Consider the following 56867-nt stretch of genomic DNA (forward strand, 5'->3'; position numbering starts at 1 on the left):
ACAAATTCATCCCGATGTCCCAGTTGTTTCGACGACGGACATGAAGCCGCACAATGGGCAGCAAACCTCTCTGGGCAAGATTTGATTGCCGCTAAATGGTACCTTAGCTCAGATGCCGCTCTCATCCGTCAGATTGTCGCAATCGCAACGAAGAGCAAGGATAACTCCCCATTCCCTTGCGTAGGGTGGGGGCCGCAGAGCTGGCAGATCGGTGGGCGAGGCGTGACAACATGTACTGTGATTATCCGTCGACCTGAGCAACGCTGAAGTGCCGGAATTTGTACGTTATCGAATTCAAGCGAGTTTTTGGCTTTCCTTGTCCTTCTTCATCCAAAAGGTCTCCTCCTCAGTTCCTACCTGTTCCTTAGATTCCTAAGGCCAAATTCATTCTATTTTTCAGTAGCTTGAGAGCCATTATCGGACATTATGACGGGAGACTCGGGACAAATCTACGGGCCTTGTCGGACGCCTGTACGGAGATATCGGACATTCTTGCGGGGGAAAGGGGCATTTCGGACATTATGACGGTATCTTTCGGACTTCCAGTAAAATCATGTCCGATATAATCTTACAACATGTCTATATGCCCCGCCATAACACCGCCCAGCAACGTACCCAAAGCCACTGGCACAGTGGAGATTGCCGAACCTTCCGGTAAACTCACCCTGGCAGACCGTCAGCTCTTCAACCATTTGCTGGCACACGCTTATCGACGCCTGATAACGGACGAATGGCACACCGTACAAATGTCCGAAATTCGTCGCTTCGCGGCCGAAGCCCGTGGCGGCACACCGGAGAACGACAACCGCCGCATGAAGGACAGCGTTAAGCGTCTGCAGGCGACAGTCGTCGAGTTCAACTACCTGCGTTCCGATGGTGGACGGGTATGGGAATCCTCACCCCTGCTCAGCACCTGCCGGATTGATGAACGGTTGGGCAGCCTGCAATACAGCTTCCCCAGTGGCCTGCGGGAGCGGTTGGTGGAGCCTGCGCTCTACAGCATGATCAGCCTGCGCGTGCAGTGGGAGTTCGACAGCAAATATGGGCTGGTGCTGTATGAGACCCTAAAACGCTATGCGGACAGGGACGCCGCTCAACCCTGGTGGTCCGTCAAAACGTCCGAATTGCGGGACCTGCTCGGGTGCCGGGACAAGCTGACGGATTGGAAGGATTTCCGCAGACGCGCCCTGGATCCGGCCCTGGAGGAAATCGACCGACTGGCCGAGTTCCGTGTCCTTGTCATCGAAACGCGCCAGGGCCGTGGTCGCGGCGGTGGTCAGGTTGTCGCTGTCACCTTCCAGATTGAACGCAAACCCAAGGAGGATGCCGCAGCTACGGTCAGGGAACTGGACAAGCCTAAGGTCCAGCGGCGGGGGGAGCGCAGGGCAAAGGCCGAGGACATTGTCAGTGCCGTGGCCACCCGCAAGGCGCTACATTTCCTGACAGGGGCAGAGGCAGGAACAAGGCTGAAATGGGTCAAGCGTGCCGAAGCGATGGGCATAGAGCTTCCCAAGGCTGCCAGTGCGGTTGAGAATCTGGCTCGCTGGGTACCGCAGATCGCTGTGGCACTTGTCGCAGAAGAGAGAATTCGCTGAGCGCCGAGGGAACTGATCTCAAGGAATGACTGATATCTCCTTGATATCATAAAAATCGCCTACCCCAGACCGCCCCCTCCCATTCGATACGCTCTGCCCCCACAAGCCCCTAGCTTTTCCGGTCCCGTCCGGGTCATGCTCGCGCCCCTGTCGCGATGTTTCAACGGGATTGATCCATGACCCGCCCCACGATCCTGGTCACTGGCGGTGCCGGCTTCATCGGCAGCCATGCCTGCAAGGCACTGGCCCGCGCCGGGTATCAGCCTGTGGTCTATGATGACCTGTCCAATGGCCTTGTTGAGGCTGTGCGCTGGGGGCCGCTGGTGGTTGGTGGATTGGCCGATCCCGCCCGGTTGGCCGCTCTCTTTGATCAGTACCGCCCCGTGGCTGTCCTGCATTTTGCGGCCTTTATCGAAGCCGGCCTGTCGGTGCGTGAACCGGCGCGCTTTTATCAAAACAATGTCGCCGGCACCCTGTCGCTGCTGCAGGCCATGGCACAGGCGGGCTGCGACCGCATCGTCTTTTCGTCCACCGCCGCCGTCTATGGCGATCCGCTGCAGACGCCGATCCGCGAGGATCATGTCCTGCAGCCGGTCAATCCCTATGGGCGCAGCAAGCTGATGGTGGAAAATATCCTGGCCGATCAGGCCGCGGCAAAGGGGCTGCGGGTGGCGGTCTTGCGTTATTTCAACGCCTCGGGCGCGGATCCGGAGGGAGAGTTGGGGGAGAACCACCAGCCCGAAACCCATCTGATCCCGCTGGTGCTGCAGGCAGCCCTGGGGCACCGGCCGGAGATCGCGATTTTCGGCAGCGATTACGACACGCCCGACGGCACCTGTATCCGCGATTATGTGCATGTGGCCGATCTGGCCGATGCCCATGTCCTGGCCCTGCGCCGCCTGCTGGCCGATGGCGACAATCTGACCGCCAATCTGGGCACCGGCACCGGCTTTTCCGTGGCCCAGGTGGTGGCGGCAGTCGAACAGGTCACCGGCCTGCCGGTCCCCGTGCGCCGCAGCGACCGCCGGCCCGGTGATCCCGCCATCCTGGTGGCCGACAAGGGCCGGGCCTGGACCGACCTGGGCTGGCAGCCCCGCTTCCCCGATATCACCGACCATATACGCCACGCCGCCGCCTGGATGCGCCACCGGCAAGCAGATTGATATCAGAACGCTATCTGATATCAATAATCCTTTAGCGGGTGCAGTCTTATACCCAGCCTTGGTTGACGCCACGCTATCAGCTCTATATTGTCCCCTTTAAGGTACAAAAAAGCCCTTTATGATCCGTAAGGGGTACATGATGAAACGCCCTGTCCTGCTGAGCGCGCCGGAGACCGAGGCGCTGGACCTGTTGGGCCGCCGCGTCCGGCTGGCGCGGCTGCGGCGGAACCTGTCACAGGCGGCGCTCGCCGACCGTGCCGGTGTGACCCGCAAGACCTACATCGCCCTGGAACAGGGGCGGGAGACGGTGAATATCGGCCTGCTGGTCAAGGTCATGGCCGCACTCGGCTATCTGGACCGGTTGCCCGACCTGCTGGCCGCCGATCCGTTGGGTGAAGAGATGGAGGAAATCCATGGGCGCCAGCGTGGCGGCCGCCTGGCCGGTTGATGCGGCGGGTGCGGGTGGTGTGAGAAACCACCATAATCGGCATTTACAGTGACATCACCGACCCTAGACGCCACACCGCCACCTGGATGCGCCGCCGGCAAGCAGATTGATATCAGATCGCTATCTGATATCAAAATCCGGTCAGCAGCATATCCAACGCCTTCGTGATCCGCTGATGCTGGTCATCCAGGGACTGAATGATCTTGCCCAGATCCCGCCGCCGCAAGGTGGCGATGGACTGGGTCACCATGACATGGCGTTGCCCCTGGATATCGAACACCGGGTTAAGGCCGGCAATTGGGGGCGGTGCCTCCTTCTCCGGGAACAGCGGAACAACAACCCGCGTCTCCAGCCGGTCCAGCAGGTTGGCCTGCACATCCAGCAGATAGAAGGATCGCGGCCCCGGCAGGACATGGACATCGAAACGGGCCATCAGAACTGCCTGTTTTCGGCGAGCGGCAGCCCCTTTTCCTCAACATGGGCGTTCCAGGCTTCAATCGCGGCCTGATTTTCCTGTTGCCATTGCGCCGCCTTCATTTCCAGAACAGCGGCAGACAAGCCGCGCTCACAGGCCTGCGACAGGTTGATGTTGAGCTGACGCGCCTCGCGCAGCAGCGCCTCTGGCAGGGTCACATTGGTGCGCTGACGCACACCCGCATTCTCTCGCGCCATGCTGGCCTTCCGGGTCGATCATCATCAACTATGCGCATGAGCCATACACACGTCAATGCGCCCCCATTCAGGACTGGCACCCTACCCCCGCCCTGTTCCATGATCGGGGGCACCATCCACCCGGAGCCTTTCGCGCGATGATCGACCAGAATGGCAAGCCCGTGACCAAGCAAGCCCTGAAGACCTATATGGCCACCTACAATGCCGGGGTGCGCGGGTCGAAGGAGTTTGGCGCCCTGCCCCGCGCCCTGATCACCATCTGCGATAATCTGGTGCTGGGCAAAACCACCTATGTGAAATGTGTGGAAGGCCAGGTGCAGCTTTCGCGGCGCAAAGATGGCAGCGTGGCGGGCAATGGGCTGTGAGGAACCAGCAAGCGGAGCGGCGGAGAGAACCGTGAGCGTCCCTCGTTTTGCCCTGTTCAATCCTGCCGGCCTGCCGGTTCCCGCCGGCTGGACCGGCCCTGTCTGCGCCCTGTCACGGCATCTGACGGATCTGGCGCCCGATCTGGTGATCGCTGCCGATGCCGCCTTGGGCAAACGTACCGGCCATCCCTGGCTGGGCTGGCTGCGCGATGATCCCGAGGCGCTGCGCCGCGACCGCCGCCGCCTGGACTGCACCTTGTCGCATGACGGGTTCATTGTGGAGGATGCGGCCCAGACCCGGTTCCTGACCGACATCCTGGCCGCCACCGACCGCACCCCGCATATCCTGCCCCGCGCTGACCTGACACCCGACCGGCTGGGCGCCCTGCTGGCAGAGATCCGGGCCACATCGGGTTTCCTGCCCGCCACCGGCCCCGCTGCCGATGCCCCTTCTGTTGACTATATTGTCCGGGTCGGGGGCCGGGATATCGCCTTCATCCGCCGCTGCCTGGACAGTCTGGCGGCCCAGACGGTGCCCGGCATCGGCGTCATCCTGGTCCGCTACGCGCCGGTGCCGGGGCTGGAGGCGGAGATGGCGCGTCAGCGCCCCCGCCTGCGCCGCCTGGACCTGATCGACATGCCCCGGCCCACCACACGCAGCACCTGCCTGTGGGCCGGCCTGCGGCAGGTCGATGCCGACCTGTTCGGCATGCTGGATGATGATGACGCCCTGCATGTCAACCATGTGGCCAGCCTCGCGCCCCTGGCGCTGTCCGGTGCCGTGGCCATTTCCGGCTCGGTGCAGGTCTGGGACGATGCCGCCGGCCCCTATCCGCCCGCCGATCCCGGTTTTGAACATCGCGCCTTCCATGTGCTGCCAGCACCCGACCGGGCGGCCCTGCTCGACTGGAACCTGGCCATCCATTCCAGCGCCTTCCTGGCCCCGGCCAGCCTGCTGCCCTGTATCGGGCCCGATCCGGCGCTGGATATCACCGAGGATACCTATCTGTTGCGCCGGCTGGTGCGTATGGCGCCCTTTGCCGCCTCCTGGCGGGTCACCACGGATTTCCACTGGCGCCAGGGAGAGGGCGACAATACCGCCTTCCGGGGTGACTTCCGGGCCGAGACGCGGACCCGTATTGATGACCGCGAACGGCTGGACCCTGTCATTGCCGCCCTGCGCGCCACCGGGGGCGAGGACCTGCCCCTGGCCCCGGCCTGGGGACAGCGGGCCGAACGCCCGGACCTGCCCAGCCTGACCCGCCCGGCCGATTTTAACGCCCTGCCCGCCAACCGCCCGCTTTATGTCTATGGCAGCGGGCGCGGCGGGCGCATCATCCTCGGCGAACTGTCCAAACATGCGCATCTGTCGGTGACGGCCCTGCTGGACAGCCAGGCCACGGGCACGGCTTTTGGCCTGCCCCTGCGGCACCCGGCCGACCTGCCGGCCGACCATCTGCGCGACGGTTTGTTCATCATCGCCAGTGAGCATCTGGCTGCCATGACAGCCACCCTGCGGACCGCCGGTGCCGTGCATATCCTGGATGCCACCCCCCATATCCGCCTCTATACGGCCCTGCCGGCCTGAAGGACATTGCCCCATGGACCTGGACAGCCTTCTGTCGCACGCATATGCCGCCCTGGCCGCCGGGGGCCGGCTGGCGGAAGCCACGGACCTGTTCCACCGCGCCGCCACCCTGGCACCCGACCATCCGCCAGCCCTGTTGGGCCGGGCCATCACCCTGCGTGCCAATGGCTGCCCCACCCAGGCGGAAACCATCCTGCGCGCCCTGCTGTCCCGCGATCCCGATCATGCCGACGCCTGGGCGCAATTGGGCACCACCTTGCGCCTGCTGAACCGGATGCCGGAATCCGGGGCCGCCCTGGAACGCGCCCTGGAACTGGCGCCCGGCCATGCTTATGCCCAGACCAATCTGGATTATCTGGGCCGGTTCTGGCGGCGCGGCGATGTCATCCAGATCGATTATCCGCCCACCCCCCGTGTGCGTCATGGCCATGGCCAGCCGGCCCATCCCCGTCTGGCCGCCCTGCTGGCGACCGGCGATTATACGCAGGCGGCCCAGGCCCTGGCCGCCATCGCGCCTGATCTGGCCACGATCCCCGACAGCGAGGACCCGGCCCATCCGCAACGGCCCTGGTGGGACAATGCCTGGTTCTTCTCCGGCGATGCCGGCATGCTCTGTGCCCTGCTGGCCCACCGGCGCCCGGCGCGGCTGCTGGAAATCGGCTCTGGCATGTCCACCCGCTTTGCCCGCTGGGCCATCAACCGTTTCGCCACCGGCACGCATCTGCACAGTATCGACCCCGAACCCAGGGCAGCGATTGACAGCCTGTGCGACCAGATCACCCGCACCCCCCTGGAAGCGGCTGATCCTGCCTTGTTCACGGCCCTGCAGGCCGGTGACATCCTGTTCTTTGACGGTTCCCACCGCTCTTTCCAGAACAGCGATGTCACGGTTTTCTTCACCGAAATCCTGCCGGAACTGGCGTCAGGCGTGATTGTCCATATCCACGATATTTTCCTGCCCTATGATTATCCGCCTGACTGGCTGGGCCGGCTGTATAATGAGCAATATCTGCTGGCTTCGATGCTGCTGGCGGGCCAGACGCGCTATCAGATGCTCTGGCCTGGCGCCTTCGCCCCCAGCCTTCCCGCCATCGTTCCCCTGCTGCCCGCCTGTTTCCGTGATGGGCGTGGCAGTTCCTTCTGGATGCAGGTGCGATAAAAACAGAGGGGGGCGCGAGTAGAGTCCCGACTATCCGCCCAGCTTGCTGATCGGCGGGGCTGAGGGGTAGAGCATCAACCCTTCATCCTCCAGCGTCACATGCGCTTGTGGATAGGCGGCCAGGGCCAGCTTCAGTTGCGGGATCATGAAGCGTTTGAAATCGCGGATCCGCGCATATTCGGCCCCATGCTGCGCATGCAGCGCTTGCCAGGAAATCGTTGTCGGTTTGCTCAGGCTACGCAGCCGGTAGGACAGCCAGACATAAAGATCAAGCGCCAGGCTGCTGGCGCCGATGGCCCGGATGGCCTGTTCCAGCAGCGGGATCGGGTATTTGCGCAGATTGTCGTAAAAATCCTCCGACAGCACGATATGCTCTTCCCAGAGCGCACCCTGGCTGTCATCGGTCATTTTTACGCCCAGTTGCCCGCCCTTGATGATGGTCTGGCGCATAAAGCCGGGCGCACTGTCGGGCGTTTGTTGCCAGCTAAACATGACAGTCGATGCTGCGATCCGGCGCAACTGCTCACTGACGGATGCCCGTGTCTTGCCGCCAGGCGCCACGCCGATCCGTTCCAGAAAGGCATTCATGGTCCGGCCGACCTCAACCTCCCGGCTCCCCGTCCGGATGGCTTGGGTTTGCAGATACAGCATCACCAGCCGCGCATGGGCCCCGAACGGCACCCCCACTTTCACCACTTCGCTGCGTGTCTTGCCCGGCAGATGGCCCGGACTGATGGTCAGGGTGACCTGGCCCATTTCGCGCTGCCAAACAGCATCATCATGAATGCGTTTATGCGGTAAGGCGGTGAAAGCCCAGCCTGTATAGGCCCAGCCCAAATCCTCCCGCTCGCCAGCCATGACTTCGGCCGCGATATCGACGAGGTGTTTCTCGTCCGGATCGGCATACAGCTTGGCGTTATCCTTGCCGTGCTGCCGGATGAGCTGATGTATTGTTCCCATGGCGCCTAAGATTACCGCGCCCTTCCCCGAATGCAATCGGGACTCTACTCGCGCTAGCTATTAGAAAGGCTTTTAGATTCTAACTTATAGTTATGCGAGTAGAGTCCCGGGGATAAGTCCGAGTCGCGCGAGTAGAGTCCCAACACGGCGCGAGTAGAGTCCCGAGGATAAAATCGCCGTCTCTTCTTCTCAAGCGGCGCCTCATTTTCTTTTCCCCTGCGAATCGCAAACGCGCCCCCAGCCCTGCCGGGGGCGCGAGTAGAGTCCCGACTTCTGCCCAGGCTCTGCTTATGGGCTGGCCCAGCCCAGCCGGTATTGTGAACAGGGTGCCACCCGATCCCTGGCCTTTGGCTTCCATTCATGATAAGAATAAAATCTTATCTTCTGTTGCCGGGGAGCCATTCTCATGCCCGACCTCACACCAGAACCCGTCCAAACCCCTCGTTTTCCAGGACTGAAATCCCGTACCCTGGATGAGGCGGGGTGGCATGCGGTGGCGTTGGCGCTGGCGGATGGGGTGCCGGTGGGACAGGTGGCGGCTTGGTGCGGCCTGTCGCGCGGGGCTCTGTGGCGGGCCCGCCAGCGCTGCCCGGCCTTTGACCATCTCTGCCGGCCCGCACCGGTACGGGCGCCGGCCCTGGAGGATGATCTGGCCCCTCTGCGCCAAGGGTTTCTGCGCGGTCTGGAACAGGCTGTCCGGGTCGGGGATATTGATGCCCTGCTGCGCGCCGCCGACCTGCTGGGGATCGGGGAGGCGGATTTTGAAACCATCCGCTTCGACCGGTTTCACGATGTTGCGCAGGGCGATGCCGGGCCCTCCCTGTCGCTGTTGGATGAAACAGAACAGCTTTTCCCGTTGCATCCGGTTGCGCAGACCTCAGTGTCCCTCTTCGATCCGGGCCGCGATGAAGGGGAAGCCGTTCAGGATATGGGCGGGGCCGGTGGGCAGGGCGCGCAGGAGGCTCAGCATGTCGCTGACATATTGGGCGGCGATGATGATGGTGGCCGTTGCCATCAGGGCGGGGTCCAGATCGTGCGGCCGCCGCACGGGCAGCCCCTGCATTACCCCCTGCCGGCTGCTGTCCAGGAAGCCGGCCAGCCGGGCACGGGCCGCCGGTCCCAGGGCCGCATGGACGATGTCTCCGCCATGCCCTGTGCCATAAAGCCAGAGCGGGCCTGTGCCGGGCAGATGGTCAAAATCCGCCTGCCGGCACAACAGGGGCAGGGTTCCGGCCAGATCGGGGCGCAGATCGGCGATGCCGGTCAGGCGCGCTGTCTCCCCCACCCCCTGGACCAGAGCAGGCCAGGGCCGGGACGGCTTTTCGCCGCCGCTCAGCGCCTCCGCGCCCAGACAGGGTCCAGGCAGGGGCAGCAATTCCACCCCGCCAGGGCCGGTGGCCAGCAACGGGCCCAGGTCCAGGGCCAGCGACAGCCAGTCCGGCCATTGCCCGTCCAGCCCGTCCAGCCGGGTGGCGTGCAGGGCCAGACCGCCAGCCCGCAGCCGGGCCAGGGCCGCGTCCCGGCCTGCGGGCACGGGCTCGCCGGGGCGGGGCGCCAGGGCCCGATCCTCATCCGGGTCCAGACGATAGCCGCATTCCAGGTCAGGCCGGGGCCAAAGACCGGGGGCCAGCACCGCCCCGGCCTGACTGTCCGCCAGGGCCTGGGCCATGTCCGCCGCAGATCCGGGTGGCCAGTCGAGACCGGCTGGACGCAGCATCAACCCGTCCAGCCCGTCCAGGGCCGTGCGCAGCCCCGCCAGATCGGCCTGGACCGGCAGGGGGCGGCGGTTCCCGTCATCCGCCACGATCGCCCCCGCCTCGGGATACAGCACGCCCAGCCGCAGGCGCGGGGCCGCGCGCCCCCCCGTGGCCCGCCCAGCTTGCAGCTCGGCCAGCAGGTCGGGTAACGGGGCCAGCAATGCCTCCAGGCAGAGATGGCGGTTGAAGATGTCCTGCGCCTCGGCCGCCATGGCACGGGCCTGGGCGGGATGGGTCCGGGCCCAGTCCAGTTGGGCCAGGATATTGTCGGCTGCCGCCGCCTCGCCGCCGTCCGTGTCCACATACAGCACGCGGTCAGCGAACCAGTGTTCGATAAAGGGGTGACGGTCGGCGATGATCAGGGCGCCGGCGGCGGCCAGCTCAAACACCCGCATGTTGGGCACGGCCTCGGCCCGGTGCTGTGGCAGGTGCAGGCACAAGCCCATTCCTTGCCGGTGGGCGGCCTGGATGACGGCCTGTCCGTCAAAGGGCAGCGGCCCCTGCCAGGCATTGGCCAGATGCGACCAGCGCTCCGCCGTGCCATGCAGGGCCAGGACGCCCGCGTCGGCCAGCCGGGTCAGCAGGGCCGGATAACGCTGCCCGTCCCAGTTGGACCCGACATAGAACAGGCGGCTGTCGGGGCGCAGGGTGGGGGCAAGGGTGCTGCGCGGCGAGCTGGGATGGAAGGGCCGGGTCGGGGCATCGGGGCGCAGGGCCGCCAGATGCGCTGTCAGCGGCAGGCCGGAGACCAGATAGCCATCCTGGGCCGGCAGATGGCGGGCGGCCCCGGCACGGGCCGCCGGGGACAGCCGGGCCACCAGCCCGACCGGGTTCCAGGCGCAGCCCAGCCAGACATGGCGGGTCAGCTTGGGGGCGGCCTCGGGATAAAGATTGATGACGGCATCGGGGCCGAAGGCCTCGATTTCGGCCGACCGTGTCTGGATGGCCCCCACCCACCCCACCCGTTCCACCGCCACCGCCATCCGCAGCGCCAACTCCCGCTCCGCCACCGGATGGCCGGGCGCCTGCGGGTTAAACAGGGAAAGACGGAGGGGGGGCATTCAGTCCAGCCTCAGGAAATCATCCAGGGCCTGGAAGGGGAAAACCTTTTCCGTATGCAGCCCGCTTTCTGGGCTCAGCACGCGGATATCCAGCCCGAAACCGAAGGCGGCATTATCCTCGGCCACATACTGGATGCAGTGCAGATGCAGGTTGGGATCGACCTGGGCCGGGTTGGGCACCTGATAGACATCGCCCGGTTGCTGGTAATCGTCGAAGAAATAGTTGGGATTGTGGGTCACGGGTCGCTCAATCCGCAGCACCTGCCCGCCCGCCGCCGCCGCCTCGGGCAGCATCTCCTGGTACCGGCAGTCGATGCCCAGCACACCGATGCGGCGATAGCCCAGATAGCCCGCAAAACGCAGGCTGGCGCTACCAGTCGTATACCAGCCGGGATGGCCCGACCGGAAAAACGGATCGGGCCGATGCTCCAGCCCCAGCGCGGTGCAGCGCCGGGGGTCATCCGGCATATCCATCACTTGGCAGAGGAAGGTGATGCGCGGATCGCGGGCCAGATCGGGGTGATGCTTCAGGATATGCCAATGCAGGAAGGCCCGGCGGAAGCGCCCCTCCCCGATCATCCGGGCGATGGCATCGGCATGGCTCACCACTACCTGCGGGTCCAGGCAGGCATAATAGGCGGGATACCAGCCGATCCGCTGCCAGAACCGGTAGGCAGCATTCATGCCCAGCGCATTGATCTCCTGGAAGGCCGGGAAATGGTCTTGCCTCAGTGAGGGGCCGTTGCCCAGGACCAGCAGCTTCGCGTCGTTGCCCATTTCCCTCGTCCGGTCGGTCTCACCCGCCGGTGCCCGGCAGTGGCATTGATACGGCTATCTGCTTACTATATACGGAAAATATCGCTGAATGGCAGTCTGCTGCCGGTCGGCGGGGACCGGAGTATCGAAGTGCCGCGCGTCTCCTTAATCATCCGCTGCTATAACGAGGCCAAACATATTGGCCGGCTGCTGGTTGGGATCGAGAGGCAGACTTTCCGCGATATCGAAATCATCATGGTGGATAGCGGCTCCACCGATGCCACGCTGGATATCGCGGCGCATTTCCCGGTCAAGATCCTACATATCCCGCCCGAACGCTTCTCCTTCGGCCGCTCCCTCAACCTGGGCTGTGCTGCCGCCACGGGCGATATCCTGGTGATCGCCAGTGCCCATGTCTATCCGACCCATGCCGACTGGCTGGACCGGCTGGTGGCCCCTTTCGATGACCCTACCGTGGCCATCGTCTATGGTGGCCAGCGCGGGGATGCGCGTACGCGCTATTCCGAACACCGGCTGTTCGAAAGCTGGTTTCCTGACCGACCCAACCCCGATCAGCAGCACCCTTTCTGCAATAACGCCAATGCCGCTGTCCGGAGGTCCTTCTGGTTGGAAAGACCCTATGACGAGGCGCTGACAGGGCTGGAGGATCTGGAATGGGCCACGCATATGCGCCGCCTGGGTCGGCGCATCGTTTATGACCCCGCTGCCTGTATCATCCATGTGCATGAAGAGACGCCGGGCCGGGTGCTGAAGCGCTATCAGCGCGAAGCCATTGCCTTGCGCGCCATCATGCCCGACCTGCGCTTCGGTTTTCCGGATTTCCTGCGTCTGCTGACCGCCAATGTGACCAGCGACCTCTGGCACGCCCTGCGTGCGGGCCGCCTGCCGGATGTCGCCTGGGAAATTCTCTGGTTCCGCTTCATGCAGTTCCTGGGGACCTGGCGCGGCCATCGCCAGCAGGGCGAGGTACCGCAGGCCCTGAAGCGGACCTTCTTCTACCCGGCCGGTGCGGCGTCGTCCGTCTGGATCGACGAGGATGTGCGCAGTAAGCTGCGCATCGATTATGGCAGTTCGCCTATTCCCGGCGTGCCGCGGAAAACAGAGGGACCGGAATGACCAGGATTGTCGCCATCGTGCCCATGCGGCATGACAGCCAGCGTGTGAAGGGCAAGAATTACCGCGAATTCGTCGCTAAGCCCCTTTACCATTATATTGTCGGCACCCTGCTGGACTGCCCCTCCATCAGTGAGGTGGTGATCGATACCGACAGTCCGGTGATCTTAGAGGAGGCGGCGCGCCTGTTCCCCTCCGTCCGCCTGCTGGAGCGGCCGGAAAATCTGCGCGACGGCGCCACCCCCATGAATGATGTGCTGCTGCATACCACCAGCGTGGTGCCGGCCGATTTCTACCTGCAGACCCACAGTACGAACCCGCTGCTGACCAAGGCGTCGATCGAACGTGCCATCGCGACCTTCCAGGAAAAGGCGCCGGCCTTCGACAGCCTGTTCTCCGTCACCCGCCTGCAGACGCGGCTCTGGGATCAACTGGCCCGCCCCATCAACCATAATGCCGCCATCCTGCTGCGCACCCAGGATCTGCCGCCGGTCTATGAGGAAAATTCCTGTATCTACCTGTTCACGCGGGAAATCCTGGCCCGCCGCCGCAACCGGATCGGCGATCGTCCCCTGATGTTCGAGATTGATGAGATCGAGGCACAGGATATCGACATCGAAACCAATTTCCTGCTGGCCGAGCAGTTGTTCCGCCTGCACCGTCAGAGTGGAGAGGCATAATGACCGCCCATGTCCTGATCCCCTGCCGCCAGCTGCAATCCTGTATCGACCAGTTCCGCGGCTGGCTGGCGGACCATGGCATCACCATTGAGCTTCCGCCCACCCTTCAGCATCTGACGGAGGAGGATCTGGTCCCCATCATCGGCCGGTTTGACGCCATCGTTGCCGGCGACGATCAGGTCTCGCGCAAGGTGATCGAGGCGGGCACGCGCCTCAAGGTCATCTGCAAATGGGGCATCGGCATTGATGCCATCGACACTGCGGCTGCTGCCGAGCGCAATATTCCCGTCTACAATACGCCCGGCATGTTCGGGGAAGAGGTGGCGGACATGGCGCTTGGCTATGTCATTCTGCTGGCCCGTCCCCTGCACCTGATCGACCGCGGCGTGCGGGACGGGGTCTGGAGCAAGCTGCGTGGCACTACCCTGTCTGGCCTGCGGGTCGGCGTGGTCGGCCTGGGCAGCATTGGCCGGGCGGTGGTGCGCCGGCTGGGCGGTTTTGGCCTGCTGGCCTATGGCAGCGATCCCCATGCCACCCCCGATCCGGACTTTGATGCCCGCACCGGCCTGACGCGCCTGCCACTGGCGGAGATGCTGCCCCAGGTCGATTACCTGATCGTCACCTGTAATCTGACGCCCGACAGTTTCCACCTGATCGACGCGGCGGCCTTGGCCCGCCTGAAGAAGGGCGCCAAGGTCATCAATGTCTCGCGCGGGCCCATCATCGACGAAAAGGCGCTGATCGCGGCCCTGGCATCCGGTCATGTCGGCGGCGCCGGCCTGGACGTGTTCGAGGAGGAACCCCTGCCCGCCGACAGCCCGCTGCGCAGCTTCGACAATGTGATTCTGGGCGCCCATAATGGCTCCAACACCCATGAGGGTGTCGACCGGGTCAATGTCGCCGCCTTGCGCAATCTGCTGCGCGGCCTGGGTATTGCGGAGAAATATCCGCCGGCGGGCGGGTGAGCTCCATGGTATCCCCTTCCCTCCCCGGTACGGCTTCCGGGTCCGGCAGCGGCAGGATACTGATCAATTCGATCCCCAAATCGGGAACCTATCTGCTAGGTAAGCTTCTGGAATCCCTTGGCTTCCAAGGGGGAGAATTCCATTTTCGCAATAGCCATTACTGGGACTGGACCATCGATCGCACTCTGGAAGAGCATATCGAGAACCAGAAAAAATTTAGGGTCGATGCCTCCTTCGGGGAAGCGATCGAGCGGGTCGGGCCGGGTTATTTCTACGCCCATCTCTATTTCGATGAGGCCACGGACCTTATCCTGAAAAAGCAGGATGTGCGGACCCATTTTTTCCTGGTGCGCGAACTGCGCGAAGCCCTGGTGTCCATGTACCGGTTCCAGTTTCACCAGCGCGGTAAGGAAGAACCGGAGGAGAACCGGCAGGCCCTGTTCGCGGCCTGGATCACGAAACATGCTGCTTCTCATCTGCATGGGATGGGGATGCAGATCCCCTGGGTCTCGCGCAGCTCGCTGACAATTCCCTATGCCGATCTCATCGGTGATCGCGGCCCGCAGGCACAAGCGGATCTTCTGGCCTGTATCGCAGGAGTGTTGGACCTGGACCCTGATCATGTCCAGGCGGTTTTCCATCGTTCGGCCATCGGGTTGAAGACCCGGACCTATATCGGCAGGCCCTCCCGGATTGATGATTACTGGTCCGATGCGGCTGAGACGGTTTTCCTCGCTCTCGGGGGCGACCAGATGAACAGGCAGCTCGGGGGCTAGCGCGTCCCCTTTAATTCTTCCGCGCCCCCCTTCGGAAGGCTATGATCCATCAATATAATCCGGGGCCTGGAAGGGGAAGAACGTGCCGGCTGATGAATTCCAGGGATTGGATGAAACCGGGCTTCAGCAGCTTTATGCGGAAACGGTGGCCGACCTACCCCTGCGCGCGCCCATTTTTCTGCCAACCGAGCGCATGCCCCTGGCTGACCGTGTGCGTGGTGTGCTGGCGGTGCGCGATCTCTGCCGCAACCGCCTGGAAAGCCTTTACAAGCCCCGGCTGCGCGCGCTGAAGGCCGGTATCGGCAATCACAACCGCTGTTTTATCATCGGTAACGGGCCCAGCCTGAATCGTACGGACCTCACCCTGCTGAAGGGGGAGACGACATTTGCCGTCAATGGCTTTTTCCTGAAGGCCCGTGAACTGGATTGGAAGCCCACTTTCTATGTGGTGGAAGATCATCTGGTAGCAGAGGACCGGGCGGCGGAGATTGAAGGTGTCACGGGTTCGACCCGGCTGTTTCCCGCCTATCTGCGCTACTGCCTGACGGAACGCGACGATACGGTCTTTTTCGATCACCGGCCCCGGACCCGCTATCCGCATGGCTTTAATTTCTCCACCGATGCGGACCATTGCACCTATGCCGGCTGCACGGTCACCTTCACCTGCATGCAGCTGGCCGCCTATATGGGGTTCCGGGAGATTTATCTGATCGGGGTGGATGCCAGCTACAAGATCCCCGACGATGCCAGCCAGGGCAGTCAATATGGTGTCGGCATCCTGGACATGGCGTCTGATGACCCCAACCATTTCCATCCCGATTATTTCGGCAAGGGGTACCGCTGGCACGATCCCCAGGTGGATAAAATGATCGAAGCCTATGAGGAGGCGCGCCGCACCCTGGAGGGGACAGGCTCGACCATCTACAACGCTACCCTGGGCGGCCAGCTGGAAGTGTTTGAACGGCGTGATTATGCGTCCCTGTTCGCCGGGGCCGGACGATGAACGCCGCCCTTTTACCCCCCGTTCCCCGCATCCTGGTCATCGACCTCACCTGCCGGGGGGATGGCACCGCCACGGGGGCCTTGAAGGAGACCCTGTTTGCCGATTGGCCGCGTGACAGCTACCTGCAGGTCCATGCCGCCGGGTCGGACGGGCTGGGCCTGGCTGGGTCACCGGCCTTTGCGGGCCGCTATGCCGGTCAGGCCGATGACGGACAGGTGTCAGAGATCATCCGGGCCTTCGCGCCTCAACTGATCCTCTACCGGCCCGTTCCTGAACGGCCCGGCCTGCATCTTTTCGCCATGGGGGTGATCCGCCAGTTCGCGCAGGTGCCGCTTGCCATCTGGATCATGGATGACTGGCCGACCAGTCTGGCCTTGCAGCAGCCATCCCTGGCGGCCTGCCTGGATCATGACCTGCGCTGGTTGCTGAACCGGGCCGTGCTGCGTCTGGCCATCTGCACGGCTATGTGTGCAGCCTTCACGGAACGGTATGGTGTTCCCTTCCTGCCCTTCGGCAATGGGGTGGAACCCGCCACCCCACCTGTGCGTGCCGCCAGGACAGGCCCCTTCACGCTGCGCTACAGCGGCTCCCTGGCCGCCAACATGACGCTTCATGCTCTGATCCTGCTGTCCCAGGCCGTGGAGCAGCTCAATGCCGACGGCATTGCCTGCCGTCTGGAAATCAATACCCGGCCCTTCTGGCGTGACACGGCCCAGATGCGGTTCACCCCCTTCAGCCATACCATCCTGACCGTGCATGACCGGACAGAGGCCGACTATCTGCGCTGGCTGGCCGAGGGTGATGCCGTTGTGATCGCCTATAATTTCGATGAGATGTCGGCGATCTATTGCCGCTACTCCATGGCCAACAAGCTGCCGGAAATGCTGGTGAGCGGCGCGCCCCTGCTGGCCTTGGGTCCGGCTGACAATGCGACCATCAGCTATGTTCGCGAACAGGGGTGCGGGCTTGTGGTGGATCAGCGCGATGTGACGGTCCTGCGTCAGGCGCTGGCCGGTCTGATCGCTTCCCCCGCTGAACAGTCCCGTCTGGCCGATCAGGCGGTAGCCGTGGCTCAGACCTGTTTCGAGATCGGGGCCATCCGGCGGGATTTCATGCAGGCGCTGAGCACTGCTGCCGGCCCGGCCTTGCCGCAGCAGCATATCGTTTCCGATACCCATTGGCGTCTGGCTCGGGCGCGTCTGGATGAGACGGAGATGATCGCCCGGCTGTTCGACCAGGCACCACCGGCTGAATATCGCCCGGTGATGCTGGATGTCGGAGCGCATTTTGGGTCCAGCAGCCAGTATTTCGTCAATCGCGGCTGGCGGATCTTCTGCTTCGAACCTGACCCCGCCAATCGGGCCAAGCTGGAAACCCGTTTCAGTGGACAGGAGGGCCTGTCCATCCATGCTGTGGCGCTGGGAGAGGCGGAAGCGGCTTCTGTCCCCTTCTTCACGTCCACAGAAAGCACCGGCATCAGCAGCCTGCTGGCCTTCCGTGACAGTCATACCTGTGCCGAGCATGTGCCTGTCACGACCATCGATGCCTTTACCCGGGAGCACGGAATTACCCGTGTCGACTTTCTGAAGATCGATGCTGAAGGTTGGGATTTCAGGGTGCTGAAGGGCGTGCCCTGGGACCGGTTACGTCCGGACGTGATCGAATGCGAATTTGAGGATGCCAAGACCACCCATCTGGGCTATCGCATGATCGATATGGCCGATTTACTAGTGGGGCTGGGCTACAGCGTCTATGTCAGCGAATGGCACCCGATCATCCGCTATGGCATCCGTCATGACTGGTGCCGCATGTCTGTCTATCCTACCCGCCTGCGTGATCCCGATTGCTGGGGCAATCTGCTGGCCTTCCGCACCGATCCCGGGCCTGTCGCCGTCAATAGGGCCATTGATCAGTGTCTGAAGGTGGACAGTCCGGCGGCCATCGCCTGGACCCGTCAGGCTGTCGCCCATCCCCATATCATCGCCATGGCGGACGATCTGCGCGCCGTGCCGGCGGACCGCCCAGTCTGGATTTATGGGGCTTCGCAGGGGGGGCGCATCGTCCTAGATATCCTCAACGCCCAGGGGGGCCGGCAGGTCGCAGGCTTCATCGATACCTTCCGCGACGGGGAGATGAACGGCCTTCCCGTTCGGCGTCTGGCCAGCCTCGACCTTTACGGTATGGCGCCGGCCTCTATCGTGGTGGCCAGCCAGTTCTCGCGGGAGATCATTCGTAGCATGCGCATGCTGCCCCAGGACTGGCTTTACGATGCTGCTCTGTTTCTGGTCCGGCGCAAAGGCTGAGGCCGTTCGTTCAGGCAAGTGTCGAAATGCCGGGTACGTGCTGGGCAAGCCTCTCTCCCAGCCCTGCTTCCCTCAGCAGAAGCAGGGCTGCCTCGCGCACGGGGGCTGCCAGATTGACAAGTCGGCGCAGGGCATTGTCGGAAAGATCGAGGGCCAGTTGCCGGACCTGCTCCCGGGCATCCCCGTCACGGTTCATGGATCGCAGGGCCAGACCACGCAGGAGTTTTAACAGGGGCAGGCTGTCCCCGGTCCGTTTGTCGATCAGGGCCAGGGCCTGTCCTGCCGCCCCTTCAACCAGCAGGGCCATGACCTGCTGGTTGAAGGCCTGACGCTCTCCTAGTGGTAGCGAGCGCAGCTGGTCGCATCGCTGGGTCACTATCTCTCGCTGCTCTGCCAGGATGGCCAGGCTAGCCTGCAGCGACAGGGCCAGGACCTGCGTGGGCTCTTGGCCTAGGACCCTGGAGGCCAGCATCTCCGCTTGTTGCGGCAGGCCCGCGCACAGGCATGCGCGGGCGACGGCTAGCAGCAGACGCGGCTGCTCTGGCAACTCTGCCGCAGCCTGGGCCAGGAAAGCGGCATGCCGGGCAGGTGCCGGGTCACAGACGATGATTTCCGCCAGCAGCCATATACGGTAGAGATGGGCACCTGCCCCTCCGGCTTCCAGAAAGGCCGCCAGCTGTTCCAGCGGCGGTAGCAGGTCACGGTTCAGCAGGGCCACCGCCATGGGGCCCGCCGTTCCTAACAGAGCGGTATCCGTCCAATCGCCCTTTTCCAATAGGCGCTGGACAATTTCGGTGACCGTGACCGCATCCAGCTCTGGGATACCCTGCCGGGCCAGCCGCTGCAGGATACGCTGCTGCTGCGGTAGTGGTGTCGGGATGGTGAGGCCGGGATTGTAAAGCAGGCCCAATGATCGTGCGTCCAGAGCCGCGACCAACTCGTTCTGTCCATGGCGGGACAGTGTGCCGGCCAGTTCCGGCAGAATGTCGATCATCACGCCAGCCGGTGGCATCGAATTGACCGGAAAAGCGCACAGGGCCTTGATATCAGCGATCCCCTCCTCTATTCGGCCCTGGCGCAGGTGCTGACGCGCGCGGATGGCTAGCACCAGCGCCCGGTCATCTGCGGTCAGGGCGGTGTCGAGCAGCGCGGCTGCCTGTTCCACCAGGCTCTCAGTAAGATCTTCCAAGCCTGCGGACAGGGAGGTGATGCCAATCAACTCGACCAGCCCGTCGATCATGCGGCGCGCCGGTCCCTCCTGCAGGGAACGCTCAACGAGGTCGGCCTCCCCGTTCCGCCCCTGCGCGCGCAGCAAACGGGCCATCAACAGTTGTCGCGCTGTTTCCTGGTTCGGCATGCCGCCCGCATCGCGCAGTCTGGGCAGCGCAGCGGCGGCACCATCGCTGCGGTAAATCGCCAACGCCATGCCCAGGGCATAATTGGCTGCAACGTCCCGGCGTATGTTGGCCCGCCATTCAGCAACCCGTGCGCCATCCAGGTTAGCAGTCTGGTTCATGTCTTCGCCCTTTAATCCGGGATGGCCGCCGGCCATTTCTATTCCAAATCCGGATCATCTTTCTCACGCCATGTGGCATCAGGGAAGAGGCATGTACCATTCCCATGTGTTGAGTGATATCATAAAGATATCTGCTATCATTCAAATAGCATTTTGAGATCACGTATCTACATGATATTTAACTGATATCAGCCTGATACGTAGAGATCACGCCATGCCCACCATTGTCTTTGCCAGCCCCAAGGGTGGGGCCGGAAAATCCACCTCGGCGGTCCTGCTGGCCACGGCCCTGGCGGGGCAGGGGGCGTCGGTCACCATCATTGATGCCGATCCCAACAAGCCGGTCTCCCGCTGGGCGCGGCTGCCCGGCAAGCCAGAGAACCTCACTGTCCTGGCCGAGGTCACGGAAGAGACGGTGACCGATGCCATTGATGAGGCGGCGCTGAAGACGGCCTTTGTCATTGTCGATCTGGAGGGTACGGCCTCGATGATGGTCGGCTATGCCATGAGCCGGGCCGATCTGGTGGTGATCCCCAGCCAGGGGTCGCAACTGGATGCGGGCGAGGCGGTGAAGGCCATCCGGCTGGTGCGCAGCCAGGAACGTGCCTTCCGCCGGCAGATCCCGTTTGCCGTTCTGTTCACCCGCACCAGTGCCGCCATCAAGCCCCGGTCACTGCAAAGCATCGCGGCGGAATTTGCCGACAATGACGTGCCGGTCTTCGATACCCAGCTGCATGAGCGTGACGCCTTCCGCGCCATTTTCGCCTATGGCGGCACCCTGGCCGATCTGGACCCGTCTCAGGTCACCAATATCAAGGCGGCCTCCTCCAACGCGCTGGCCTTTGCCGCCGAAGTGGTGGCGGTGCTGAAGGGCGGCATCAAGGCACCGGTGAGCAGGGTATCGGCCTGAAAGGGAACATCACATGAGCAAGACCCGCGCCAGCATTTTCGGGGATGAGGCTGATCCGCTCGACCTGTCGGGCTTTGCGCCCAAGGCGCCCCAGGATATCCAGGCCCCGCCGGCCGATGCCATCCGGGCCGTATCAGAAGCCGCCCGCTTCCCCAGCCGGGAACCCAAACCGGTTGCCGCACCCCCTCCGCCCGCCCCGATGAAGCGTGAACAGCGCCGGCACCGCACGGGCCGCAATGTGCAGTTCAATATCCGCGCCCGGCAGGAAACGATCGACGCCTTCCTGGCCATCGCCGACCGTGAGGGCTGGGTGCTGGGCGAGGTGCTGGAACATGCTGTGGCGGCGCTGGAGCGAGAGCTGGCCGTATCGAGCGGGTGAGGCCGGCCTGACTACACGGGCCGATTATTTTCACCCTGCCCGACCTGTACCAGCCGTCGGTCCTGTCCGGACAAGGCGAGAGCCGTCAACACGCCTGTTGCATAGGCACCGGTATCGATGCCAATGCGGTTCCCGGTCAGAATGGGAATATCGATAATCGTATGCCCATGGACGATGGCATGGTCGGAACGGAAGGGCCGATCCATGAAACCGTCCCGGATCCACAGCAAGTCATCGGGCTGTTGCGCCGCCAATGGCACGCCGGGCCGGATACCGGCATGGACAAAGACATAATCCCCGACAATGCTCATCAGTCTGGTCTGGCGAAGGAAAGCCAGATGGCTTTCGGGCAGCCGCTCGGCCATTTCTTGCGCCAGCCCCATCAGCCGCGCAGGATCCGATAAGCCGGGCGAGGCCCGGACACCATAGCTGGATAAGGTTTCAGTCCCCCCGAAACGCAGCCAAGCCTGGGCTTCAACCGGCGTGACCAGGAAGTCCAGTAAGGCCTGTTCGTGATTGCCGCGCAGGAATTGGAGACGAGCGCCTGGGAAGGGGTTATCCGTCAGAATATCCAGAACCTGCCGACTATCCGGGCCTCGATCCAGATAGTCGCCTAGAAAAATCAGCGTTATGGCCGCCCCTTGGGCATGACGGTCAGCATCCGCCCGCAGTGTGGCCAGCAATTGACGCAGCAGGCCGGCCTCACCGTGAATATCGCCGATGGCATAGACGAGTTGCCCGTCTGGTATCTGAAATGTCCTTTCCGCCGCATCGGTCAGGGGGGGATAGCGGCGGAACTGTGCCATCAGGGCGTTCCAGATCTTTTTTGCCGCCATCGATTGTCTCCTTCCGATACCGGATGCCGGTTGGCACCTTGCAATACGCTATCTTACCGGGCTAGTAGCAGAGCCTGCGGAGGCCATCTGTTATATATGGCTTTACCTGCTGATCGCGGTCGGGAGAAAATACGGATGTTCTGGAATTGCACGATGCAGAAATTCCTGAAGCTCGTTGCGGCATTTGGAGTGTGCCTGACCGTCGCTGCCTGTGGCAGCAGCGCCAACCGGGCGGCACCAACGGAGTTTGCACCGAAGACCATCGTCAATCCCGCCGAGGGCTATCGGCTTGAGGCTGGTAATACCGTGCGTGTGCAGGTCTTCAGCCAGGAGAATCTTTCCGGTGACGTCACTGTCGATCCGACCGGCAATCTGACGCTTCCCTTGATCGGCAATGTTCGCGCTGCTGGCTTGACCGCCAACGAGTTGGCACAGCGCATTGAAAAGAGCCTGATTGAGAAAAACCTTCTTCAATCACCCAGCGTGTCGGTCGAAGTGCAGACCTTCCGGCCCTTCTATGTATTGGGTGAGGTTCGCCAGCCCGGAGAGTTCCCTTATACGATTGGACTGACCGTGCTGAGCGCGATCGCTCGCGCTGGGGGATATGATTACCGGGCTCTTGAAAATGACGTTATCCTGGTGCGTGTGATCAATGGTCAGCAACAAGAACTGCGTGCCGATGAACTGACCCCCATCCTGCCCGGCGACATTGTTCGTGTTCGTGAACGCCGGTTCTGAGCAGGTTGCGGTCCGAAGCCGCTGTGTCTGAACTCCTGTGACGAACAAAAAGCCCCGGGACCATTGGTCCCGGGGCTTTTTTGTCCGATCAGATCAGCCCAAATGGTTTCATTTGCACTGTGAGTGAGGCGAAAACAAAGAGCTTGGCATAGCAATAGCCGCAGCAAGCATCTGACAAACTCTCACCAGACGCGCCAATATCAGATCGGGCTGCCCGTCAGGATAGGTGTCTCTTCAACCGGTGGGTTGGTATTGGTATTCGTGTTGGTATTGGTTTGCTGCGTTTGCGTGGTGGTCGCCTGGGGCTGCTGTGCCGTCTGTGTTGTCGTTGTTGTTGTTGTGGTGGTGGTGGGGCGCGCCAGAATCTGGTTGATCTGAGCGGGATTGGTGGCATTGGTCTGATTGAGTGCCACATTTGTGCTGGCAGCCGTCAGCGTTGAAACCACGGTGGCACTCGCCTCAGGGGAAGCAGCCTGCACCGTGGGTTGTGAGACCGCCGTATAAGCCGACGCCATGACTTGGATCGCCGCTGCTGGTGCTGCTTGATAGACCGCGGGGTTACTGACGATCTGAGTCACGCTTATGGCGACAGTGGCAACGGCCTGGGGGGCAACCCGGGCGGCTTCCGGCGTCACAATGATACGGGCAGCTGTTGTGGCAACCTGGGAAACCTGCGTCGGCGCTGCCTGAGCGGTGCTCGTGGCCGACACGGACTGGACGGCCTGCGCCGCCAGCTGTACGGCCGCTGCCGGGTTGGTCTGGACGATACGCTCCGCCGTGTTGACGGCGGCATTGGCGACGCTTGCCAGAACGGCCGGCCCCTGGGAAGCTTGGGCGACGCTCAGGGTCGCTGTCGCCAAGGCACTGGTGGCATTGGGATTGGTAGCGACAGCCGACGGGCTGACGAAAATGCGGGCCGCTGTCGTGACGACACTTTCCGTCTGTTGCGGCGCCGAGGTCTGCACGCCGGTATTACGCACAATCTCTACGGCGGCAGCCGCAGCGGCGATTGCGGCTTGTGGATTTGTGGCCAGCAACTGTTCTGCAACGCGGATGACCGCATTGGACAGCGCGCCGGCCTGCTGGGGATTTCCCCCGGAAAGGGTCTGGATGGTCTGCTGGATGACAGGCGCATTTCCCGACTGCACGGCGGCGCGCAGGGCGGGGGGCAGGCTGGCAATCGTTGCCCCTGTCTGGGCCGTCTGCTGGGCCATTGCCTGCTGAACCGGCGCGAAGCCCATGCCGAAGGTCATGGCAGCTCCGGCCAGCAGAACGGCACGAACGGACCGATTGATCGGATACATGGGGACCCTCGCCTGATACAACTCGGCGGCGCACAGGCCGGCGAAGTGATGAAAGAGTTGCTATTTTTCTACCTTAGTTATAATCGCCACCCCATGCAACAATTGGCGCCAACGAATAACCGTTGCTGCCATTCTTCTGACCATGCGGGCATGGGCTTATAGCGATGGGTCTAATCATGGCTTTCTGCCGGCGGGCCCTGAAATTAGTCAGATTGCTGTTCCACAGCACCTTTCGCACCGGCTTGCGCTACGGGGTGGCCGCCTCTCTGGAAAACAGACCGGTGATGCGTTCGCTTCAGGTGCGCTCTGTCATTGATGCGGGTGCAAACGTTGGCCAGTTTGCTCTTTTAATGCGGCATTTCCATCGTGATGCCGTCATTCATGCCTTCGAACCATTCCCTTCCTCCGCTGCCATTTTTGCCCGTCTGTTCGCCCAGGACAGATGCGTCCATCTTCACCGCCATGCCCTGGGGATGGCTGCCGTAGAGGCGGACCTGCATGTGTCGCGCCGTGCCGACAGTTCCTCGCTTCTGCCCATTTCCAGCAGCCAGACAGTCTTTGCGCCTGGCACGGAAGAGGTGGGCGTGTTGACGGTGCCGGTGCGGCGACTGGACGATGTCTTATCCAGCGCGGACCTGCCCCGCCCATCTTTGCTGAAGATCGATGTGCAGGGGGGGGAGCTGGATGTCCTGAAGGGGGCAGAAGGTCTGTTGCCCCATCTCGACTATATCTATGTCGAGGTGTCGTTCGCCCAATTCTACCAAGGACAACCCCTGGCCAACGAGGTCATCGATCATTTGCAGGCGCGGGGCTATTGCCTGACCGGAATCGGCGGCACGGCACAGGACAGGCAAGGCCTGATCGTTCAGGCTGACCTGCTGTTCAGCCGGTTGCAAAACCAATGAAAGCCACTGGAACGATCATGAGAGCGGTCCCGGCCCTGTTTGCCATCCAGGGGCTGCACTATCTGATCCCGCTGCTCACCATCCCCTTCCTGATGCGTGTGCTGGGTCTGGATCGCTGGGGACAGGTGGCCCTGCTGATCACCTTTGGACAGTTGGCCCTGATCCTGCTGGATTATGGTCTGCACATCTCGGCAACCCAGGCGGCCGCACGGCGCCTTGGCGATGCCCGCGGTCTGGCGGCGCTGGTTGGCGCCGTCACCCTGGCCAAACTGCTTGTCGCCGCCGCCGGGCTGCCCTTGATCCTGATGGCGGCTGGTCTGATCGACCATGTCGGCGAGGATCGGTCGCTGCTGGTCTGGGCTCTGGCGGCTACGCTGGTCCAGGCGCATGATCCGCTCTGGTATTTCCTGGCCACAAATCAAGCGAACAAGATTGCAGGGTTGACCGTGGCGGCCCGGCTGGCCGCCGTGGGTGTCATGCTGATCACCATCCGCGGCCCCGACGATGCCTGGATCTATTTTGCCAGCCAGTTGGCAGCCTGGCTGATGGTGTCTGTGATCAGCTTTGGCTTCATCCAGCGGCAGACAGGCTTGTCCTGGCGGGATTTGCGGGGAGGGCGCGCCCTCCTGTATGAGGGGCGCAGTATCTTTCAGCTTTATGCCGGCAGCAGTTCCTTTGACTATCTTGTCCCTCTGGTTCTGGGCGTCGTCGCCGGACCGACCAGCGTCGGCCTGTTCGTCGGGGCTGAAAAACTGGCGCGGGCCGCCGCGAGCCTTCTGACACCTTTTCGCAATGCGTTGTTCCCCCAGATGAGCCGGCTCCTCACCGACGCGCATGACGAGGCGGCCTCGCTGCTGCGGTGGGCGTTGCTGCGCGTCGGCGGATTGGCAGCGGCGGGCAGCCTTGTCCTGCTGCTGGCGGCCGCCCCGCTGGTCAGCCTGCTGTTGGGAGAGGCCGCGCGTCCCGCCACCCAGATTCTCCAGATCCTCAGCCTGCTCCCATTACTGGTCACCCTGAACGGATTGATCGGGGTGCAGTGGATGATCCCGGCCGGTCGGGCTGTTGCTCTGCGAAATATCTATATCGCCGCAGGCTTTCTGCGGCTGCTGCTCTGCATCCTGTTGGCCGGCACGTTCGACGCGACCGGTGCCGCCCTGGCGACAATTCTCGGTGAATTGTCGGTTCTGGTGGCCTGTCTGCTATACTTGCGACGTTGGCCGGTCCAGGCAAGGGCTGGCTAGAACCAGTATACATCCCTTATCTGAAGTCTTGATCATCACATTAAACGGAGTATTAACCAAGTGCTGAACGCTCTTGCCTGGCTGCTGGTTGGATACTCCGATGGATTCGCATATCTGCTTATGGAGAAGACCGGTATATCTGGTTATATGATCTATATTTTACCGGTCTTCTTGGCTTATATAATATTCCTTTTTACAAATTACAAACTCTCTGTCAGTCAGAACCTTCTGAAAAGGCAGTTATTTATTATTGCATTGTTTATCCTTACTGCGCTTCTCCATTATCTGACAGTTGGCAGTTTTTATATGCTGGGTTATGCGCAGATCATGATCATGATGGCCATGACCTTCCTGATCCGCGATCTGTTCACGACGAACGAGACAACCCTGCGGCCGGGGTTTGCCAAGGGTTTGCGGGCGATCCATTATATCCTGTGCGGGTACGCCATGCTTGCCTGGCTCGTCCTGCATGGTGCCGACATTGATATCAGCCTGTTCGTCAGCGAACAGGAAAGCCTGTATGTGTTCTCGGTGGTACGCACCAGCGGCCTGCAGAGGGAACCAGCCTGGGCTGGCTATGCCCTGGCCAGCAGCTATCTGGCGGTACTGGCCACGCGGCCGCAACGCATGCTGCTTGTGCAGTTGGCTTTCCTCGGCGGCATTGCGGCGACCGGTTCGGGGGTCGGTGTCATTCTGGCCTCACTGTTCATCACCCATCAGATGCTGACGATGGGCAAGGGTGGTCTTGCCGTGCGCCTGACTTTCCTGGCCGGCATGGCGGTCGTGATGGCAACGATCTTCAGCGACCGGATCGGCAACGTGCTGAACCAGAATGATCCATCGACCCAGATGCGGCTCGAATCCTCCTTTGTCGCCTTGGATGTGATTGCCGAGACCTTCCCTGTCGGGACGGGCTTCGGCAATTATCAGGAGCATGCCGATTTCGATCCGGTCATCTGGAGCGGGTTCCTGAACCTGGATGAGGCCGCCTATTACAAGTCCGATACGCTGATCTTGAATCTCATCGCGGAACTGGGCGTTTTCGGTTGTGTCCTGCTCATCGCCTTCATGGGGAATTTCATCTGCCGGACCGCGCCCCTGGTCGGCGCCACGGCGCTGATCATGATGCTGTCATCGGGCACGATGATCATCCCCTTCTATCTTGTCCTCGCCGCCATCTGCGGCCTGGAGCGGGGAAGGATGGCGCGGCTGGCCGCCGGTCAGAAGGAAACGCGGACATGAGCACGCAACCGCAGGGCAGGGTTCCCCGCTATCTGTGGCTGACCCGCTATTTCCCCTATCCGGCGCATGCCGGTGACAAGATTTATTCCGCCAAGCTCATCGAAGGTTTGGCCGAGCAGAATTGTGACGTCACCGTCTTCTGTACGGGCCCACATCCAGCGCAAGGTCAGGATCTTTTGACGGAAGGTGCGGCCCGGCGGGTAGAATGGGTCATCTGCCCGCCAAGCGGTCGCCGCCACATGCTGCTGTATCCCTTCTCCAGATTGCCACACCAGCCCCTTGCTCTGGCGGCATCCGAAGCGCGGCGCCAGGTGCAGATGCTGCTCACAAGACAGGATTGGGACGCGGTACTGCTGGACTATGTGGGCATGGGCTGGACGCTTCCCCTGATCGCGCCATGGCGGCGGGCAGCGGGAAGGTCATCGATATTGGCCTATGTTGCCCATAATCATGAGGCCAGCCTGCGTCGGCTCTCCTGGCGTCAGTCCACCGCCCGGCTGCCGGTCCGGCTGGCACAATGGATTGACGGGAGGCGTGTGATCGCCCTTGAGCGGGCCTTGCTTGACAATGTGGATCTCGTGACGGTGAACACACGGGCCGATCTGGCGCTGTTCCAGGCCGATGCCCCCCGATTGCGCTATCAAGTCCTGGTTCCCGGCTATGATGGCCCCCGGCTGAGCCAGCGCCGGATCACGGCACAAACACCGCGCCGGGTGGTGGTGGTCGGTAATTTCGACTGGATCGTCAAGCAGCAGAACCTGTTGGGCTTCTTGGAGGCCGCCGCCATTCCCTTTGCCCGCCATGGGATCGGCATCGACATCGTCGGTAGCGGACCTGCTTCTGTCCTGGACGTCTGGCGCCGACGGTTTCCCGGCGTGACCATTCATGGCCGGGTCGAGGCGGTGGAGCCCTATATCCAAGCGGCGCGCATCAGCGTCATCCCCGAACGAACCGGCGGCGGCTTCAAGCACAAGGTGCTCAATAGTGTGTTCCAGCGCTCGCCCCTCTTCGCCATCGCCGGATCCGTCACGGAGATGCCGCTGGAAGAAGGGCGGTCACTACGGCAGTTCTCTGACTTTCCCGCCCTCGTGCAGGGCGTGATTGACGGGATCGATGATGTAGAGGCGCTGGACCGCCAGCAGGAAGCGGCCTACCTTGCCTGCCAGGACCAGTTCCATTGGCAAGATCGTGCCCGTACCCTGCGGCAAGTGCTGGCCTCTTGTGCAAGCAAGGAGGCGCAACCATGCTGACGGGGCTGAAACGTCTGTTGAATCCCCGATATAACTGGCTGCCGCCGGCGGCAAGGGCATCCATCCATACCGTCCTGGATATCGGGGGGACCGGCATCGACAGCCATCTGGCAGCCCGCTACCTGCCAAGGTGCCGTTTTACCGCCTTGAACATCATCGAACCGGACAGTATGGCCCCCGGTGCGGAGTTTCTGCGGACCGATCTGGATCGCGAAGGGTTATCCACCGTCCAGGGGCGACGGTTCGACTATGTCATCTGCTCCCATACGATAGAGCATCTGGTGAAAGGTACGGATCTGCTGACCGAGATGGCGGCGTTGGTGGCAGATGGGGGCTATCTCTATCTCGAATGGCCATCCGAGCGGTCGCAGCGGTTTCCGCTGCGGGGACGCGGATTGAACTTCCACGACGACCCTACCCATGTGACCCTTATCTCCTTGGAGAAAGCGGTGGCGTCGCTGGAAATGGCGGGCCTGTTCATTCTTTCGGCGGGACCGCGGCGTAACCGATGGCGGCAAGTGCTTGCGCCTTTGCTGCTGCCGCGAAGCTGGGTGAAACATGGCCGCTTTGTCCTGTACGATTTCTGGGACTGGACCGGATATGCTGACCATATCTGCGCAAGACGGCCACACACCTGACTGACGGGTAGGGGTCATAGGTGCGGGACAAAACGTGAGACAAGACGCGGATAATGGGTCAGCGGAATTGACACAGGCTTTTGTGAAGACCTGCCGGCAGTTCATCCGCCATATCACCAGCCTGTTGCTCGGACCCGAGAACACGTACCGGGCTCACGCCCTCTACCATGCCCTGCTGCGGCAGATGGGCGGGTTTGGAGTGGTTGAGACAGAAGCCACAAAGGCGGTGTTGCGCGGGCTGGCGGCACGGGCCAGCACAATCCTGGACGGGGGCGCCAATGTCGGGCGCTACAGTTGGTTCATGGCACGCCATCGCCGCGATCACGCGCCCCTATATGTGTTCGAACCCAACCCGTACGCCTGCCGGCTGGCCCTGCATAATCTGGCGGGTCTCGCAAACATCACCCTTCTGCCTGTCGCACTAGCCGAAAAGCGGCACACAGGACTGCTGATAGTGCCGAAGGATGCTTTTGGTAGCCCTATCAGTGGCTTGGGATTTGTTGTGCCGGGCGGATCGGGGGAGATGGCAGGTGACGGGCAGCCCATTTCCCTGTGTCCGCTGGATGATCTCATCGCAGACGGAACGGTACGGCTGCGGGGGCCGGTCCTGCTGAAGCTGGATATCGAAGGGTACGAGCCGGCAGCATTGGCCGGCATGAGCATGATGCTAGACGGTTACCGTCCTTGGATTTTCCTGGAATGCCAGATAGAGCATCTGCGGCGGGCCGGCTATGACTGGAATGCCCTGCATCTGCCTTTGCACCGCCGCGGCTATGTGATGCTGGCCGAAAAGGCAGGGCGGTTCCAGGCCGTTCATGAACCGTCACCGGACATCGTCAATTATTTCGCCTTGCCCTTGCCGCCGGGAGCCCGGCCGCCGGCGGCCGGCTGGACGGTCGCCGAGTTGTTAGACCAGCTTGCCAGCCCGGAAATCACGGGGTGACGGCCTTACGCAGGCGTCGGACCCAGGCATAAAAGGCTGGAGAGGAATGGTTGCGGATCAGGTCATCAACCGTATGGAAGGCAATCTTCAGGCCGGCATAGGCCCAGACCCGCACGGGATTGGCACCCAATTCACACAGGGCCCGTGCCACCTCTACCGTCGCCCTGGTAATATGCTGGGTAGAGTTGCCGCCAAGGGCAAAATGATAGCGCACAGCAGGGTCGTAACCGCCCTGGAACCCGGCTTTATGGACCCGGAACAGCCACTCATAGTCCGGGGCCACCCGATAGGCCGGATCAAACAATCCTGCCCCCTCAAAGACCCGGCGATGGGCGGTCAGGGTCGGGTAGTTCATGGTCGGGGCGCGATAGGTGATGCGGCGGCGGTAATCACCATCCCCTCGGATGGTGAAAACAAACTCCCCTCCGACATAATAATCCATGTCGCCAAAGACAAAATCGAACCGACCATCGACCAGGGCGGCGACCGATTTCTCCACAAAATCATCCGGTAGCCAGTCATCAGCGTAGACGAAGCCGATAAACTGTCCCGTGGCAATGGCCACCCCCTTGTTCTGCCCGTCGGCATGGCCTTTGTCTGGCTCGGAACACCAATGGCTGATCAGATATTCGTACCGGCGCAAAATATCGACGGTGCCATCCGTGGATGCTGCATCCACCACAATATACTCGATGGCAGGATATGTCTGGCGCTCAACGCTGCGCAGCGTCTTCTCGATGGTCTCCGCCGCATTACGAACAATGGTGATGAGCGTATAGAGCGGGCGATCCGCCGACGGTGCGTGTCTGCCGCCAGGCCTGAAGCCGAACTGGTTCACATTTCCACCCATACCTATCTCACTGAAAACGGTCTATAACTCGCCACCGGTCATCATACTTTCGTGACTGGTCACATAATATGCGCCCCTGCGCCCCACCATGGCAGGGCCCGGATAGCAGAGCCCGCCGGTGGTCACGATGGCGTGGTTCTCTATCACCAGAGAGACCCGTTCAGCGGCAGACGCGGTCCAGGACTTCACGCAATCGTTCGATCTGAGGGGTGAGATCGAACGGGTGATTGCCGACAAAGAAGCCGCAATCATGGGCCAGATTGGCGTTATCCGTGCCACCGACAATGTCGTAATCGTAATATTTGATGACGTCATGGCGCAGGAAACAGCCGCCCGTAATGATGCGATAACCGATATCTGCCTCGGCAAGCGCTGCAAACACCTTCCGCCGGTCCAGACCCGCCGCCGGATTGAGGATGATGGTGAAGCTGAAGCTGGAGCTTTTACCATTCTCGCGCTGAATGATGAAACGGTCGTCGCCGGCAAACAGCGACTGGAACAAGGCCATATTGCGGCGGCGGGCGGCCGTCATGGCAGGTAGCTTCTGCAACTGCGCCAGCCCGATAGCGCCCTCCATCTCCAGCGGCCGCACATTGTATCCAGGCAGGATGAAACGATAAGCCTCGAAATGGTCATGCGACCGGCGCTGATAGACGGGGCTGTCATGTGGCAGGTCGCGCGTCCAGCCATGGGCACGCAGCGAGCGGCTAAGATGTGCCAGCTCGATATCGTCGGTCAGGATCATGCCTCCCTCCATCGTGGAGATATGGTGGGAGAAGAAAAAACTGAACGTATTCAGATGACCAAAGGTGCCGGTCTTACGACCGTTCAGTTCGGCATCCATAGACTCGCAATTATCCTCGAACATATAAAGCCCGTGGGCATCCGCAAAGGCGCGGATCACGTCAAGCGCCGCAGGATTGCCCAGGATGGACACGGGCAGGATGGCGCGGGTCCGGGGGGTCAATGCCTGTTCCAGCTTCGAAATATCGAGATTGAGCGTATCCAGCTCGACATCGACGAAGCGCAGCCTGAGCCCATATTGCTGCAGCGGGTGATATGTGGTGGCCCAGGAAATGGCCGGAACGATCACCTCGTCCCCACGCTGCAAGGGGCGATCCTGCTTGTGGCAGAGAGCCGCGATGCCCACCAGGTTGGCAGAGGACCCGGAATTGACCATGATGGCATGACGGGTGCCGAAATAGTCGGCGAAGGCCCGCTCAAAGGCAGCCACCTGTTCACCCATGGTGAAACGGCCCGACGCGACAACACGCTGAATGGCGTCAATTTCTTCCTGGCCCCAGCTTGGGGCGGCAAGTTCGTAAAACATGGTCTTTTTTCATCCAGGGTAGCCGGCGGCCGGTTCAGAACGGTCCCTTGAAGGCCTGTTGATAGGCAAGCCGTGCCCGCTCGGGATCGGGCTCCCACCCTGCGGAACCGCCTGCCAGCGCATGGGCTGTTTTGGCGATGGTCAGGGGATTGGGATAGAAATGGGCTTCCAGCGCCGGTGTGGTAGGGCAGGTGGTCGGTGCGAAGCCCATACGGCGGATGGAAAGCGGTCCGCTGCCCCCCAGTTGCTCGGCGACCTGGGCTGCGATCTCCGCGCCGGCGCCGGCCGACACCCAGGCATTGTCGACCACCAGCAGGCGACGGGTACGGGCTACCGAGGCGATAATTGTCTCCATGTCCAGCGGTACCAGACTGACCGGATCGATGAGGTCAACCGACAGACCAACCTCCTCCAGCAGGCTGGCGGCCCGCAGACATTCCACCGCCATGTTGGAAATGCCAACGATGGTGATATCGCTGCCGCGGCGCATATGCCGGGCCCGCCCGAACGCCACCGTGAAGGGCTCCTCCGGTACCGGCGCCTCGATCGGATAAAGCAGCCGATGTTCCATGAAGATGACGGGATTGTCGTCACGGATGGCGGCGATCATGCAGCCTTTGGCATCATAGGCGTTGGACGGCGCCACCACTTTCAGGCCGGGAACATGCATGAACATGGCATGCAGGCCCTGGGAATGCTGGGCACCTTGGCCCCAGGACTTGCCGATCATCGACCGGACCACCATCGGCACCTTGACCGACCCGCCATACATATAATGGGCCTTGGCCGCCATGTTGACCAATTGGTTCATGCACAACATCAGGAAATCCATGCGGATATGCACATGGATGGGCCGCATGCCGGCCATGGCGGCGCCGATGGCCACGCCCGTCATCGCATCTTCCGACAGCGGGGTGGTGAAACAGCGCTCGGGCCCGAAGGCCTCCAGCAATCCCTGGGTCGATCCCTGAATGGCCTTGTGATCATCGACATCCAGACCGAAGCAGAAGACATCGTCGTCGCGTTGCATCTCCTGGGCCACAGCCTCGCGCAGGGCGTCCACATAGCGCAGGCTGCGCGTAGCGGTGGAAACAACAGTATCAGGCGAAGACATGGGCGTGCAGCTCCTCTGCCGCGGGGAAGGGGCTTGCTTCGGCATAGGCGACAGCCGCCTCGATCTCCGCCTCGATCTCCGCGTCGATCTGCTGCCGCTCGGCATCGGGCAACAGGGCCGCCAGACGTGCGACCTGATCGCGGCGTTCCCAATCCTCCATGTCGGCGCGTGACCGATAGCCGGCGGCGTAATCCTCGGCCGGTCCGACATGTTCGCGCCAGCGATAGGTGTGACATTCCAGAAAGGCCGGGCCGCCGCCCTCGCGCATGGCGGCGATCAGGCCGGATGCAGCGTCGCGGATCTCGAAAATATCACCGGAGGTAATGCGCTTGGCCGGCATGCCAAAAGTTGCCACCCGTTCGGTCAGTTGATCGGCTGCCCAGCGGCGATGCAGGGGTTCATGAATGGCGAAAAAGTTATTCTCGCAAACGAACAGGATGGGCAGCTTGTGCAAGGCGGCGAAGTTCAGTGTCTCATAAACACACCCCTCCTCGCTGGCCCCGTCGCCATAAAAGACAGCCACAACCTGCCCGCGGCGCCGTCGCTTCAGGGCCAGGGCATAGCCGGCTGCCACCGGCACATTGGTGCCAACCACTGCCGAACAGCCCAGAATACCCTGATCCAGCCCAACCAGATGCATGGAACCGCCCTTGCCACGGGCACAGCCGCCAACCTTGCCAAACATCTCTGCCAGCATGGCCTTGGGGTCGCCGCCTTTGGCCAGATAGGTAGCATGTCCGCGATAGGTACCGGATACGATGTCATCGGCACGCAGCAGATCGCAGATCCCCACAGCCACCGCCTCCTGCCCGATAGACAGATGGACAGGGCTTTTGATCCGGTCGGTCGGGTAGATCGCCGCGACACGCTCCTCGATCCGGCGCACCCGATAAAGGGAACGATAAAGCCGGGCAATGGTCTCAGGAAGGATCGGGTCGGGGTTGTCCATGCGCGGCTGCTCATTATTGGGCGGAAATGGCGGTGCGGAAAGCCTGCCTGTTTCCAGAAGGGTTTGATACACCAGCGGGCGTCCCGGATACCAGCGCCGTGGAGCAGGCCGCACGTCTAGGTAGCATCCTGAGACCTCAACCATGGCAGGGCCCGGAACAGGCCAATCAGGGAGCAGGCATCCTCGATCACGGAGGCATGGATCATCTCGACGATTTGCGCCGGGGTGAACAGGCTCAGTTGGCCCAGGCCCATTTCATGGCTATCCAGAGCCGTGGTCACGGGCCGGCAATCCCGCGCCAGGAACAAGGCGCCGCGCACGGCCATGGCGGCGGCTTCGGGCAAGAAGGTACCAAGCGCAACCAGGTCAGCAGCGGTGCATTCATGGCCTGTTTCTTCCCGCAATTCACGCCTTGCGGCTTCTTCCGGGGTTTCCCCCGCATCAATGAAGCCCTTGACGATTTCCCAGCAGGCGCCGCCAACGGGATGACGCTCATTACGCAATAGCCCGATATGCCCGCCGATGACGGGAACGATGGCGGCCCCCGTGAGCAGGTCCGGCCGCTCAACGGCCGGCGCCAGGACCAGGAAATCCTCGACCCGTCGCCCGGCGGCATCCGTGACATCGTCCAGATAGACGGTCCAGCGGCTGTTGCGCACACCGACGCGGCGCTGGTTGCGGTACAGTCCCATGAGAAGCGTCAACCCATGTCCTGCAGCATGGTGCTGCCGGTATCGTCGGGTCTCCCCCCGAACAACGAAATTCGTAAAGGTGTCCTGCTCGTCACCATCCTGCCATACCTTCCCTTGTCTCCCTACCCGTCAGCGACCAGCGCCCCGTACCCGCAGCGACTTGATCACATCGTGCCTGCCAAGGGAGGAAACACACGGGAGCAGAGATCGGATTATTGGCGCTCATACGGCACCATTGCGACCACAGACAACAAGAACCGTCTTGGCGAGGATGGCGATGTCCTGCCACAGGCTCCAGTTCTTCACATACCAGATGTCGAACATAACGCGCTGTGCATAGGACGTGTCGCTGCGACCGCTGACCTGCCACAGGCCGGTAATGCCGGGCCGGGTCTCCAGATAGAACATCACGTCCCGTCCGTAATATGTAAGCTCCTGCTGCGTGACCGGACGGGGGCCAACAAGGCTCATCTCGCCACGCAACACGTTCAGAAGCTGAGGCACCTCGTCCAGGCTGGTGGAACGCAGAAAGCGACCGATGGGGGTGACGCGGGGATCGTCGCGCAGCTTGAAATTCTGCTCCCATTCCGCCGCGGCGGCCGGGCTCTCGGCCAGGTGACGTTCCAGGATCTGCTGGGCATCGGGGACCATGGTCCGGAATTTCAGGCAGTTGAACAGGCGCCCATTGCGCCCTACGCGCTGGTGCCGGAACAGGACCGGTCCCCCATCACGGGACACGAGCAGGGCGAACACCAGGAACAAGGGCAGGCAGATCAGGATAAGCAGGCTGGCAACCATCAGATCAAAAACCAGCTTCACCAAACGGCGCAGCGGCTGACCCAGATTGTTGCGGGCCACCAGCAGCATGAAATCGCGGCCGATGAAACTCAACTGATCAAAGCCCAGAATAGGCAGGCCTCCCAGGGTCGGGATCACGGCAAAAGGCAGGCGCTCGCGGACCAGATCGGAGAGCAGATCACCATAGGTGATTATCTCCTGGGCAGAGAGCGCCAGGATGACAAATCGCGCGCCCCGCTTTTCACACAGATCCGCCCAGACCCGCCCCGTCTGCGGCGACTGCATGAGGACTGGATCAACGGTATCGATCACCGCATACCCCATGGCTGGATCTGCGGTGAAGGCCTGACGGACATGACAGGCCAGATCACCAGTGCCGACCAGCAGCGCGGGGATCCGCCAAAGACCGAAACCATCGAGAACCCGGCGGGCGGCTGCGCGCCCCAGGGGAATGGTCAGGGCTGTCAACAGCCAGGTATTGACCAGCCAGAGCCGCGACAGGTGATACTTAGCAGCATAGACCAGAAACCCTTCCGCCAGCAGCATGATCAGACAGACCACAACAACATGGCGGTAGGCCGTCCAGGCCGGCAGGGGCAACCGGTAATGACCGAGGGCAAAAAAGATAAAAAGGGCAAAGCCAGCCAATACGGCGAACTGTGCGGCTCTATGCTGGAACGTATCCGCAATACCAACAAAATAGTCATGATCAAAAAAGAAATAATTTACCAGAACGCCAATTAAAAGTGCAACAAAAAAAGAAAATACCAGTGACAAGAAGTCGAATGAAATGAATAAGGATAGTCGCGATATGCCTGCCATCAATGCTTTGGCATTCACCGTTTTTCTAGATTTTGATGTTTCGAAATGCAATCTAATGTCTTCCATATCACAAATTCCACATCCACACCCTCAAGGGAATAGGGTAGAACTTCATGATCAGGTCTAAGCCTGGGTGAGACCACCATTCATAGTATGGATGGATATGTTTTAAAATGCCTCGTTGCGCAGATCCTCTATGGCGTGGATTGATAGCTGTTAAGGATGAGTTTGATATATCTACACCCCCCTGGCGCCTCATCATATCGCCTCCCGCCCTTGTGGCTTCACAGGCTCCCTGATGCGTATTTTGCTGCATGATTTTGGATGCTACGCCTTCATCATCCCCCTGGCCCGCTGGCTGGCGGCACAAGGGTTCGAGGTTCTGCATCTCAGCGCCGGTGAGCTGACGGGGCCACGCGGGATGCCGGTATCGCAGGCGGATGACCCGTCGGGGCTGCACTTTTCAGCGGTGATGACCGGCCGTCCCTTCACGCGCTACGCCCTTCACCGGCGCCTTGGCGACGAATGGCGGTATGGGCGGGCCTTGCAGCGCGCCATCGACAGCTTCCGTCCCGACCTTGTCCTGTCAGCGAACACGCCGCCGGTGGCACAGGCTCTGGCCCTGGCACACAGCCGCAAACAGGGCATTCCCTTTGTCAACTGGGTTCAGGATATTTTCAGCCTCGGGGCGGCGCCTGTGCTGGGTCGGCTGCCATGGCCATTGGGACATGTTGCGCTGGCGCTGCTGCGGCGGCTGGAATTCGGCACCATGGCGCGATCGGCGGGTCTGGTGGTGATCGCCCCGGCGTTCCTGGACAGTCTCGCAGCAAACGGGGTCCGCCATCCGCTGACCCTGGTGCGTGAAAACTGGGCCCTGCCTCCCCCCACCCAGCACGCACAGACCCTCCAGGCCGGGCACTGGGCCCAGTCGCACGGGCTGGGCGGGTGCCAGATCCTGCTGGCCGCGGGTACATTGGGCAAAAAACATGATCCCGACATCCTGGCCCGGCTGGCCAAGGGTCTGGCCGCGCAGGCAAATGCGCGGCTGGTGGTCGTCAGCCAGGGTCCGGGACGGGACCATCTGGAAAAAGTGCAGGCGGCTGAAGCACAGACGACGATGTGTCTGTTCGATTATCAGCCGGCCGCCGATGTCCCGGCAATGCTGGCCAGCGCCGATATCGGCCTTGTGCAACTCAACGCCGATGCCAATGGCATGTCCATCCCATCAAAGGTCTATAGCTACGCTGCGGCTGGACTGCCCATTCTTGCCGCCATTCCGCCGGAAAACCACGCGGCGCAGCTGATCCGCGAGCACGGATTGGGCCTGACCGTGGCACCCGATGATCATGAGGGCCTGCTGGCCGCCGCGCTGCGTCTGCTGAATGATGGCGCCTTGCGGGAGGCCTGTCGGGCTGCGGGCCTGGCCTTTACGGCGCGGCACGGCAATATGGATCTGATTGGCCGGCAGTTCCTGGACTTTCTGGCGCAGGTCCACCGGATGGCACAGGCGGGCCCGGACGGGTCGCGCCAGCGCGTCCAGGAGTGAGGATGATGAGCGGACGCGATCTCAGGGCGCGGATTCCGTTGCTTCCGCCGGGACCGGAAGCGGCACTGATCCGCCAGGCTGCCTTGTGGCCAACCGTGCCGACGGCACCCCAGGCGGATCTGCTGGCCGCAGCAGAGGATAAACGGCTGGTGGACATGGCCGTCGAACACCGGTTGCTGCCACCCTTGGGTAAGATCCTGCGGGCATCCGGCTGCGCACCGGGGTCGGCAATGCGGGCCGCTGAGCAGCAAACCATCTTCCGCAGTCTGCGTCAGATGGCCACGACGCTGACATTGCTGGGACAGTTGGAAAAGGCGGGATGCCGCGCCCTGGTCCTCAAGGGGCAGGCGCTCAGTGCGCAGCTTTACGGTCAACCAGACATACGGATGTCACACGATATCGACTTGTTGATCGACCCGCAAACGGCCATCGCCGCCCACCATGTGATGATCAATAACGGCTATCATCCGTACTATCCTGTATCCGTAGACCGGCTCTCACTGACCACCAAGGATCAGATCTATACCGGGCCTGCCGGCCCGGTTGAGCTGCATTGGCGACTTTTCGACAACGCACTCCTCGTCCCTTGGGATTTCGAAACCCTCTGGGCCGACAAGGCTCTGATCGCCTTATCGGGAAACAGCACGGTCCCGACCCTGAGCCGGGACCGTCATGTGCTGTACCAGGCCGTCCATGGGCTGCTCCATGGCTGGGCCCGGCTGCGCTGGCTGGCCGATATGGTGGTGCCGCTGCAACGGATTGATGACCTGGAATGCGTGCTTGATCTGGCCGAACGCTATCAGCTGTTGCCGGTCATGGTACATACGATGCGGCTGGCACGCGACGTTCTGGGGGTGGAACTGGCGATGCCGGTTCCGGGCACGGAACGCCAGCAGGCCATCGCCGATTCCATTGACCGCCGCGTCGACAGCCTGGCCCGGACCCGCGTCACCGTCGGATATGAGCGTGTCGGCGGCTGGGCCCGGCGGCGGTTGGCGGAAAAACATCTGGCCCTGCTGATCTGCCCCAATGCAAAGGCGGCCAGGGCAGAGCTGTTCTCCCATCTGGTGGGGGTGGGCGACCTGATTGACGTGCGGCTGCCCCGGCGGCTGACATGGCTCTATTTCCTGCTGCGACCGCTGTTGCTGCTGCGTCGCACGGTCGCCCGCGCCATCCGGAAACGGCCTGGATGATGGCGGACTGTACTCCACCAGATGACATCGCCAACCCTACGTGATGGCGTGAGTATAAGGTGGACCCGGTTCGGCTGTCATAGCAATCTGTCCGGCATCCTCTCCCCACAGGACCATACTGTTGTCAGCCAACACTCTGCTTTACCGGTTGCTGCTGCTCATCATCATCCTGGCGCCCCTGCCCCTGGGGTCAGCCCGGCCACTGGCCTGGACAATCCTGGCGACCGCCATCGCCCTGCTGCTGACAGGGTGGTCGCTGCTGCTGGCAATGGGAAAGGCACAGGCGCCCCTGCCAATGCAGCGGTTCCGGATTCCGGCCATCCTGTTCCTGTTGGCGCTGGTCTGGCCGGTGGTCCAGATCCTGCCTTTTGTGCCCATCACACGGGCGGAACCGGTCTGGAACGAGATGGCGGCAGCCCTGGGCAGCGGTGCGGCCAGTCTATCACTGGACCCGGGACGGGGCGCTACCGCGCTGATGCAATGGCTGACCTATGCCGGCATTTTTTTGCTGGCGGTGCAGTTGGGGCGCCATCGCCCCCATGAGGGATTGCTGGTGCTGGCCTGGGGCGGGTGCGCTTATGCGCTTTATGGTCTGTCCCTGCATATGCTGGGGATCGAAAAGATCCTGTGGATGGATAAATGGGCCTATCAGGGCACCGTGACCTCGACCTTCGTCAACAGGAACGCCTACGCTGCCTATGCCGGAATCGGGGTCATCTGCTGTATGGCGCTGCTGGTCGACAGGCTGCGCCGACGGCGGCAGGGGTGGCGCCTGCGGGACAAGGCGGAACATATTCTGGTTCATGCGTCTCCCTATGCTATCGCCTGCCTGATTCTGGGCATGGCCCTGGCCCTGACCCAGTCACGGGCGGCATTGGCAGCAACCGGGGTCGGCCTGCTGGTGCTGTGGGCGGCGCTCTGGGGCGGCGGCATCATGCAACGGCGCAGCGCCCTGCTGTCGGCAGGGGGCCTGGTCCTGCTGGCGCTGCTGGTCCTGTCGCTGGGAGGGGAGGGAACGCTGAACCGGCTGGCAGAGGCGGGGATCCGGGATGAGACACGCAGCATCCTCAACCAGATCGGCTGGAATGCCTTCCTAAACGCCCCATTGACCGGCTATGGCCTCGGGACCTATCCGGCCATTTTGTCCATCTACCGCGATGTCAGCCTGTCACAGCCGGAAACCTTCGTGCATGCTCATAATCTGCATCTGGAGATGCTGCTGGAGATCGGCATCATCGCCGCTCTGCTGCTCTATGCTGCCGTAGGGTCGATATTGCTGACCTGTCTGATCGGTTTGCGGCGGCGGCAACGTGACCAGATTTATCCGGCCGTGGCCCTGGCCGTTGCGACCCTGCTGATTTTGCATGGGCTGGTGGATTTCAGCCTGCAGATGCCGGCCATCGCCGCAACCTTTGCCTTTGTGCTGGGCCTGGGTCTGGCCCAATCCTTTCCGAGCGACAGCCGAAAAGGGGAAGGCACCGGCATTACTCCTGAAGCGTCGCTTCAATGAAGGCCTGCGCGAAAGCAGAGCGCACGGCAAGACCCGGCAGACTGTCAGGCTGAATATCCTTGATCAGACGGATTTGACGCTGCAGCAGCGCCACGCCTTCCGGGTCGAGATAAGGCAGAAGATCCAGGCCAAGCCCCAAACGGTCCACCATGACCTGCGGCATGACAGCGCCGGTCAGCAGCGACATCCGCAGGGCGGCGGCCGCCGCCATTGGCTCTCCCAATTCCCGGCGGATAAAGGCCAGCCTTGTCCAGGCGGCTGGATAGGCCGGGGTCTGGCGCAAGCCGGCTTCACTGGCCGCCGCCGCGCGGCGCAGGAGCTGCTGTCGTTGGGCCGCATCGGTTTGCAACAAGGCCGCCCGCAGCAGCAGCAGGCCGCCATCCGCCACCAGCCGGCCATCGCTGGTCAGTGGTCCAGCCTGATCAATGACCGCCGCGGAAGAAAGCAACGCCGTCATGCCGCCGGTGGCCGCGGGATCGGTCCGCAGCGCCAGGATATGCTGACGCGCTTCCACCACAAGACCCTCACCCGCCAGGCGGGGCAGCGCCAGGCACAGCAGAACCAGGCCGGTGCCGCCGGCTAGCAGGGCAATCCATCGGCTCTGGCGACGGCGCCGCATGTCGCGGACCCAGTCGGTGGTGGAAGGGGCAGGCTGCGTCATGCCAATCCCGTCACTTGGTATAATATTCCCCATATTGGGCATAATAGGTACCGTAGTCACCATAGGCCATCTGGCGGTGACGGGCCTGATTGATCTGGGAGATGATGACGCCCTTCAGATTGACATCCATATCCCGCAACAACCGGACCCCGATACGGACCGCATCGCGCGGCGTGGAGTTCCAGCGGATCAGATAAATCACCTGATCGGCCAGGGACGAGAGTACACGCGCATCCGAAACAGCCAGAACCGGGGGAAGATCAATGACGATGCGGTCATACTGGCCGCGCAATGTCTGCAAGATGGCTTCTGCCTCTTCCTTGCGGACCTCTTCTGCGATGGCTTTCAGCTTACCGGCCGGCAGAAAATCAAGACCGGGGGCAATATCGCGGATCACCGCATCCTCGAGACTGGCGGAACCATCCAGCACATGCACCAGCCCCAGCTCATTGGTACGCCCCAGCATGACATGCATACGGGGGCGGTGGATGTCGCTGTCGATCAGCAAGGTCCGCTGTCCGGAACGCGCCACCATGGTTGCAAGGCACAAGGAGGCAAAGGTCTTGCCTTCGCGCGGGACAGAGGAGGTCATGGCAATGACGCGCCCCCCTGTCTGTTCATCGTCGGCATAGGCTTCCAGCGACACGCGCAGGCTGCGGAAAGCATCGGCGATGGCCGAACGCGGCTTGTCCGCCAGTTCGGCCACCATATTGTCGACCTTGCCACGATAAAGCGGCACCACCGACAGGGTCGGCAGCCCCGTCAGATCCTCTGCCTCATCGGAGGAGCGGATGGCATTATCCAGACGATCCAGCACAAGAATCAGCAGCAGCCCGAACCCGAGCGCAAAAACAGAGACAAGGCTGAGGGTCCAGGCCGTACGCGGGGCCGAGGGGCTGCGCGGCATCTGGGCTTCGGAAATAACGCGGGCATTGGCCCGCTGTCCGCCGCTGCCGGCCTCTGCTTCCTTCTTGAACCGCTGCAGGAACCCTTCGTAAAGGCTGCGGGTTGCCTCCGCCTGACGCTCCAATTCACGCAGCTGAATCTCCGCGCCGCCGGCATTGTCAACCGTCGACCGCAGTGCGGCCAGTTCGCGCTCCAGGGTGCGGACACCGGCACTGGCCACCTCCAGCTCATTCCCGATGGAATCTGAGATGCGCTGCGTCTCGGCCCGGAGTTTGGATTGCAGTTCCGCCAGATCCGCCCGATAGCCGACCATGCGGGGATGCCGCTCGCCAAAAGTCTTGATCGCCTCAGAGATCTCACGCTGCAAGATCGCCTCCTGCTCGCGCAGGCGCTGGATCAGGGGGGATTGCAGCACCTCATAAGCAGACTCGATATTGCCACTGGACAGCAGCAGCGAGCGCACCTGATTGAGCCGGGCCTGCTTCTGCGCCAGGTCGGTACGGGCGATGATCAGGCGCGTATTCAGCTCCGACAATTGCTGTCCGGTCAGGGTCTTCTGTCCCTCTCCGGAGCGCTGGAGATTGTTACGGACCCGAAACTGCTCAACAGCCGTCTCCGCCATCTGCACATCTTGGCGCAGATTCTGGAGACGATCCTCCAGCCAGCTGCTGACCCGGCGGGCATCCTCAAAACTGGCCTCCAGACGGTCCAGCAGATATTCCTCGGTCAGGGTATTGAGGATGAGGGCGGCCTTCTCACGGTTCTCCGAGGTGAAGGAAATATCGATCAGAAAGGTGCGGCGCTGCCATTTGGCTTCTAGTTTCCGGCTGACCTGGGCCACCACCGCGGCCTTCTCCAGGGCTTCCACCGTCGTTGCGGCCACCTGCCCCTCGCCGGGCACCTTGGGAGAAGCGATGGCCGACAGCCAGCGCATCGGATTGAGATAGCCGATCAGGACGGCGAAACCGCTGGGTTCGCGGAGCTTGGGGTTGAACTCCGGGTCCTGGTCCAGTTTCAGGCGTTTGACAACCCGCTCGACCAGCACGCGTGATGTCAGAACACCGACCTCTGTCTGCACGGCGCTGTCCGACAGGCGCATCCGCATGTCGGTACGGGTTGAAAGCGCGTCCGTGGCTTCCGGTGCCTCGATCATGATGACGGCACTGGATGTGTAAAGAACAGTGGCTTGTTTGAGATAGAAGATGGTTGGCGCCAGGATCAGCAGCCAGCAGGCCAGCAGCATATATTTGCCGCTCCAGATCACGCGCCACGCCCAGCGCAGCAACTGGCGGATATCAACCACAGGCTCCGAGGCGTTCTTCACCTGGAAGGTCTCTGGCTGGCCTGAACTGGTGGTCATGCTATCAAATCCTGGGAAACAGACTGATGGCGAGGATACGCCTTCGGTTGAACGCGCAAAGGCGGCTTTCCTCTGCCAAGGAAAGGCCGCCACTCATCATCCGTGAAAAGAGCCATGGGCTCAGTATTGCAGGCGCAGGCGCCACATCATTGTCCACTGGTCATATTGGCCAGAGCCCCCATCGGCGTCGCGTTCACGATAGCGGATTTCCGCACCGGCATGTACCTCCGGCGTGAAGGCATAAAGCCCGCGCAACCGGGCCTCATAGAACCAGGGGTCTTCGTTGCTCTTGTCATAATCTTCGTAGGCGACATTACCGGAGAAGGTGCCGACGAAATTGCGGGCGAACTCATGGCGCACCGTCAGGCCGGCGCCGGTACGGACCATGGCGGACACACCCGACCGGATCGTTTCCTGGACGCTGCGTTCCAGGGAGGGCACGACAACCGTCATACGGGTCGGTGTCCAGTTGAAACGGGCCCGGAAGCTGAAGCCACTGGGATCGCCGAAAGTGGTGGCATCATATTCCTGATCGAAATAACCAACCAAGAAATCACCACGGATCACGTCGGTGATATCAATACCAACACCGCTTTCCAGGCGATAACCATCACTACTACGGTCAAAGCTGGTACCGGGGACCACATTGTCATAGTCGCGGGAATTATAGCTTCCCTCTACAACGGCGAAATAGTTGGGGATCGTCTCATAGGCGACGCGCGCCGTCACTTCATACTCGTTCCGGTCACGGCCACTGTTATTGACGACCTGACCACCCGACCGGCGGCCATTGCCGATATCGTAGGAATTGAAGCTGAAAGTTCCCTGATAGATCATGCGCCCTTCCTGCAGGCGCGATCCCAACTGCGCGGAAATCTGCGTGGTATCAACCGGCTTCAGGCTCAGCGCCGCATCGGGGCTGCCACGATCCTCGGCCCGGTCGCTGAAGCTGATATTGGACGTCACTTCCCAGCCCTTTCGGACATCCAGACGTCCATCAGCCCCGACATTCACGTTGAGACGATCATCCTCGGTATATTCCTCGAACATGACCTTTTCGAGTTCGCCCGTAAAATTCAGCTCATGGCGCAGGAAACGGGACCGCAGGCGGAAACCGGGAACGATCCGATAGAAACGGTCGCTGCGCGCATCACTGGCCGTGGCAAAGACATTGTCGGTCCAGGATGCCTCTGTTTCCAGGCTGGGCAGAAACAGAAACGCGCCGGCCTCAATGCCCTTCGCTTGAAAGGAGTCAGCCACGCGCTTGTCATCCTGATTACCTTCAGGGTCCGAACCGGGGTCTTTTTCCTGCGTTATGGGGGCACTGTTATTGCCCTTGGTGGCATTGACAGCCTGTCTGTCTGTTGTGACCTGCGCGAAAGCAGGCGCCCCTAATACCAGGGACATGCCTGCCGCCAGCAGACATGTGCGGACCTGGAAGAGACGGGAAGAATGCCCTTCACGAACAGGCATGACAAATGTCCCGGCCATCAAATTTCCCCCACTTTATACAGATCCGCTCATATGTATGGATGAGCCGAATATGGCTTAGCCCTAATCTTTTATCTACCTTCTGGTACCAGGGAATAACAGACAAAAGTTGTCCCAGATGGCCTGTGTGGCAATCATACAACCATAAAAGCGCTAGAGGGGCCGCAAAAGCCTCCGATTAGCGTATACCTATACAAGACGGGCTTCCGAGACGATGATAGCCGTCTCAAAAGGGTATCTTTGCTAATTTCGAGACGCTATCCTGTCTCGATATAGACCCTAACGGGACAAATGCCCGCCATGGCCCTCTACGGATATGCCCGCGCCTCCACCCCGGACCAGGATGTGACCCTCCAGGTGGAAACCCTAACCCGGGCCGGCTGTGCCGTGGTGCGGGCCGAAAAGGCCAGCGGGGCGGGAAGGGGTGCAGGCGCGGTTGCAGACGGGCGGTCGCCAACAAGCTCTGCGTCGTACAGCGCTTCGACCTGAATTCGTGGTATGGGAATAATGGGCCCCTCTGGCTGGACATCACGATCCTGCTGCGGACCATTCCGACCGTGATCAGTCGCGACGGGGCCTACCGACGGGACGATGGCCGGCACGACGCCTCGGCAAGCCAGATCGCGGCCGGATCGATGCTGTTCCAGGCGTATCTTTGGTGAACAATGGTGGTCAGAAGCCTGCGTACCTTTCCCCTACCCGCCGATGGCTGGGGGCTGCTGCCGCCCCGTGACCCGGTGATCACCGCCTTGCATCGGGCCGCGGGCCGGTCGTTCTGGAAGCGACGCCGCCCCCTGCCGCCCTGGGCAGGCGGGTTGGCCGCAAAGGCTGCCCTTGCCCTGTTGCTCCCGTCCAGGATCAGGAGACTGCGCCGGCCTTGGGGCCTGACCCTAGCCGAATCGGCCCGGATCTGGGCGGATTGTTTCCTGTATGGCCTTACCCCCTATGAAGCTTGCCTGTATCGGCGGGAATGCGGCCGCATTCCCCGGGACTTCGTCTCCGACCGGGTTGCCATCATGCTTCAAGGGGCGCTCGGCAACATGGCGCAGAAGGATCTGCTGGCCGACAAGGTCCGCTTCGCCGACCGTCTGGCACAGGCGGGTCTGGCCGTTGTTCCCACCCTTCTTGTTCTGGCAGGCCCGGATGACATCCCATCCCTGACCGCCCTTCCACCGGGGCGCTACTTCCTGAAGCCGGTGGCCGGCTTCGCGGGATCGGGGGCGAGACCGTTGATCATCCCGGATGCGGGCGGGCTGCTGATACAGGGGGGGATCCCGATCACCCGGGCGGACCTGTTGACGGGGTTGACCGCGGAACTGAAGCACCACAGCCTCATGGTCCAGCCGATGCTGGAGGCGGCACCCGATCTGCCGGTGGATCGGCATGCGGCCGGCATTCCGCCGGTCCTCCGCGTCACCACAAGCCGCCGGCCCGGTGGCCCGGCCGAAATCCACGGCATCCATGCAGCGACCGCGCCGGACGGGATGAGTTTCCGCTGGCCGCGATGGCGGCGGTACCCGATTGATCCGGCAACAGCTTCCCTCGGGCCGCCGGTGATCGTGACGGAGACGACGAGGATACCGTGCGTGTGGCCTTGGGCCGGTCCAGCCTGGCCCGGACTGGACCGGGTCATCCAGCTGGCCCTTGACGCCGCCGATCACGTTCCGGACATTCCCCTGGTGGGCTGGGATATCGTTCCGACACCGGCAGGACCGGTGATCCTTGAGGGCAATGTGCATATCGGGGCCTGTTGGGCGGATCTGTCCTACTGGCTGGTCGGACGCCCGTCGCCGATGGCCGGGGTTCTGCATGCCTGGCTGGAGAGGTATCCTCTGTGACACCGGGACGGCAGGCTCGCGGCTTCATCGCCGATCTGGCGGCGACCGGCCGTGCCAGGCTGGCCCTGCTGGTGCTGCTGGGTGTGGCGGCGGCGGTTGCGGAAGGGGCCGGGCTTCTGCTGCTGGTCCCCTTGCTGGAGATGCTGGGGCTGACCGGGGCCGAGACGGGGCCGCTGGCGGTCCTGGGCGGGCGGCTGGGGCTGCCCGGCGTGCTGGCCATGTTCGTGGGTCTGCTCGCCGTGTCCGCAGCGATTGTCTGGGCCCGAACGGTGGCGGCCCAATCCTATCAGCTTGCCTATGCCGATCGCCTGAAACAGCGGCTGCACGGGGCGTTGATCGGGATCGCCTGGCCGGGCGTGGCGGCGCGCCGCCAGTCCGATTTCATGATCACCATCTCCGGCGAGGCCTCGCGCTGCGCCTATGCGGCGGACCAGTTCCTGCAGATGACGGCGGCCCTGCTGCAGATGCCGGCCTTGCTGCTGGCGGGGCTGATCCTGTCGCCGGTGTTCACCCTGGTCACGCTGGCACTGTGCGGGCTTGTGGCCCTGCTCCTCCGCCCGCTCAGCCGGCAGGCGCACAGCCTGGGTGCGGCCCTGGCGGAGGCGCACCGGACCTTCCATGCGGAACTGACCGACCAGGTGTCCGGCCTGCGGATCATCAAGATGACCGGGGCGGAAGGCGCCAAGACCGCGCGGTTCCGGGATCTGTCACAGCAGGTCCGCTCGCAACACCTTGCCATGGTCCAGGCGGACGCGACGGCCCGGGCGGTACAGCGGATTGCCGCCGCGGCGGTGGCGGCCCTGTGTGTCCTGGTGGGCATCGGCCCCTTGGGCCTGTCCCTGGCAGAGATGCTGGTGCTTCTGGCTGTCTTTGCGCGGATCGTTTCGGCCACGCTGCGGATCCAGGGCCATTGGCGCATGATCCTGCAGCTGTTGCCGGCCCATGCCCAGGTGATGGCATCGCTTGAGCAATGGCGGGCGGAGGCTGAACCCCGGCCGGCCGGGGAAGCGCCCACCCTGCGGCATCGGATCGACCTGCGCGGTGTCGGCTATCGCCACGGGCGGGATGGGACCGCGCGAGCGGCCCTTGTCGCGGTCGATGCCGTCATTCCCGCCCTGGCGACCACGGCCGTCATCGGGCCGTCCGGGGCGGGCAAATCAACCCTGGCCGATATCGTCATGGGTCTGGTCCCCCCGGATACCGGCATGGTGATGGTGGACACGATACCCCTGACCGACGGGGCGATGGTCGCCTGGCGGCGGCGGGTGGGATATGTGCCGCAGGATCCGTTCCTGTTCCACACCGGCATCCGGGAGAACCTGCTGATGGCAGCCCCGACGGCGACCGAGGCGGAGCTGTGGGACGCGCTGGAGGCTGCGGCCGTCGCCGGCCGGGTGCGGTCCCTGCCGGACGGGTTGGATACGGTGGTTGGCGATCGGGGGGCGCGGCTGTCGGGGGGGGAGCGTCAGCGGATCGCCCTGGCCAGGGCGCTTTTGGGACGGCCGGACCTGCTGGTGCTGGATGAGGCCACATCTGCCCTGGACGCGGAGACGGAGCGCGCGGTGGCGGAGGCCCTGGACCGGTTGAAGGGCCGGACCACCCTGCTGGTGGTGGCGCACCGGCCCAGCACGGTGCAGGGTGCCGACCATGTGCTGGTGCTGGATGAGGGCCGCCTTGTCGCCCAGGGAAGCTGGGAGATCCTGCGGCGGAATGCGGCCCCCTGGCTTGCGCGCCTGGACATGGGATGACCGGCCTCGCCCGCCTTTGCCGTCACAAGCCTTTTCCCGGTCATCGCCCGCACTGATATACAGAAGCACCCTTCTCCCGTTGGTTTCCCAGCCATGCCGACCTTCCGCTTGCCCCGGCCGATCATGATCGAATCCGCTGCGGCCCTGCTTCTGGCGCGGCTTGCGCTGCTGCTTGTGCCTGCCCGACGGCTGCTGCGGGGGGCCAGGTCGGGGGCCTGGGCGGGGCAGGCGGGCCTGCCGCAGGATCAGGACATCGCCGATGTGGCCCGGGCGTTGGAGCGGGCGGCGCGGCGCGTGCCGTTCACCTGCACCTGCCTGGTCAGGGCCATGGCGGGGCGGGCCATGCTGCGCCGGCGCGGCATTCCCTGCACCCTGCATCTGGGGGTGGCCCGGCAGAACGGGGCGCTGGCGGCCCATGCCTGGCTGGAGGCGGGCGGCGGTGTCGTGACCGGGGGGGATGAGGCGCCGAACTTCGTCCCCCTGGTCCGGCTTGGCGATGGCGGATGTCTCTAGCCAAACCTGGGGGGCCCGGTTCGGCTGGGGTCAGCGGTTGGCGCCTTCGGCCCAGCGGATGAACATGCCGGTGGTCACGCCCCGACCCAGGACATGATACAGCTCCGTGTATCGCCGCTCCGCCGCGTCGGCATCCGCGGGCCAGTCATCCAGGATGGCGCGCAGGCGCGGAATGTCGATCATCTCCCGTGCCAGGGGGGAATCCTCCATCCCGTCGATGGTCGCGGCGATCCAATCGCGGCTTCGGCTCAGCCAGTCGAAGAATTCCGCATTCTGCCGGCCGCGCCGGGTTTCCTTGACAATCGCCGGCGGCAGCCGGTCGGCCAGGACCCGGCGGCCCAGGAACCGGTCTTGCCGACCGCGCGTGAACTGGTCGGGCGGCAGGGCGAAGCAGAATTCGGCCATCCGCACATCCCCCAGCGGGTCCCGCCCCTCCACGCCCCGGCGGAAGCGCAAGGCACTTTCCACCGATCTCCGTGTCCAGGTAAGTTCCAGAAGGTGCAGACGCTCCCGCACCGGCCAGGGAACATCCGTGTCGCCGGCGCGGTTCGCGGCCGCCCAATCATCCAGCCCGAGCTGACGCCGCGCCGTCGCCAGAAGGGGTGACGGCGCCGCCCAGGCGGGAAGGCGTCCGGTCATCGCCCGATACCGGTCCAGCAGCCATTCCGGGGCCTGGGACCGCGCCACGGCCTTGAACCGGCCCAGCCCCCACCCGACGCGGTAGAATTGCCAGGCCTCGCGAAGGGCGGCAGGCAGATCGGTCGGCCGCGGCTGGAAAACCCAATCGCCCACAGCACTGGCGGTCAGGGTCAGGTTGCCGGACAGCCCCTTCAACACCGTGGTGGCGCCCAGTTGCCGTGTTGTCGGCCAAGCCGCCTGGAACCACACGGCAGCCAGCAGGTGGAACGGTGGTCGGCCGATCAGCGCCATGTTGCCGCGCAGCATATCCTCCAGCCCATCCAGCCGGGCCAGGAGGGCCTGCGGCTGGACCATGGGGTACAGGGCTGCCACCGCCTGGGCCTGGGGCCATTCGTCCTGGAACACATTGGGGCTGGGCCGCGGCAGGGACGCGGTCGGGTCGGGGCGGATGGTCAGGGTATGGATCGGCCTGTTACCCGAAACGCGGGCCGCCGTGGCCACCACGGCCCCGGAATCCAGACCACCGGACAGATCGGCGACGATCTGCCCATCGCGCGGGAGGGCATCTTGCACGACCCGGTCCAGAAGGTCCCGGGCGGCATCCACATAATCCTGGTCACGGCGGAAGCGGATGCGCCGTGTCGTGTCCAGCCGCCAGTACCGGCGCAGATCAACGCCGTCGGGGGACCAGGTCAGGCAGTATCCAGGTAGAAGCCGATAGATCCCCTTGAAACACGTCTCATCGGCGGTTTGGGATACCGACAGGGTGCACAGGGCGACCTGTTCGGGATCCACCTGGCGCGGCAGGTCGGGATCGGCAAAAAGGACGGGTAACAGGCTGCTGAAGCGCAGCCATCCGCCTGTCCGGTGGTAGAAGAGTGTGCGCCCGCCGGTCCGATCGCTTACCAGCCGCAGCCGGCGGGTGGAGCTATCCCACCAGGCGAAAATGAACTGTCCGTGCAGCCGGGCAAGGGCATCCTCCCCCCACCGTTCCAAAGCCGCCAGGATCAATCGGGCGTCGGGTGTGCCGATCTCCGGCATGCCCAGCATGGCGGCAAGATCGCGGCGGTCCGCCAGCCAGCCATCCAGGGCCAGGAGATGGGGGCCGGAAACGGCATAGCCCCCCATCCAGTCACCCTGGGGGGCAATGCATGACAGGTACAGGATGCCGTCTGCCAGCGGCTCAACCGTCCCGCCCGGCACATACTGGGCCGCCAGAAGACTACATCGATGCAGGACGTCCGAAAAACCGGGGCCCGGCGCACCCCCGGCGTGACCGAACAAGGCCGCCATCATCAATCCGCGCAGATCGGATGTGCCGGTGACGCAAGCACCCGATCAGCTTCCAGCCTTAAAAGCTGGGTGTTCGTCCTGAGGACCGCTGCCACCATTCATGGTTGCGGACAGCGGGAGCACCGTCAGCCGGGGGGCCTGCCAGACGTCGCGCGTCCCTGCACCATCCCGCATCGACGTCTCAAGATCATCCCGATCATGCATGGCATATAACTCCGCGCCATTTTAAACTTGGCCCTAACTTAAGGGACCAGAGCCCGCGGTTCAAGGACAACACAGCCCTACGCCGCCTGACACTTCCGGCCCGCACCCAGGCGCTTGCCATCCGACAGATCCCAGCGCGATCCAACCATGAACCGCATCGCGCTTCCGTCAGCGGATGACCATGCTTGCGGTCCATCGCCCGACTGCCCACGGCGAAGCGCTGCGACCGCGAAAGCGCCTAAGCGGCTAGACGCAAGGATGCACACCGCGCAGGCACAATCTCTACTACTTTTGCCTGATTATTCTGAGGCTGCGATCTAAAAAAGCCTTAGATCGCATAGATTTCTGTCAACCATAAAAAGTGTCTGATAAAAAATAAAGCAACTTTACGGCTATCAACGGATGCCGTCATATGCCCTATGCCCGGACGAGGGGTGGGATGGCCCTGTCGTGGATCGCGAACGGAGGAGCTTATGACGGATTCCTTTATCGGAGAGATCGCGCTCTTCGCCTTCAACAACACACCAACTGGATGGTTGCCCTGTGAGGGGCAGCCGCTACAGGTCCAGCAGAACACCGCGCTTTACGCCCTGCTGGGATCTATTTATGGTGGTAATGGATCTACAATCTTCAACCTACCAGATCTTCGCGGGCGTACGGCTGTCAATTTCGGGCTGATGACGGACACGACCCGCATTCTGCCCCAAGGTCAAACGCTGACCCAGGGCAGCAGGGGCGGGACGGAGACGGTCACGCTGTCGCTGACCCAGGTGCCGGGCCACACTCATGGCTTCGTGTTTTCCCCCACCAACGCGAATCTCTCGCAGGCCATCGTGAATGCGGTTCCCGGGCCCATCCAGCGGGCCTCCGCGACACCAACGACAGCCCCCAACCCGTCCCCGGCCTATGCGCCACCTGGTGCCTTGACGCCGCTCAACAACGACTCCATGACGTCGGTCGGCGGCAATCAGGCCCATGAGAACCGTCAGCCCTTTCTGGCCCTACAGTACTGCATCTGCACCGTAGGCATATTCCCGATGCGGAACTGAACAGACAGTAACGGATACAGACACTGTCAAAGCCAGGAGGATGAGACATGGCAAATTCTTATGTGGGTCAAATCACCCTGTTCGGGGGGACCTTCGCTCCCCACAATTGGAAGTTCTGCGACGGCAGCCTGCTTCAAATCAACCAGTATCAGCCGCTGTTTGCCCTGATCGGCACCACCTATGGGGGTGATGGCAGCTCCACGTTCGCCTTGCCCAATCTTCGTGGGCGTATTCCGGTCGGCCGGTCCAACACCCCCCCGCCGGGTATGACGAACAACTATGTCATGGGTGCCCCGGGTGGTGTGACCGACGTGGCGATCACCCTGGCCCAGTATCCCAACCATCGCCATACGGTGAATGTGACGACGGCGCTCGGCACGTCGCTGACGCCCGGACCCTCGATGCTTCCAGCCTCGGTTCCGTCCAACTTCCAGTTCTATGTGACGCCGAATGCCGGTGCCAATCTGACGGAAGTCAGCCTGAACCCAAGTGCGATCACCGCATCTGCGGGCGGCGGCGGTAGCCACACCAACCTGATGCCGACGATCAATCTGAACTACATCATCTGCGTCGAAGGCATCTTTCCAAGCTTCAACTGATGCTGACGCAAAAGGAGACAAGCGATGGCTGATCCATTCATCGGGGAAATTCGCGCTTTTGCGTTCCAGTACACGCCGCAGGGATGGCTTGCCTGCGACGGTCATTCCTATTTCGTCTCCCAGTACCAGGCGCTGGCTGTCGTTCTTCAGAACCGGTTCGGCGGTGATGGGACGCGCTTCAATGTTCCCGACCTGCGCGGGCGCGCCACGACCAATGCGCTCGGAACCGGCCCCTGGCAGGCCGGGGGCGCGGCGACCCAGCAGTTTGCCAGCACCTGGGGCGTCAGCGAGGTCACCCTGAACAACAGCCAGGTCCCGTCCCATACCCATCAGGCGTTCGGCGTGGGCGCCCTGACCAATGCGACCGCCGTTTCCACGGCATCGGCGACATCGTACCTGTCCGTTCTCCGGTCGGGGAACTCTGTTTACGACGCCTGGTCGATTGATTCCGTCAGTACCGCCAACCACTTCGCCGCTTCGATGATCAGTGTGCAGGGCGGGGGGCCGAATGGTGTTGTGGGTGCCCATGCCAACATTTCTCCCTTCCTTGCCCTCCGTTTCTGTATCGCTGCCGATGGCGTCTTCCCCCCCCAGAACTGATGGACCGGTGGATGGAAGCGGCGGCCCCGGCACGCCGCTTCCCCCCGTGCCGCCCGATCTGGCTGCCCGGGGAATAGGCCTGCGTCCGGAATGCGACGACGATGCCGCATTCCAGCGCGACCTTTACATCCTGGGCCGCTGGCAGGAGATGGCGGCGACCGGCTGGCCGGAACAGATGATCATCGCCTTCCTGGCCCAGCAATCCGACTTCCAGCAGCGGCATTACCGTGCCTGCTACGGCCACGCCGCCTGGGGGGTGATCACCAAGGATGGGTTGCCGGGCGGCCGGCTTTACCTGAACCACGGCGACCAGGAAATCCGGATCATCGACATCCTTCTGCACCCGGGGCTGCAGGGTCAGGGGGTGGGCAGCGGCATCATCCGCGCCGTGTTCGATCAGGCACGCGCCCTTGGCCTGCCTGTGTCCCTGGCTGTGGAAGACCACAACCACGGGGCCCGCCGCCTGTACGATCGGCTGGGTTTCATCTCCACGGCCCTGCACGGCATCCACCACACGCTGGTCTGGACACCGGACTGACGGCCGCGATCCCTGCGCGTCATGCACAACTCCCGATCTGGCCGATCGGGGGTTTGTGTTTGTGCGGACGGTCAACCGATTCCCAGCGAATAGATGTATGTATCCGTCACCACGTCATGCTCGATCGGACCCACGCCAAGGTCCAGCGCACCGAAGGACGCATGCTCCACCCGATAGCACGACTGCGGAAACACGACGCCCGGCGGTCCGCGCATGATGATGTAGAAGACCGGTTTGAACGGCGGCGGCATCGGGACCTGCCGCTCCCGCACATACACCCGCTCCACCGTCAACGGAAACGGCCCGGCCGGTGTGACCACGGTCAGAACCTCCCCCTCCAGGGGTTTCGCCTGTTCAAATGTCAGCATCGTCGCCTTCTCCCTTCCTGACGAACGGGCCGCGATCACAGATAGCCCATCCGTGACATCACAGCGCCATGGTCACGCTCGATCCGTGCCACCTGGTCCCTGGTCAGCTCATCCCGCCAGGCGCCGGCCACGCCGCGGCGGAAGAACGCCTGGCCGGCAACCTGGCCATTGAAGAATCCACGCTCCGCCTCCCCCTGCCGCAGGACATCGAACCGGGTAGCTGCGACCGTGGCGGTGATCACCGCGTCCGATGCCGCGATACGCAGGTGCGCGGCCACCTGGGCCAGGCAGCCGGCGGGGTCGTCCCGCATATCCTCATAGCGCAGTACCAGGGGTGTCGGCGTGGCGGCCAGCCAGCTTTCCACATGCCCGCTCCAGGTCGACAGATGCTGGGGGAACGCCGCCCCGATGCCGCCCGGCCGGATCGCCCAGGTGTTTGCCGGATCGCCCAATGCCAGGATGGCCGCATCCACCGGGATGCCGGTGTGATGGGCGTAGGAGACGGCCACATCGCGCGGATCACGCACCATGTACAAACTGGCCAGGGTCGCCTCGGGCGGGAACAGCGCCCGGCCGGAGGGCGTGTACTCCCACGCTTCATGCACCCGGCGATACAGGGTTGCCTCTGCCTCCCGGGCCAGTTCGACCGCGGCGAGGGCACGCAAATCGGCGCATTCCGCCATCGTGAAGTCGCTGGATTCAAGATCCAGGGCGCGTTCCACCTCCGCCCTGTCCGCGGCGAAGGGCGCGAAGGCAAGGGGGCGGGCGAAGTCATGCCGGGCGCCACCGGCCAGCAGACCGGCCAAGGCCAGCCGCATCCAGGTGTTCCCCGATTTGGGGTAGGAGGCGATCCAGCAGAATCCGCCGCCCCTGAGCCGCATGGTGGTCACGCCCCCGCATCCGCCAGGGCAGCCAGCAGGGCGTCCAACTCCGCCTCATCCCCCAGTCGGCAATGGGCATAGGCCCCACCCAAAGCCGACATCAACCGGGGGATCGCCGCCATCCGCTCCGCCTTCAGGCCAAGGCGAACCATCATCTGGGGGCGGTACAGCATATCCCCGCTCCGCTCCAGTGTTTCCATCAGCGTCAAGCGCCGCAGACCGGGCCGGGTCGCCCCGCGACCTTCCAGAAAGACCATGGCCTTCAGACGCGCAGGCTGCCCTTGGAATGCCTCGCCCACGGGAAGGTGGAACTTGTCCAGCGTCGGCCGCGCCCGCTCCAGCCCCTCCGCCGGCAGGCCCAGCCGATCCATCGCGTCCTGCCACAGCTTCAGCCGCGGGAAGGCCGGCAGCACCAAGGGGCCGCCGGGTGCTGAAAGATCCAGCATGGTCACATCGTCCGCCAGCAGCGGATAACCGCGCAGCACCAGCCGCGCCGCCAGCGTGGACTTGCCGATCCCCGACGGACCGGCGAAAGCCACCGCCCCGCCCGCGAACCGAAGGCAGGCGGCATGGACCGGCAGCAGCCCACGCCGCAATCCGACAATGGCGAAGACACTGCCGTACAGGAAGGTGCGCTGGCTGGCGCCGGCCGGATCCTCGACCGGATCGACCGTGATCCGGCTCCCATCGGGTGCGACACGCCACGCGGCCACGCCCGGCACCTGGAACCGGCTGGTACCATCGGCGGCGACCTGAAGGAAGGGGCGGTCCACGACCGGATCGGCCAGGGGCGGCACGGGCCCCACATCCACCCAGACATCCACAGTCCGGCCATCCCCCGTCCAGGGCGGCAGATCCGCCAAGGGGAACGTGGACGCGATCCGCAGCCCATAGATGCACCGGTCGCCCGGGTGGCCGGACGGGGCGACGGATCCGGGATCGGGGGAAGCCATGGGAATAAGCGCACTCATCCAACAGATACCATCGGGCGGGGGACGCCGGGATACTCGCGCGACACCGACCCCTTTGCAAGGAAACATGGCCACTCTGTCCAATGCAGCGGATTAAGGGTATAGGAACTATGACCA

At 62.9% G+C, this 56867-nt stretch carries 53 protein-coding genes; 31 read left to right on the plus strand and 22 right to left on the minus strand.

Translation table 11 applies throughout. The features are described from left to right. Positions 1-575: 575 nt before the first annotated feature. The 3 genes from CHU95_RS01960 (at position 576) to CHU95_RS01970 (ending at position 3206) form a co-directional block, all read left to right on the plus strand. Positions 576-1595 (plus strand): replication initiation protein, encoded by a 1020-nt coding sequence (locus CHU95_RS01960; RefSeq protein ID WP_094453206.1) that lies wholly within the window; start codon positions 576-578, stop codon positions 1593-1595. Positions 1596-1771: 176 nt separating this feature from the next. After that, entirely contained in the window at positions 1772-2758 is a 987-nt protein-coding gene (galE, locus tag CHU95_RS01965) for a UDP-glucose 4-epimerase GalE (RefSeq protein WP_094453208.1), read from the plus strand. 136 nt (positions 2759-2894) lie between these two features. Beyond that, positions 2895-3206 carry a helix-turn-helix transcriptional regulator gene (locus CHU95_RS01970; protein WP_207762340.1) on the plus strand — a complete coding sequence of 104 codons (312 nt, stop codon included), beginning with the start codon at positions 2895-2897 and terminating at the stop codon, positions 3204-3206. A gap of 130 nt (positions 3207-3336) precedes the next feature. On the opposite strand, the gene CHU95_RS01975 is transcribed toward CHU95_RS01970, so the two are convergent. Both CHU95_RS01975 and CHU95_RS01980 read right to left on the minus strand, forming a co-directional pair. Then, positions 3337-3639: a CcdB family protein gene (locus CHU95_RS01975; protein ID WP_094453210.1), complete on the minus strand. Its 303-nt coding sequence runs from the start codon at positions 3637-3639 to the stop codon at positions 3337-3339. Continuing rightward, a complete protein-coding gene (locus tag CHU95_RS01980; RefSeq protein ID WP_094453212.1) occupies positions 3639-3878 on the minus strand; it encodes a type II toxin-antitoxin system CcdA family antitoxin in 240 nt (79 codons plus the stop codon). Before CHU95_RS01980 ends, CHU95_RS01975 begins: the two co-directional genes overlap by 1 nt. A 137-nt stretch (positions 3879-4015) precedes the next feature. Here CHU95_RS01980 and CHU95_RS01985 point away from each other — a divergent pair, with 137 nt between their 5' ends. The 3 genes from CHU95_RS01985 to CHU95_RS01995 are packed head-to-tail and all read left to right on the plus strand — an operon-like array spanning position 4016 to position 6990. After that, positions 4016-4243 carry a hypothetical protein gene (locus tag CHU95_RS01985; RefSeq protein WP_094453214.1) on the plus strand — a complete coding sequence of 76 codons (228 nt, stop codon included), beginning with the start codon at positions 4016-4018 and terminating at the stop codon, positions 4241-4243. Positions 4244-4274: 31 nt separating this feature from the next. Next, a complete protein-coding gene (locus CHU95_RS01990) occupies positions 4275-5831 on the plus strand; it encodes a glycosyltransferase family A protein (protein ID WP_165771955.1) in 1557 nt (518 codons plus the stop codon). A gap of 13 nt (positions 5832-5844) precedes the next feature. After that, entirely contained in the window at positions 5845-6990 is a 1146-nt protein-coding gene (locus tag CHU95_RS01995; RefSeq protein ID WP_207762341.1) for a class I SAM-dependent methyltransferase, read from the plus strand. A gap of 30 nt (positions 6991-7020) precedes the next feature. Here CHU95_RS01995 and CHU95_RS02000 read toward each other — a convergent pair whose 3' ends face one another. From CHU95_RS02000 to CHU95_RS02015, 4 genes are all read right to left on the minus strand, one after another. Next, complete coding sequence (locus CHU95_RS02000) at positions 7021-7950, minus strand: replication protein RepA (protein WP_094453220.1); 930 nt, start codon at positions 7948-7950, stop codon at positions 7021-7023. A 358-nt stretch (positions 7951-8308) separates the two neighbouring features. Further along, positions 8309-8812 (minus strand): hypothetical protein, encoded by a 504-nt coding sequence (locus CHU95_RS02005; protein WP_094453222.1) that lies wholly within the window; start codon positions 8810-8812, stop codon positions 8309-8311. A gap of 15 nt (positions 8813-8827) precedes the next feature. After that, entirely contained in the window at positions 8828-10768 is a 1941-nt protein-coding gene (locus CHU95_RS02010; protein ID WP_094453224.1) for a glycosyltransferase family protein, read from the minus strand. Further along, on the minus strand, positions 10769-11545 hold the full coding sequence (locus tag CHU95_RS02015; RefSeq protein ID WP_094453226.1) for a hypothetical protein: 777 nt from the start codon (positions 11543-11545) through the stop codon (positions 10769-10771). 129 nt (positions 11546-11674) lie between these two features. Between CHU95_RS02015 and CHU95_RS02020 the strand changes: the two genes are divergently transcribed. The 6 genes from CHU95_RS02020 (at position 11675) to CHU95_RS02045 (ending at position 18385) form a co-directional block, all read left to right on the plus strand. Beyond that, positions 11675-12661 carry a glycosyltransferase family 2 protein gene (locus tag CHU95_RS02020; protein WP_165771956.1) on the plus strand — a complete coding sequence of 329 codons (987 nt, stop codon included), beginning with the start codon at positions 11675-11677 and terminating at the stop codon, positions 12659-12661. Continuing rightward, positions 12658-13338, plus strand: a complete 681-nt coding sequence (locus CHU95_RS02025) for an acylneuraminate cytidylyltransferase family protein (protein ID WP_094453230.1) — start codon at positions 12658-12660, stop codon at positions 13336-13338. Before CHU95_RS02020 ends, CHU95_RS02025 begins: the two co-directional genes overlap by 4 nt. Continuing rightward, positions 13338-14303, plus strand: coding sequence for a phosphoglycerate dehydrogenase (locus tag CHU95_RS02030; protein WP_094453232.1), 966 nt, complete (start codon positions 13338-13340; stop codon positions 14301-14303). Before CHU95_RS02025 ends, CHU95_RS02030 begins: the two co-directional genes overlap by 1 nt. A gap of 5 nt (positions 14304-14308) precedes the next feature. Then, positions 14309-15079: a sulfotransferase domain-containing protein gene (locus tag CHU95_RS02035; RefSeq protein ID WP_094453234.1), complete on the plus strand. Its 771-nt coding sequence runs from the start codon at positions 14309-14311 to the stop codon at positions 15077-15079. Between the two features lie 82 nt (positions 15080-15161). Beyond that, entirely contained in the window at positions 15162-16082 is a 921-nt protein-coding gene (locus CHU95_RS02040; RefSeq protein ID WP_094453236.1) for a 6-hydroxymethylpterin diphosphokinase MptE-like protein, read from the plus strand. Continuing rightward, the gene (locus tag CHU95_RS02045) at positions 16079-18385 is read left to right on the plus strand and encodes an FkbM family methyltransferase (RefSeq protein ID WP_094453238.1); all 2307 of its coding nucleotides are present in this window, start codon (positions 16079-16081) and stop codon (positions 18383-18385) included. Before CHU95_RS02040 ends, CHU95_RS02045 begins: the two co-directional genes overlap by 4 nt. 10 nt (positions 18386-18395) lie before the next feature. On the opposite strand, the gene CHU95_RS02050 is transcribed toward CHU95_RS02045, so the two are convergent. Beyond that, positions 18396-19901, minus strand: coding sequence for a hypothetical protein (locus CHU95_RS02050; RefSeq protein WP_133065382.1), 1506 nt, complete (start codon positions 19899-19901; stop codon positions 18396-18398). 214 nt (positions 19902-20115) lie between these two features. On the opposite strand from CHU95_RS02050, the gene CHU95_RS02055 reads away from it, so the two are divergent. Then, a complete protein-coding gene (locus tag CHU95_RS02055) occupies positions 20116-20811 on the plus strand; it encodes a ParA family protein (RefSeq protein WP_094453242.1) in 696 nt (231 codons plus the stop codon). A gap of 13 nt (positions 20812-20824) precedes the next feature. Further along, entirely contained in the window at positions 20825-21190 is a 366-nt protein-coding gene (locus CHU95_RS02060; protein WP_094453244.1) for a hypothetical protein, read from the plus strand. Positions 21191-21201: 11 nt separating this feature from the next. Here CHU95_RS02060 and CHU95_RS02065 read toward each other — a convergent pair whose 3' ends face one another. Then, entirely contained in the window at positions 21202-22026 is an 825-nt protein-coding gene (locus CHU95_RS02065; protein ID WP_245837814.1) for a metallophosphoesterase family protein, read from the minus strand. Positions 22027-22179: 153 nt separating this feature from the next. Here CHU95_RS02065 and CHU95_RS02070 point away from each other — a divergent pair, with 153 nt between their 5' ends. After that, the gene (locus tag CHU95_RS02070; RefSeq protein ID WP_094453326.1) at positions 22180-22764 is read left to right on the plus strand and encodes a polysaccharide biosynthesis/export family protein; all 585 of its coding nucleotides are present in this window, start codon (positions 22180-22182) and stop codon (positions 22762-22764) included. Positions 22765-22964: 200 nt separating this feature from the next. Here the strand turns inward: CHU95_RS02070 and CHU95_RS02075 are convergent, their stop codons facing one another. Next, on the minus strand, positions 22965-24068 hold the full coding sequence (locus CHU95_RS02075) for a hypothetical protein (protein WP_094453246.1): 1104 nt from the start codon (positions 24066-24068) through the stop codon (positions 22965-22967). A 176-nt stretch (positions 24069-24244) separates the two neighbouring features. Here CHU95_RS02075 and CHU95_RS02080 point away from each other — a divergent pair, with 176 nt between their 5' ends. The 6 genes from CHU95_RS02080 (at position 24245) to CHU95_RS02105 (ending at position 30287) form a co-directional block, all read left to right on the plus strand. Next, complete coding sequence (locus CHU95_RS02080; protein WP_165771957.1) at positions 24245-24973, plus strand: FkbM family methyltransferase; 729 nt, start codon at positions 24245-24247, stop codon at positions 24971-24973. A 17-nt stretch (positions 24974-24990) separates the two neighbouring features. Beyond that, positions 24991-26214, plus strand: coding sequence for an oligosaccharide flippase family protein (locus tag CHU95_RS02085; protein WP_165771958.1), 1224 nt, complete (start codon positions 24991-24993; stop codon positions 26212-26214). A 333-nt stretch (positions 26215-26547) separates the two neighbouring features. Beyond that, the gene (locus tag CHU95_RS02090) at positions 26548-27456 is read left to right on the plus strand and encodes an O-antigen ligase family protein (protein WP_133065383.1); all 909 of its coding nucleotides are present in this window, start codon (positions 26548-26550) and stop codon (positions 27454-27456) included. Next, entirely contained in the window at positions 27453-28706 is a 1254-nt protein-coding gene (locus CHU95_RS02095) for a glycosyltransferase (RefSeq protein ID WP_094453254.1), read from the plus strand. Before CHU95_RS02090 ends, CHU95_RS02095 begins: the two co-directional genes overlap by 4 nt. Beyond that, positions 28700-29344 (plus strand): class I SAM-dependent methyltransferase, encoded by a 645-nt coding sequence (locus tag CHU95_RS02100; RefSeq protein WP_094453256.1) that lies wholly within the window; start codon positions 28700-28702, stop codon positions 29342-29344. The genes CHU95_RS02095 and CHU95_RS02100 overlap by 7 nt, the downstream gene beginning before the upstream one ends. 34 nt (positions 29345-29378) lie before the next feature. After that, positions 29379-30287 (plus strand): FkbM family methyltransferase, encoded by a 909-nt coding sequence (locus CHU95_RS02105; protein ID WP_133065384.1) that lies wholly within the window; start codon positions 29379-29381, stop codon positions 30285-30287. On the opposite strand, the gene CHU95_RS02110 is transcribed toward CHU95_RS02105, so the two are convergent. From CHU95_RS02110 to wbaP, 6 genes are all read right to left on the minus strand, one after another. Next, positions 30277-31137 (minus strand): glycosyltransferase family 2 protein, encoded by an 861-nt coding sequence (locus tag CHU95_RS02110; RefSeq protein WP_094453260.1) that lies wholly within the window; start codon positions 31135-31137, stop codon positions 30277-30279. The genes CHU95_RS02105 and CHU95_RS02110 overlap by 11 nt on opposite strands. A gap of 160 nt (positions 31138-31297) precedes the next feature. Continuing rightward, positions 31298-32467 (minus strand): DegT/DnrJ/EryC1/StrS family aminotransferase, encoded by a 1170-nt coding sequence (locus CHU95_RS02115; protein ID WP_094453262.1) that lies wholly within the window; start codon positions 32465-32467, stop codon positions 31298-31300. A 34-nt stretch (positions 32468-32501) separates the two neighbouring features. Then, positions 32502-33581 carry an alpha-ketoacid dehydrogenase subunit beta gene (locus CHU95_RS02120; RefSeq protein ID WP_094453264.1) on the minus strand — a complete coding sequence of 360 codons (1080 nt, stop codon included), beginning with the start codon at positions 33579-33581 and terminating at the stop codon, positions 32502-32504. Further along, positions 33568-34530: a thiamine pyrophosphate-dependent dehydrogenase E1 component subunit alpha gene (locus CHU95_RS02125; RefSeq protein ID WP_094453266.1), complete on the minus strand. Its 963-nt coding sequence runs from the start codon at positions 34528-34530 to the stop codon at positions 33568-33570. Before CHU95_RS02125 ends, CHU95_RS02120 begins: the two co-directional genes overlap by 14 nt. A 116-nt stretch (positions 34531-34646) precedes the next feature. Continuing rightward, positions 34647-35234: an NUDIX hydrolase gene (locus CHU95_RS02130; protein ID WP_245837816.1), complete on the minus strand. Its 588-nt coding sequence runs from the start codon at positions 35232-35234 to the stop codon at positions 34647-34649. Between the two features lie 210 nt (positions 35235-35444). Next, positions 35445-36908 carry an undecaprenyl-phosphate galactose phosphotransferase WbaP gene (wbaP, locus tag CHU95_RS02135; protein ID WP_094453270.1) on the minus strand — a complete coding sequence of 488 codons (1464 nt, stop codon included), beginning with the start codon at positions 36906-36908 and terminating at the stop codon, positions 35445-35447. Positions 36909-37140: 232 nt separating this feature from the next. On the opposite strand from wbaP, the gene CHU95_RS02140 reads away from it, so the two are divergent. The 3 genes from CHU95_RS02140 to CHU95_RS02150 all read left to right on the plus strand — a co-directional run bounded on the left by CHU95_RS02140 (position 37141) and on the right by CHU95_RS02150 (position 41091). Next, entirely contained in the window at positions 37141-38388 is a 1248-nt protein-coding gene (locus tag CHU95_RS02140) for a glycosyltransferase family 4 protein (protein ID WP_094453272.1), read from the plus strand. Positions 38389-38390: 2 nt separating this feature from the next. Continuing rightward, a complete protein-coding gene (locus CHU95_RS02145; protein WP_094453274.1) occupies positions 38391-39581 on the plus strand; it encodes a nucleotidyltransferase domain-containing protein in 1191 nt (396 codons plus the stop codon). 121 nt (positions 39582-39702) lie between these two features. Further along, positions 39703-41091, plus strand: a complete 1389-nt coding sequence (locus CHU95_RS02150) for an O-antigen ligase family protein (protein WP_094453276.1) — start codon at positions 39703-39705, stop codon at positions 41089-41091. On the opposite strand, the gene CHU95_RS02155 is transcribed toward CHU95_RS02150, so the two are convergent. The 3 genes from CHU95_RS02155 to CHU95_RS02165 form a co-directional block, all read right to left on the minus strand. Next, positions 41066-41752 carry a hypothetical protein gene (locus CHU95_RS02155; RefSeq protein ID WP_094453278.1) on the minus strand — a complete coding sequence of 229 codons (687 nt, stop codon included), beginning with the start codon at positions 41750-41752 and terminating at the stop codon, positions 41066-41068. The two genes, CHU95_RS02150 and CHU95_RS02155, sit on opposite strands and share 26 nt — an antisense overlap. A 10-nt stretch (positions 41753-41762) precedes the next feature. Then, entirely contained in the window at positions 41763-44018 is a 2256-nt protein-coding gene (locus tag CHU95_RS02160) for a GumC family protein (protein WP_094453280.1), read from the minus strand. A 120-nt stretch (positions 44019-44138) separates the two neighbouring features. Next, positions 44139-45278 (minus strand): outer membrane beta-barrel protein, encoded by a 1140-nt coding sequence (locus CHU95_RS02165; protein ID WP_165771960.1) that lies wholly within the window; start codon positions 45276-45278, stop codon positions 44139-44141. 896 nt (positions 45279-46174) lie between these two features. On the opposite strand from CHU95_RS02165, the gene CHU95_RS02175 reads away from it, so the two are divergent. The 3 genes from CHU95_RS02175 to CHU95_RS02185 all read left to right on the plus strand — a co-directional run bounded on the left by CHU95_RS02175 (position 46175) and on the right by CHU95_RS02185 (position 49608). After that, on the plus strand, positions 46175-47347 hold the full coding sequence (locus CHU95_RS02175) for an ATP-grasp domain-containing protein (protein WP_094453286.1): 1173 nt from the start codon (positions 46175-46177) through the stop codon (positions 47345-47347). Then, the gene (locus CHU95_RS02180) at positions 47344-49095 is read left to right on the plus strand and encodes an ABC transporter ATP-binding protein (protein WP_094453288.1); all 1752 of its coding nucleotides are present in this window, start codon (positions 47344-47346) and stop codon (positions 49093-49095) included. The genes CHU95_RS02175 and CHU95_RS02180 overlap by 4 nt, the downstream gene beginning before the upstream one ends. Positions 49096-49188: 93 nt before the next feature. Next, positions 49189-49608, plus strand: a complete 420-nt coding sequence (locus CHU95_RS02185) for a lasso peptide biosynthesis B2 protein (RefSeq protein ID WP_094453290.1) — start codon at positions 49189-49191, stop codon at positions 49606-49608. A 30-nt stretch (positions 49609-49638) separates the two neighbouring features. Here the strand turns inward: CHU95_RS02185 and CHU95_RS02190 are convergent, their stop codons facing one another. Continuing rightward, positions 49639-51543, minus strand: coding sequence for an asparagine synthetase B family protein (locus tag CHU95_RS02190; RefSeq protein WP_094453292.1), 1905 nt, complete (start codon positions 51541-51543; stop codon positions 49639-49641). 674 nt (positions 51544-52217) lie between these two features. On the opposite strand from CHU95_RS02190, the gene CHU95_RS02195 reads away from it, so the two are divergent. The 4 genes from CHU95_RS02195 to CHU95_RS02210 are packed head-to-tail and all read left to right on the plus strand — an operon-like array spanning position 52218 to position 54530. After that, positions 52218-52793 (plus strand): phage tail protein, encoded by a 576-nt coding sequence (locus tag CHU95_RS02195; protein ID WP_207762342.1) that lies wholly within the window; start codon positions 52218-52220, stop codon positions 52791-52793. A 47-nt stretch (positions 52794-52840) separates the two neighbouring features. After that, positions 52841-53392, plus strand: coding sequence for a phage tail protein (locus tag CHU95_RS02200; protein ID WP_094453294.1), 552 nt, complete (start codon positions 52841-52843; stop codon positions 53390-53392). Between the two features lie 24 nt (positions 53393-53416). Beyond that, positions 53417-53992, plus strand: a complete 576-nt coding sequence (locus tag CHU95_RS02205) for a phage tail protein (RefSeq protein WP_094453296.1) — start codon at positions 53417-53419, stop codon at positions 53990-53992. Between the two features lie 7 nt (positions 53993-53999). Continuing rightward, positions 54000-54530: a GNAT family N-acetyltransferase gene (locus tag CHU95_RS02210; RefSeq protein ID WP_165771961.1), complete on the plus strand. Its 531-nt coding sequence runs from the start codon at positions 54000-54002 to the stop codon at positions 54528-54530. A 71-nt stretch (positions 54531-54601) separates the two neighbouring features. Here CHU95_RS02210 and CHU95_RS02215 read toward each other — a convergent pair whose 3' ends face one another. The 3 genes from CHU95_RS02215 to CHU95_RS02225 are packed head-to-tail and all read right to left on the minus strand — an operon-like array spanning position 54602 to position 56750. After that, positions 54602-54898, minus strand: coding sequence for a DUF6916 family protein (locus CHU95_RS02215; RefSeq protein ID WP_094453300.1), 297 nt, complete (start codon positions 54896-54898; stop codon positions 54602-54604). A 35-nt stretch (positions 54899-54933) separates the two neighbouring features. Continuing rightward, complete coding sequence (locus CHU95_RS02220) at positions 54934-55779, minus strand: sulfotransferase domain-containing protein (RefSeq protein ID WP_133065385.1); 846 nt, start codon at positions 55777-55779, stop codon at positions 54934-54936. Positions 55780-55784: 5 nt separating this feature from the next. Beyond that, complete coding sequence (locus CHU95_RS02225; protein WP_133065386.1) at positions 55785-56750, minus strand: phosphoenolpyruvate carboxykinase (ATP); 966 nt, start codon at positions 56748-56750, stop codon at positions 55785-55787. Positions 56751-56867 lie beyond the last annotated feature (117 nt).

The sequence above is a fragment of the Niveispirillum lacus genome (assembly GCF_002251795.1).
Classification (GTDB): domain Bacteria; phylum Pseudomonadota; class Alphaproteobacteria; order Azospirillales; family Azospirillaceae; genus Niveispirillum; species Niveispirillum lacus.

Coding starts and splice junctions, on each gene's coding strand:
- CHU95_RS01960 (WP_094453206.1), top strand. CDS start 576: ATGTCTATATGCCCCGCCATAACACCGCCCAGCAACGTACCCAAAGCC.
- galE (WP_094453208.1), top strand. CDS start 1,772: ATGACCCGCCCCACGATCCTGGTCACTGGCGGTGCCGGCTTCATCGGC.
- CHU95_RS01970 (WP_207762340.1), top strand. CDS start 2,895: ATGATGAAACGCCCTGTCCTGCTGAGCGCGCCGGAGACCGAGGCGCTG.
- CHU95_RS01975 (WP_094453210.1), bottom strand. CDS start 3,639: ATGGCCCGTTTCGATGTCCATGTCCTGCCGGGGCCGCGATCCTTCTAT.
- CHU95_RS01980 (WP_094453212.1), bottom strand. CDS start 3,878: ATGGCGCGAGAGAATGCGGGTGTGCGTCAGCGCACCAATGTGACCCTG.
- CHU95_RS01985 (WP_094453214.1), top strand. CDS start 4,016: ATGATCGACCAGAATGGCAAGCCCGTGACCAAGCAAGCCCTGAAGACC.
- CHU95_RS01995 (WP_207762341.1), top strand. CDS start 5,845: ATGGACCTGGACAGCCTTCTGTCGCACGCATATGCCGCCCTGGCCGCC.
- CHU95_RS02000 (WP_094453220.1), bottom strand. CDS start 7,950: ATGGGAACAATACATCAGCTCATCCGGCAGCACGGCAAGGATAACGCC.
- CHU95_RS02005 (WP_094453222.1), bottom strand. CDS start 8,812: ATGCAACGGGAAAAGCTGTTCTGTTTCATCCAACAGCGACAGGGAGGG.
- CHU95_RS02010 (WP_094453224.1), bottom strand. CDS start 10,768: ATGCCCCCCCTCCGTCTTTCCCTGTTTAACCCGCAGGCGCCCGGCCAT.
- CHU95_RS02015 (WP_094453226.1), bottom strand. CDS start 11,545: ATGGGCAACGACGCGAAGCTGCTGGTCCTGGGCAACGGCCCCTCACTG.
- CHU95_RS02025 (WP_094453230.1), top strand. CDS start 12,658: ATGACCAGGATTGTCGCCATCGTGCCCATGCGGCATGACAGCCAGCGT.
- CHU95_RS02030 (WP_094453232.1), top strand. CDS start 13,338: ATGACCGCCCATGTCCTGATCCCCTGCCGCCAGCTGCAATCCTGTATC.
- CHU95_RS02035 (WP_094453234.1), top strand. CDS start 14,309: ATGGTATCCCCTTCCCTCCCCGGTACGGCTTCCGGGTCCGGCAGCGGC.
- CHU95_RS02045 (WP_094453238.1), top strand. CDS start 16,079: ATGAACGCCGCCCTTTTACCCCCCGTTCCCCGCATCCTGGTCATCGAC.
- CHU95_RS02050 (WP_133065382.1), bottom strand. CDS start 19,901: ATGAACCAGACTGCTAACCTGGATGGCGCACGGGTTGCTGAATGGCGG.
- CHU95_RS02055 (WP_094453242.1), top strand. CDS start 20,116: ATGCCCACCATTGTCTTTGCCAGCCCCAAGGGTGGGGCCGGAAAATCC.
- CHU95_RS02060 (WP_094453244.1), top strand. CDS start 20,825: ATGAGCAAGACCCGCGCCAGCATTTTCGGGGATGAGGCTGATCCGCTC.
- CHU95_RS02065 (WP_245837814.1), bottom strand. CDS start 22,026: ATGGCGGCAAAAAAGATCTGGAACGCCCTGATGGCACAGTTCCGCCGC.
- CHU95_RS02070 (WP_094453326.1), top strand. CDS start 22,180: ATGCAGAAATTCCTGAAGCTCGTTGCGGCATTTGGAGTGTGCCTGACC.
- CHU95_RS02075 (WP_094453246.1), bottom strand. CDS start 24,068: ATGTATCCGATCAATCGGTCCGTTCGTGCCGTTCTGCTGGCCGGAGCT.
- CHU95_RS02080 (WP_165771957.1), top strand. CDS start 24,245: ATGGCTTTCTGCCGGCGGGCCCTGAAATTAGTCAGATTGCTGTTCCAC.
- CHU95_RS02085 (WP_165771958.1), top strand. CDS start 24,991: ATGAGAGCGGTCCCGGCCCTGTTTGCCATCCAGGGGCTGCACTATCTG.
- CHU95_RS02090 (WP_133065383.1), top strand. CDS start 26,548: ATGATGGCCATGACCTTCCTGATCCGCGATCTGTTCACGACGAACGAG.
- CHU95_RS02095 (WP_094453254.1), top strand. CDS start 27,453: ATGAGCACGCAACCGCAGGGCAGGGTTCCCCGCTATCTGTGGCTGACC.
- CHU95_RS02100 (WP_094453256.1), top strand. CDS start 28,700: ATGCTGACGGGGCTGAAACGTCTGTTGAATCCCCGATATAACTGGCTG.
- CHU95_RS02110 (WP_094453260.1), bottom strand. CDS start 31,137: ATGGGTGGAAATGTGAACCAGTTCGGCTTCAGGCCTGGCGGCAGACAC.
- CHU95_RS02115 (WP_094453262.1), bottom strand. CDS start 32,467: ATGTTTTACGAACTTGCCGCCCCAAGCTGGGGCCAGGAAGAAATTGAC.
- CHU95_RS02120 (WP_094453264.1), bottom strand. CDS start 33,581: ATGTCTTCGCCTGATACTGTTGTTTCCACCGCTACGCGCAGCCTGCGC.
- CHU95_RS02125 (WP_094453266.1), bottom strand. CDS start 34,530: ATGGACAACCCCGACCCGATCCTTCCTGAGACCATTGCCCGGCTTTAT.
- wbaP (WP_094453270.1), bottom strand. CDS start 36,908: ATGGAAGACATTAGATTGCATTTCGAAACATCAAAATCTAGAAAAACG.
- CHU95_RS02140 (WP_094453272.1), top strand. CDS start 37,141: ATGCGTATTTTGCTGCATGATTTTGGATGCTACGCCTTCATCATCCCC.
- CHU95_RS02145 (WP_094453274.1), top strand. CDS start 38,391: ATGATGAGCGGACGCGATCTCAGGGCGCGGATTCCGTTGCTTCCGCCG.
- CHU95_RS02155 (WP_094453278.1), bottom strand. CDS start 41,752: ATGACGCAGCCTGCCCCTTCCACCACCGACTGGGTCCGCGACATGCGG.
- CHU95_RS02160 (WP_094453280.1), bottom strand. CDS start 44,018: ATGACCACCAGTTCAGGCCAGCCAGAGACCTTCCAGGTGAAGAACGCC.
- CHU95_RS02175 (WP_094453286.1), top strand. CDS start 46,175: ATGGTGGTCAGAAGCCTGCGTACCTTTCCCCTACCCGCCGATGGCTGG.
- CHU95_RS02185 (WP_094453290.1), top strand. CDS start 49,189: ATGCCGACCTTCCGCTTGCCCCGGCCGATCATGATCGAATCCGCTGCG.
- CHU95_RS02190 (WP_094453292.1), bottom strand. CDS start 51,543: ATGATGGCGGCCTTGTTCGGTCACGCCGGGGGTGCGCCGGGCCCCGGT.
- CHU95_RS02195 (WP_207762342.1), top strand. CDS start 52,218: ATGACGGATTCCTTTATCGGAGAGATCGCGCTCTTCGCCTTCAACAAC.
- CHU95_RS02200 (WP_094453294.1), top strand. CDS start 52,841: ATGGCAAATTCTTATGTGGGTCAAATCACCCTGTTCGGGGGGACCTTC.
- CHU95_RS02205 (WP_094453296.1), top strand. CDS start 53,417: ATGGCTGATCCATTCATCGGGGAAATTCGCGCTTTTGCGTTCCAGTAC.
- CHU95_RS02215 (WP_094453300.1), bottom strand. CDS start 54,898: ATGCTGACATTTGAACAGGCGAAACCCCTGGAGGGGGAGGTTCTGACC.
- CHU95_RS02220 (WP_133065385.1), bottom strand. CDS start 55,779: ATGCGGCTCAGGGGCGGCGGATTCTGCTGGATCGCCTCCTACCCCAAA.
- CHU95_RS02225 (WP_133065386.1), bottom strand. CDS start 56,750: ATGAGTGCGCTTATTCCCATGGCTTCCCCCGATCCCGGATCCGTCGCC.